This window comes from Nitrospirillum goiasense (genome assembly GCF_034427435.1).
Classification (GTDB): domain Bacteria; phylum Pseudomonadota; class Alphaproteobacteria; order Azospirillales; family Azospirillaceae; genus Nitrospirillum.
In genome coordinates, this window is record NZ_JAXQNP010000003.1 from 1,314,415 (window position 1) to 1,372,085 (window position 57,671).

Here is a 57,671-nt window from a genome sequence, read left to right on the forward strand (position 1 = left end):
ATCACGTTCGCCCGCGTCGTTCGGCGAAAGATCCCCAATCTGACCTTTCACGACCTCAGGCATGAGGCCACCAGCCGGTTGGCGAGGGTGTACACCAACCCGCTGGAACTCATGCGGGTGACCGGTCATAAAACGCTGTCCATGTTGAGTCGCTACTACCATGCCGATGCGGAAGAATTGGCCCGGCGGCTGGCATGAGGGGTAAGGCGCGCCAGTGCTTTGCTGCATGGGTTTGTCCTGAAGAATGGCGCTGCATCGACCCGATCAGACCCCCATACATATACTTACTATAGGAAGTGCTCCGCGTCGCCAGCTGCGGCCCCCTTCACCCCTCGCTAGGAAAGAGGTCATGGCCAAGGTAAATCGCTGCATCGCCCGCGTCGGAAATAAGCTCAAAACGGCGAGCGACATCAAGGGAGCGGTCGGCCATAACGCGCGGACGCGTTCGACGCCGAATGCCGACCCCAAGGGCTTGGTGATAAGCCCCAGGGACGCTGGCCGCCACCCGGACAAGACGGTCATGGACAGGATAGCCGCCGCCGGGGTTAAGCCCCGGGCCGACTCTGTCCTGGCGGTGGAGATCCTTCTGTCGGTTAGTCCCGCTTACTTCCGGCCTGACCAGCCGGAGGCGTATGGTCTCTATGACAAAGCGAAGACCAAAGCGTGGGCTGAAGCTTCCTGGGAATGGCTGTTGTCGGAGTACGGTGACCGCATCGTTGATGCCAAGCTTCACGGGGACGAAGCGACCCCGCATTTCCAAGCCATTGTTGTACCGTTAACAGATGACGGGCGGCTGTCCGCGTTCGAGCTATTCGGGGATTTGGAGAAATTCCAGGACAAGGCGGCGGCGGCGGTTGCACACCTTGGCATCGAGCGCGGGGTGCGGGGCTCGAAGGCCAGGCACCGGGCCATATCTGACTACTACAAGGAGGTCAACGCCCCGGCCCCTGGCGAGCCGGCGCCAATAAAACGGACGAAGGTCCCGGTCCCGCCGCTCATGATGCAGGAGTCGACGAGGCAGGCATGGGCCGACAGCCAGAACCAGAAGGGCCAGGACAATCTGGTCATGGATCGTGAGCGATATTCCCGCGAGGTTAAGCCCCATCTGGTCAGGTCGAAGGCGATTGACCGCCTGGAGCGGGAGAAGGTGGAGGCCATGGCCACGGCCGAGGCAGCGAACAAAAGAGCGGAAATGGCCGAAGAGGCCGCCAGGAAGGCCGTAGAGCGGGTTGAGGCCACCAAGGCGGATGTGGCCCTTGAGAACGTTCTAGCGTCCTACGGGCTGGAAATTGACGATTCCGGGCGTTGGATAGGGGAGGGGATGGTCATCAAGGTGGAGGGGGCAGCCTGGTGGGACGATGGCGACCGTCAGGCCCGTGGCCGCAGCGCCATCGACCTGGCCAAGCACCTGCGCCAGGTGGAATACAGCCAGGCTGTCGCCTGGCTGAGGGATAACTTTGGCCAGGCCCAGGCCGAGCAGGCGGTGGTGGTCCACGTTCAAGGCCGAGCCCCCGGCATCGTGGCGGAGGCCCGGCCGTTCAGGTTCGAGCCCCCACCACTGGTTGAGGCCAATTGGCCTCGGGTGCGGCGGTGGCTGACCACCGTCAGGCGGCTCGCCGCCGAGCTGGTCGATAGACTGCATGGCCTCGGCCGCGTATATGCGGATGATAGGGCCAATGCTGTGTTTCTGTTGATGGATGGGCGTGGCCGTCCGGTTGGTGCCGAACTCAAGGGCACAGGACCTCAGCCATTTACCGGAATGGCCGCTGGGACTAGCCGTAACGCAGGCGCGTTCATGGTCCCGAGTCAGGGCCCGGGCCGCGTGCCCCTGGTCGTGGTCAAAAGCGCTATCGACGCGATCAGCTATGCCCAGCTCCATCCGGGCGTTGATGTCGAAATTCGGTCCACCGGTGGCGTTCGGTCGCAAATTCCCTGGCTGGAACCCAATTGGGACCTGATAGTAGTCGCTTTTGACGCCGACAACGCTGGCGACAAGGCTGCTGCCGCCCTCCTGGCCGGCCTGCGGCCTGGCCAGGGCTATCGCGACCGCCCAGCCGGCGCGAAGGATTGGAACGACCTGGTCAGGAACGGAAGCCTGGATGTCGGCTACCTGGTGGACCGCGTGGCCGGGGCGCCGACACCGGCGTCGCAGCCTCACTCCCAGCCCTCCAGGGCGAAGAAGTCAGACGACCCGGCTCCTTCCTAGCCTGGGGGCCAGGGGGCGGATTCCTGTCTTCATACATAGGGTCTGTCCCTGCAGGTGCGGCGACCGGAAGACCAACAGGCCACCCTCTGGCGCATACGGGGGGAGGGAGGCACAGACTGGAGATCGACCACGGCGGCGCTAGGGGGATGATGGGGATGGCCCGGAGCTTCCGGAAAGCGGGGCGGGGCTGGGTGTGAGTGGGTGGGGACATCTTAGTCTCTGGTTCCGGTTTGGATGCTAGGTTGGAAATCGTGAATGGGATTAGCGGTGATAGGTCCGCGTGCATGACGGACCTCTTGGTGGCCGGCTGGAGATTAAGGCCATGAGGCTCAGTGCCTTGCCTGTCCGTCGGCTGCGAGTGACGGCATGGCCGCGGCAGCCACGACCTCTGCGGCCGAAATCGTCTCCCTCGTCAATAGAAGTTGGGCGACGGCGGAAACCGCGTGCTGCCGGTTACGGAGGAGCGTGCGCACCTCCGCGTACTGGGTCTCCAGCAGCATCTCGACCTTCGAGGCGAGTTTGGGGAAGGCGGCCAAAAATTGTGGCAGCGTGCGCGCCGTCACCTGACCGAGCCAGCTCAACTGTCCGCCGAGTCCGTCACTGCCGTGCATTTGCGCGGCCAGCAGAGTGGCGGCTGCCAGGTCACAGTCAGCGTTACCGCCGGCGCCGGCGGATGGCTCTCCAAGGAGAAGCTCTTCCGCGGCACGGCCAGCCAAATGTACCTGCATCAGAGCCAAAATATCGTTGGCACGCCAGGTCCAGTCAGTCAGGCGGTAGCTCACTTGCCCCAGCGTTGTGGGAGTATTCCGGATTGTAGCGGAAACCAGGGTTCCTGGCCGCAAAATCGTTGCGGCGACTGCGTGGCCGGCCTCGTGGATGGCTGTCCGTTGACGAAGCTCCAACGGCTGAGGGTTGGCTGGTCGAATCCCAACCTCCAAATCCTCCCGCTTCATCGGCCTGCCCGCCTGGCGCGCTCTGCGCTTGGCCCCGCGGACGATTTGCGCGCAGTCGGCGCCGCTGGCTCCCTCGATCTGCGCCGCGAATTGGGCCAGGTCCACGTTCTGCAAATTATCCGGACCCAGATGAAAGCGGAGGATGCCCGCCAACGCCGCCCTATCGGGTAAGGGAATATGGATCACGCGCTCGAAACGGCCGGCGCGGATCAGTGCAGGATCGAGCAATTCAGCAAAATTACAGGCGCCAACCACAACGACGCCCGTTCGCCCTTGGGTGCCGTCCAGGTGTTCGAGGAAAGCGTTCATGACTTGGTGGTGGTAGGTGCGATTGCTGGATTCCTCCAGGTGCCTGCTCGAAAAGCTGTCCAACTCGTCCACGGCCAAAATGCACGGAGCTGCCTGCCTGGCTTCCATGAAGGTGGCGGCCATCGCCCTCAGCATGTTCCCCTGATGCCCAGCCGCCTGCCAGGCGGCATGCGAGGCGGTGATCAGGGGGACCTCGCACGTTGCCGCCAAGGCGCGAAGAAATTGGGTTTTCCCGACACCTGGAGGCCCGGCGATGACACAGCCCGTGTCTACGTCGGCCCAAGGCAGCTTTCCGGCCCGGAAGGCGGCCAAGTCATGACGGAGGACTTCTCCCCACGTCACCGCCTCATTCATCCCGTGGAGATCCGCCAACCGCGGTCCAGGGCGCGAAATCCGGCCTCGCGCCTTGGCCATGCGTTCCAGGCGCCCTAACCATTCCTCCGGTGACAGCGCGGGGCGGGCCGCCAGCTTTAGATCCAAAGCTGTCAGAACCTTGCACACGTCGTCGGGTAGGAACCCGACAGAGGGTTCACGCGCATAGAGCAAAATGGAATTCGCCAACGTCATGCCCGTCAGCGGCGGTAAGGTGAGCCGGTAATCGGCCGCCGCGAAGAAACGCGGTGGCAAGTCGGTTTCGCTCGCCGCGCTTATGATGACACTGCGTCCTTGGGAGATGTGGTCAGCCGCGGACACTTCGATGGCATCGAGACTGAGGCCGGGCGCTGTCCCATCCCGCATAGTGACAATCCATGCGTCGATGGCGCGATCCTTCGCTTTGTCGAGGTCAGCCCAGTCCGGGCCGTCGTTGAGGTGGCCATCGATGTTTGGGGCCAGGTCATCCTCATCGTTCGCAAACGCCATGTCGATAAGGGGCGCATCACCCGGTAGGCTGGGAATTATGGACGGGGCGCCCCAGGCGAAAGCCGCCATCGCGGCGTTGATCACGTGCTGCACCGCTGCCAGCCAGCTGGGGTCCTGCACCAGGATGGTCAGCGTGACGCCCCCCCTTCGAATGGCAGCCGCAAGGCCGGGCGACGTTTCGAATGCCTCTTGCAGCAGAATGCGGGCGGCCACCTCGTCGAAGCTGAGATGTGGCTCAGGCACCTTGGGGGTAAACTTTTCATGCAGGCGTTTCATTCCTTTAGCGGGCATGACTTCTCCTTTGCGGCGCTGCGGGTGCGCGCCGGCGACTGAAAGTGGGGGAGGGGATGTGACTCTGGCTGACCAAGCTGCCACGATGGGCCGCTACATGGAGGCGTAAGGCGTGTGATCAGCAGGTATTAAGGAAAGGCGGGCCTTTCCAAGAGGGCTTCCGTCACGAGGACACTGAATGTGTCTTCGTCTTCAGCAGAGTTGCCAGGGTGATAGGTCGGCCAAGTCAACCCGCCAAGGCTGGTTCGAGGACTACGAGCCCTTCAAGCAGGCTGCTGAGGTCTTCATCCAGTGCCTGTTCGAAAAGCAGTTCCTGCAATCGGCGAGCGAACTCCTGATGCGCAGTTTCGACGGCCCTTCGGATCTCGGTGCAGTACCGTGCCTCCAACGTGGGGAGGTCGACACGGTGTTCCGAGGGCACGGTCGTAGCGCCGTGGATGGCACACACTCCAGCCGTTGCCTCGGAAATTTCGATGCCCAGTTTGGACTTCACGTAACTTTTGGCAATCAGGCGTAGACAGCGCAGGTCCCGGGTCGTTTGCCGCGTTTTTCCAGCGTCGGTTTTGGCCATCCCGCGCTTGATTTCGAGGAAGTCGGCAGCGCTTCGGTGGGCGTCGATAACCAATAGGTCGGGCGCGATCCTGCGTCCCGCCTCATGCTCGTAATGGAGGTCCGACAGCCTAAGCGCCTCGCTGCTTGCGCTACCGCTGACGAGCTGATCGACCATGGCCGGGATGAAAATCGCGGGCGTGCGGAACACCGTTAGATGCGGCGTCGCGCGTAGCGCCTCGAACAGAGTGGCCTCAAGGATTTGCCCGTCGCTACGGATGGCCGAGGTGAGGATGCCGTATGGGCGCAGGAGGTGAGGGGGTACGATCGGGTCGGGCTGGATAGGAAGGCGGCGGAGACGCTGGATGGTCCGGGCCATTAAGTCGGCGACGGACGGAGGGAGACATGAGGACGTCGAGGGTTCCACGGGGTTTCCTTTCAATAAGACATGTCTTTTAATAAGACAGGTCTTATTCTTGGTCAAGCCCTCTTCTTGCCTGCCGCTGGAATTTCGGTAAGGTGCGCATCGCGAGTTACGGGGGATTTGGATGGCGCGACCGAAACGGGATGGGATTGCCGAGGCTTCTCAGTTGCTCAAAGAGGCGTTGGCTGACGACCGCCTCCCAAAAGAGACACGAGAGCGAATTTCCCTGGCTCACGAGATATTGGCCGCCAAGGTTGCCGGCGCCATGTCCAGGGATGAGTTTGTCGCCCTGAGAAAAAGCCTCGGACGAACCCAGGAGGATCTCGCCCATGATCTGGGGAAGCGCGTGCGCCAGATCGCGCGATACGAGAGTGGAGAGGTCCCAATACCGGCGCCTGTCGCACAGGCACTAAAGGAACTCGTCCAAAAGCGATAACGGTTCGTTGTCGGCCTGATTCTATTGCAGAGCGGTTGCCTGGAGCTTGGTAGTGCCCCGTCTCAGTGTGGCGGCCTGGAGTAAAAGGACTGCGAAGGCCTGGTTGCAGCCCTTCGAGCCCTATTGCCGTATTTTGAAACAACGATCTGTTCGACCCGCGCGTTACCCCACCGTGACCGGCATCTTGCGCGGCCGCCCTTTACCTTTACGCCGCGGCGACGGTAGCGAAGTGGGGAGAGCGGTGAGCGGTGAGGGCAATACCGTATGTCGGGTAACCCACGCCTCCAGGTCCGTTCGGCGAAAAAAGACACGGCCTCGCCCGCTTCCGAACCGGACATAGGGCAGGTCCTGGTGGATGCCCAGCATCCAGCGAAACCCCGCTGGCGTCATACATAAATACGCGGCGGCGCGTCGCACATCCAGCAGGAGGGGAGAATTGATATCAGCGGTTGAGGCAGATTTCGGCATGGCACCCGCCGCCGGGACTGTCAGGAATTTCGTGCTCGGTGGGGTCATAATGAGGAAGAAGGAGACCCTCTATGGCCCGACGCAAAGAGCCAGTTATCCCCGACGCGATCCTGGACCAGTTGCTGGCCGGGGCGGACGCCAAGATGGCGTTTGAACAGAACGGCCTGCTTGAGCAGTTGAAGAAGGCTCTGACGGAACGCGCCTTGAAGGCGGAACTGGATCACCATCTTGCGGATGATGATGGCGGCAACCGGCGCAACGGCTATGGCCGCAAGACGGTGCTGACGGATGGTGGCCCGGTTGAGCTGGCCATACCCCGGGACCGGACGGCGACGTTCGATCCGCAACTGATTGGCAAGTACCAGCGGCGCTTTCCGGGCTTCGACGAGAAGATCATCTCGATGTACGCGCGGGGCATGTCGACGCGTGAGATCGCGGGGCACCTGCGGGAACTCTACGGCATCGAGGTATCGGCCGACCTGATCTCGACAGTCACGGACGCGGTGATCGAGGAAGTGACGGCCTGGCAGAACCGACCGCTGGAGGCGATCTACCCGCTGGTGTTCCTGGATGCCATCCGGGTGAAGATCCGGGATGAGAGCCTGGTGCGTAACAAGGCCATCCACGTTGCCATCGGCGTGCGGGCCGACGGCACCAAGGAAGTGCTGGGCCTCTGGATCGAGCAGAACGAAGGCGCCAAGTTCTGGCTGCGGGTCCTGAACGAACTGAAGAACCGGGGCGTTGAAGACATTCTGCTGGCCGTGGTCGATGGCCTGAAAGGCTTCCCCGAAGCGATCGCTGCCGCCTATCCCGAGACCATCGTACAGACCTGCATCGTCCATCTGCTGCGCCACAGCATGGAGTTCGCCTCCTGGAAAGATCGCAAGGCCATCGCCGGTGCCCTGAAGACCATTTACGACGCCGTGGACGACAAGGCGGCCGAGGCCGCGTTGACCGCCTTCGAGGTCGGCCCCTGGGGCGAAAAACACGCCGCAATCGGCAAGGCCTGGCGCCGAGCGTGGCAGGAGGTCATTCCCTTCTTCGCCTTCCCGCGCGAGGTCCGGCGGATCCTTTACACCACCAACGCCATCGAGGCGCTGAATTCCAAGCTGCGCCGGGCGGTCCGCGCCAGGGGGCACTTCCCTAATGACGAGGCGGCCCTGAAGCTGCTGTTCCTGGTCTTGAACCGGGCGGAGAAAGATTGGAAAATGCCACCGCGCGAATGGACAGCGGCCAAGGCCCAGATGGCCGTCATGTTCGGTGAGCGGTTCTCAAAGGCGATGAGCGCCTGATTGTGAAACCGACCCCACCGAGCACGAAATTCCTGACAGTCCCCCGCCGCCTCATGAGAGGCTCTGGCTATACAGTGCGGCATGCCGGCCGCGGAAGCCCGTGCGGGAGTGGGCTTTACGCCCTAGGCACCCTCCCCCACCTCCTCATCGATCCGTAGCATCTCAGAGGTGGACAATACATCAGCAGGGACCTCAAGGATCCTAGGGAAATTGGCTGCCATGAAGCTTGGTTCGCCGTCAAGGAGATTCTGTGTTGGGGCGTATCAATCTGATGAAGCTGCCGAACGAACGACCAGATCCGCTAACACCGCGCAAGGATCGGCGCCCAGCGCCTGAGTTACGTCCAGAAATTCAACGACATCAAGTCGACGTTCGCCGCCTTCGTATTTCGCTACGAACGATTGGGGCGGCCAAGGCGCGTCGCCGGTCATCATAGCCGCGCGGAGCACGGTTGGACATGAGGCGACTTCGATCAGCTCCATGATCCCCTGGTCCACGGGGGCTGTAACGGCGTGGCCTGGCGGCGGGCCCGTCTTCCCGCCCCGCCATGACGAGAACGAAAGGCGCCGACCTCCTGCGCCCTACTCGTCCTTCCGCCGTTTGCGGTCGGGCCGCCTCTCCCGCTCCGGCTTCTGGTCCACGACCATCCCCACCAGTAGCTCAAAGGGCTGCACGCCCAACCCGCAGGCCAGGTCGACGATCATGGCCAAGCTGGGGCTCGAACGCCCGTTTTCGAGGTTGGACAGGTAAGACACGTCCAACTCAGCCCGGAAGGCCAGTTCCTCCTGGGTCACCCCATTCGCCTTCCTGAGCTTCTTCAGCAATGAACCGAACTGGATCCGGATGTCTTCCATGTCCCGGAAAACACCCCCTTGCGCGGCTCGGCGCCATGGGATATATCCCAAGTGTCGTTCCCAAACGGTAGCCTTCGGCGGATTCCATCTTCACCGATGCCTTAGGGTATTGCTGCCGTACATCCAGTCCACCCTGTATTTCCAGGACCCGTCCCGATGCTCCGTATACCTTTCCCTCCCGGGCCCATGCCCGCGGTGCGCCCAGGCTCGTGCCCGCGCGGCGCCTCCCCCTCCCAATCCATCCCCGGTTCGCCCCTTTCCCCCGCCTACGCGGAGGCCTGAGCCATGAAAGTGCTTTCGGGGCACCTCACGCTGCTGGGCGACCACACCATGACGCGCCAGGTCTGCGAATACAGCGTGATCCGCGTAGACAAGACGGTCCTTTCCAAGGCCGTCGTCCCGCTCGGCCTGAACGGTTTCCTGGCAGAGGCGATGGGCGACCAGGTCACGTTGTATTACGTGAAACCCATGGGATACTTTGGGCGCCATATCCTGGTCGGCCTGGAGTCGTCCGGAGGCCAGTATTATGTAAAAGAGAACGCACTCAGGATCTTCATTCTACTGATAGGTGGCATCGCCCTGATTCCGCTTTTAGGTTTTGGTCTTTTATTTCTCCCGCAGGCCTTCGCCGGCCTCGCTTTCAATGGCGTCGCGAGCGAACTCCAATCGCGCGGGTTCCAACTCGTCCGGTAGCCACGAGTATATTTCAAAGGGAATGCCTGGCCTCCGATTCATGTAACCCTAACGTGCGGGCGCCCCGTTGACTCAATGCGGGGTGTCTGCGAGGATTCCACCGTGATCTGCCAATCTCCCCTCTTTCGCCCCATGACGGTTGAGCCCGGCTCCCGTGCGACGCGAATAGTAATAGCCCCTGCCGCCTGACGCGGGGCTTCGGAAACTCTCCTATTCCGACCTAGGGCGTGTCGTCAGTTAGGGGTTCCCAGGGATCGGACTGCGTGATTCATAGAGGGTCGGCTGACAGGAGGGCCGACCGATGCGACGCTATGCTTTGCGCGACGACCAGTGGGAGCGGATCCGGGATTTTCTGCCGGGACGTCCTGGGCATGTTGGTGGGACGGCGAAGGACAATCGCCTGTTCGTCGATGCGGTGCTGTACCGTTACCGCGCCGGCATTCCGTGGCGGGATCTCCCGTCCGTTTTGGGGACTGGAAGAACATCCACCGCCGCTACCGCCGCTGGTGTGAAAGCGGCGTTTTCGAACGCCTTTTCAAAGCCCTGGCTGAGGATAACGACAACGAATACATGATGCTCGACGCCACCGTCGTCCGCGCCCATCAGCACAGCGCCGGTGCGCCAAAAAAAGGGAGCCGATCAAGCCATAGGCCGTTCCCGTGGCGGGCTGACCACCAAGATCCATGCCGTCGTGGATGCCTTGGGCAACCCGGTGGCGATCTCCCTGACCGCCGGTCAGGTCTCCGACTTCAGCCAAGCCCTGCCATTGCTCGCCAAGATCGCTCCCCGTGCCTTCATCGCTGACAATGCCTACGACGGCGACGCATTGATCGCCGCCTTGTCCGAGCGGGGTATCCTCCCCGTCATCCCCTCGAAGGCGAATCGGCTAATCGTCCGCGACACCGACTTCGCCTTGTACCGCGAACGTAATCTCGTCGAGCGATTCTTCAACAAGCTCAAGAGCTTCCGGGCTATCGCCACCCGCTACGACAAGCTGGCGAGCACCTTTCTCGCCGCCGTTTACCTCGTATCGGCTGTCATCTGGCTCAGCTGACGACACGCCCTAAGGACCTGCGCCGCGGCTACCTCGGTTGGTGATGATCGGACGTGTCCGCACTGCCAGGCGACGGGGGCGGTCGCCAAGGGCAAAAACCGGGGCCTGCAGCGCTATCTGTGCCGGTCCTGCAAGCGGACCTTCAGCGCGGCCACCGGCACGCCGCTTTCCGGTCTGCACCACAAATATCGCTGGCTTGAGATGGCCTCCGCCCTGGCCGATGGCGATACCCTCAAGACGACGGCGGAGCGTTGCGGCGTCCACATCAGCACCGCGCATCGCTGGCGCCACCGGTTCCTGGCGGCGATCAAAACCGACGCCGGGAAGCTGCGGGGCATCGTCGAGGCCGATGAGAATGGACATGCCGTTGTCGGTAACGTCGTTGATCACCATACCCGGAAGGACAAACCTTGAGCGAAGAGCGTCTGTTCGCATCGCCTTGATCCCATTGGAAAAGCGATCTCAAAGAGACTTCCAGATTTCATCATTTTTGAGTCAGAGCCCTTATTCCATGCCGATTCACAGACAGATCTTGCTTGCCCAAAGCCGAGCTTGGCTAAGTCTGAGCCGGATGGCAGTTCAGCGCCCACCCAGGTCGTTCTTTCGCCCGGTGTCTATTCGCAACAGTGGAAGGCGCGCTCAACGACTACGCTGGCTTTTGACGGCCACCGCCCTCGAGGACAAGACGATTGACCTCTTCCTGGTCGACCTGGGTACCATTCGGCGCCGCCCTGTATGATCATCGCCTTGACCGCATTGTCAGGCCACCGAACTAGGCCTTCAGGCCAAAATGTCGGCGGTAGTGGTGAAAACAAACCATCATCCGGTGAAAATTCGCCGTATCTAGTGCTGCATCTGCCACGCGTTGTGTGTTAGTTCATGAGGTTATGCCTCCTATTCAACTGGCACTCCGCGTGCATCGGAGCAGGGGAGTGAACGGAGGTTGGAATGGCCTTTGAGTACTACTTGTCCCTGCCAGGGATCCGCGACGCCGGCAGAACCATGAGGAGCGTCCATGCTCAGTTGGAGCCCTACCGTCAGTACCTGGAGCGGGCGGAGAAGGCGGCGCATGAGGCGGCCCTGTCTCTAGGGTGGCGAAAGCCCACCGCCGAGGAACGACGGGAATTGGACGAGCGCATGAAACAGCAGTTTCAGCGCACTCCGTCCGCCGAGCCGGGGAAGCGGCGGCGAGACCGTCAAATTCAGTCAACGCCGCCGACCGGGCACTGGGTCATGCTGGAGAGCCTCTCCAGTGACCAGAAGGACGAGTCAATCTTTTCGGCTTTCCTTGAGGCCAAGGAGATTTACGATCGAGCCCCGGAGCGAACCTACTGGTTCGTAGAGGCCCGGATCTCCGTCGCTGCCCGTGACTACGAAGCCCAGGCATTGTTGCTGTCCGATCTGCCGCGCCCCATGAAGGTGAAGACCGGTGAGGACGAAGAGGACCAGGCTGACGAACTGGTCCTTTTCCTGCGACCCAACACCTACTCCTTACAGCGCCAAAAGAGGGCGGTCGCGGAGTTGAAAGACTGCCCGCATGTCCAACGGGGTCCGCTGGTCCGACTCGCCACTCCTAATTCCCGGTGGCTGGGTTTCCAGCCGGAGCCGGTGGGGGAATGGGTTCTTCTGACCGATACCACGCGCAGTGGAACCCACGAGCAAAGGCGGTTCGTCGAAGTGGCTCTCGGCACTCCCGACTTCGCGCTTCTGCAAGGGCCGCCGGGATCGGGGAAGACCACCGCCATCTGCGAACTGATTTGCCAGCTGGCGCGGCAAGGAAAACGCATCCTACTGGTTGCCTCTACTCATGTCGCGGTGGACAACGTCCTCGAGAAACTGGCTGAGTGGCAGGACGGTTCGAACGAGAAACTCGTCATGCCCATCCGGATCGGGGACGACGACCGCGTGTCGTCGGAAGCCGTCAGGCCGTGGATCCTCAAAAGGGTGGTTTCGAGCTGGCGAGGAGAAGTCCTTGATTTCCTTGACGCCCCCAGCGGCGTCACCGAGAGCGGGGTTGCCGCGCGTGGGACGCTTCAAGGTTCCCTAAAAGCGGGGCAAGAAGGGTTCCAGCGCTTGATCCTGGAGGTGTCCAATCTGGTGTGTGGAACCACCATCGGCATTCTTCAGCACCCGGCCATCAAGAATGGTGATGTCTTGGCACCATTCGACGTCATGATCCTCGATGAGGCATCGAAGACGACCTTCGCCGAGTTCCTGGTCCCCGCGCTGCACGCCAATCGTTGGATCATCGTCGGCGATCGCCGCCAATTGTCGCCTTATGTGGAGGAGCAGGATCTACGGACTAACCTGCGAGCCCTGCGCAGTACGGTGTCCGCCGATGCCTTGCTGTGCTCGTTTCTCGCATCGAGACGCAAGCCGGAATGTTCGCTTGTGGCGGTCGAAAACGCTGCCGAGGCAGCCATGATCGCCGCCGAAGTGGGCGCACGCGGTCTGGTGGCTGTGGATCTGGACAAGCCGGAAACCCACGCCTGGATTCCCGGAGCCTCTATTATCTACGGTCGCCCGGAAACCATGGAGGCAATGCAGCACCGTATGCCCGGTGACTTTAAGCATGTGTTCGGCTGTGGAGATCTGTCCCTTGGGGACTGGAAGGCTCACCGGGACGCGCAAAAGGGCCAAGACACACTGACCTGGGAAGGGGAGGTCGCATGGCGCCTGATCCGCGCTCACGAATTGCGCGACAATCCCGAGGAGGCTGCCCCTTATAAGACGGACCTGAAGGCCTTGCAGCCTGTTGCAGGGAATGAGCAGTCGATGTTCACGCGGCAACTCGACACCCTGCAACGGGTCGCCTTGCCGTCCATTCTGGAAATTCTTCAGCATGGGGCGGGCTCGATGGGATGGAATCAGGAGACGGTGCTGACGGACGGCCTTCCGCAGCCTGATCTGGAGCGGCGGCTGGTTTCGCTCTCCTTTCAACACCGCATGCACCCTGACATTTCTGCTTTCCCTCGCGAGCAGTTTTATGCCGACGATGACCTGCTTCACGATGCCACGGGCATGGCGGCTCAGCGGGAGTGGGATTACTCCCGCTACGCCCGGCGCGCGGTCTGGTTCGACGTCGCCCGGCGCTGGTCAAAGGGAAACGCCTGCGTCGAGGAAGCGGACGTGGCAATCCAGGAATTGAAGGCCTTTGCCGCCTGGGCGGAGCACGCTCCCAAGCCCGGCGCCGATCCCCTGCTTCCCTGGGAGGTGGCGGTTTTGACCTTCTACCGTCCCCAGGAGCGGGAGCTGCGGGCGCGACTGCGGAAGCTGTGCGGGCAGTACGGACGCACCAGTTCCTTTGAATTCGGGAAGCGGGTCCGCATCAAGCTGGCGACGGTTGACCGGTTTCAGGGGCAGGAAGCAGACTTTGTGCTGCTTTCCTTCGTGAAAAGCGGGAGCGCGGGATTTCTCAACAGCCCCAATCGCCTCAATGTCGCGCTCACCAGAGCGCGCTTCCAAATGGTCCTGATCGGCCACCGCAGCTGGATGGGGTCGGATCGCTGCCGCTCGGACCTCCTGAAGTCGTTGGCCACGTCAACGCACTATAAGCAAGCCATCGTGTGGGGAGCCAATCAATGATCAATCTGAGCCGAACCGTGGAGGTTCGATGCTTCGACGTGGCCGCTACCGTGGCCGTCGAGCAGGAGCGCCCGGAGTTCCTGGCAATCGTCCAACTCGCCAAGCATTGCGGGGGGAGCTGACCCCTCAACAAGTCCAGCAGGAGTTGTTCAAACCCCTTCCGGAGCAAGCTTGCCGTCTCGCCCTGGACCGCTGCGTGAAGTTGAAGATGCTTGAATGGGCCGACGGGGTTGCCCGGTTGAGCGAGCTGGGCGATCTGGCCATCGAAACCGGCAAGGTTCTGGTGGCGGAGCAGGGTGTCTGGCGGTTCCACCTCATTGATGATCCGCTTGTGCCGAATCCCGTGGTTCACGCGGAGCGCATCAAGACTGAGGCGGCACATAAACTTCTGTCCAAGCAAAAGAAGGGAGAGGAGGATTTTCGCGGACAGCTTTTTTCTCCGGCCCTGCTCATCAGGGACAGCATCAATACGGCTGCGCATCGGTCGCTTGCCGATTCCAAGCTCAGGCAGATCCAGGACGTTGGCGAGAAGGGGCAGGAACGTGAGAAGGGGAGCTTGAAGCTCGATCTTTCCTGGCGGAAGGATGGTCCTCCCATGGTCCGCCTGACGGGGCGATTGCCGGAGAGCGAACACCGTATCGATGCCGTAGCCGGCTCGGATATGGGGGGGTGGACGTATGCGGAGCTGTGGATGGAGCTTGCCTCTGCGGCAACCACTATCCCCGTTGAGGTTCTGTCAGGCATTCAAGCGCGCCTTGGCCTGCGGGCTGTGCCGGTTCCCTTTGAAGCCGTAGACATCAACGGCCGAAAGACCTTTCGAATGGACTTCCCCGTGCCGAAAACGAGGGTCCGGGGTATCGGGGACTTCCTGCCGTCATCTCTGAGCCAAGCGGACATTCTTCCCGCCACTGACCGGGATGCCCAGGATTGGTGCGAGTGGCTCCAGTGGAACGAAATCACCGACTACGTGACGCCGGAAATGCTGCGCACTCAGGCAGCCGGTGTGCTGGCCAAGTTCCCGCACCATCGACCGAGTCCGCTTGGGCCGGACGCCATGCGTGCCCTTGCCCTTAGTAACGATAATCTCAGCGCGGTGCGTCATGTCCTCGCCCCAGCTGATCTTGGACTGTGGAGATGAATCATGATCGCACCGATTTCTTGTGAACATGTCCTTGATCTGACTGCTGAGCCCCTTGGTCCGGGATGGCTGCGCCGGTCCGAAACCCGGCCCGAAATGACGGAGGCACCGAGTCCGGGTGTATGGCGGAGCGGTCCTGAGGGGCGTTTCCGGTCGGCCATGATCGAAGCGCTGGATGGTGCAAGGGAGGTCGCCCAGGTCTGCGCGTTTCTGCTTGCCGATAAGGAATTGGCCGAGGCCATGTTGCGGGCCGCCGAGCGGAACGTTCGGGTTTATGCCCTTACGGCGTCGGAGCAGCGGATCGGCAAGCTGTTGCGCGAGGATGACGGTTTCGACCAGCGCATGGCGGAGGAGCATAAACGGCTTCTCGACCAACTCGCGGGGAAGGTGCTGGTTCGTTCGGCCGAACACTTTCATGCCAAGTTTCTGGTGGTCGATGCCCATGATCCGGTGAGGTCCGTAGGCTTCCTTTCCACCGCCAATTTCAACCGCGCCCTGCATGAAAACATTGAGCTCGGAGTCCGTTTGCAGGGCAACGATGCCGCGGAACTGGCCGCGTACTTCAACTGGGCATTCTGGTGCGAGGCCGAGCGCGAATTGACTGAAAAGGGGCGTCTGCTTCCCGTGCCGCCGCCGCCGGGTCAGCCGAAGGTGCCCGCTGGACCGCATATTGTGGGCACGCTGCGCTCGCGTCTGGTTCTGCGGGAGACAGTTCTGTCCATGATCGGGCGGGCGCGGCGGCACATCCTGCTATCGACGTATGGCATCGAGTGGACCCACGAGGCGACACAAGCGTTGCTGGAGGCCCTGCGCCAAAACGTACAGGTGACGATCATGACGCGGCCGCGCCCGGCAGTCTCCGCCGCTGTATCGGCGCTGGCGGAAGCCGGTGCAACCATTGTCGGGCACGACAAGCTGCATGCCAAGGCCCTGGTCACTGAAGAATCGGCCCTGGTCATGTCCGCCAATCTGGAAACCGGCGGGCTTGACCATGGATTCGAGGTAGGGGTTGTGCTGTCCGGGCGGATGGCCGATGGCATTGAGGCCACCCTGCGGCAGTGGGAGCAGGACTTCCCCTGGGTTTTCCGAGGAGACGCCATGCGAGGTGAGCATCTTGGGGATTTTCTGCCGGTGGACCATGGGCTGCGCGATGGGATGATCAAAGTCACGCAACGGCATGATCAGAAATGCCCGGATCAGATCGCCCCCGATGCCCTGCGGCTGACGGAAGTGCCGCGGCCCAGGTTGAATCCCGCCCCGCGTCCGGGGGAGGTGCCGCAACACATCGCCTTTACGTGGGTGGTGGTGCCGCCGAGGCTGCCAAAGAATGCCAAGCCGCGCCAACCCTCGAGAGCCTCCGAAGGAAATGAATTGCCAATCTACGATCATGGCGGGAAGGCGTATGTCCTGGTTCAGGACGATGTGAAAACCCCCGAGGCACAGCGTCTTGCCAAAGAGCTTTCCGCCATCGTGGTGGTGCCATGACCGCCCCGTCCCCCTCGGAGGCTGTGCTGATCAGTTGGGTCAGCGTCAATCACTGGGCCGGGCCACTGATACCTGCGATTAAGGACCTCAAGGGGGCTCTCGGCGCCCGAGTGCGGACAGTCTATCTGTGTTACCGTGATGTTTCCGGCGAGGAAGGCCGCCGAGAGCGCGAAGCGTTTGAAGAGACGGTGAAGACGCTCAAAAGCGAATTGAAGCCTCATTGTCCCCAAATCATCTATCGACCGTGGAAAACGTCGGCGGTTCCGACCGACCACGACGAGATCCGCAAGTTCGCGGAAGAGGTGCTGCTCCGTATCCGCCAGGAGCACCCGGTCGACTTGCTGGTCATCCACCTGTCGCCGGGAACACCCGCCATGCATGCCGTCTGGCTTACCCTTGCTTCGACCGGCTTCCTGCCAGGGCCGGTAAAACTGATTCAGACGTCGGATCAGCGGGCTCTGGACAGCGGCAAGCCTCCCGTCCAGATCGTTGATTTCAGACTTGATACCGTTCTTCGGCGTTACTCGCAGGCACGGCCTTACTACACCCAAGATGCCGACGATGGTCAGGTCTGGAATCTGGGGGCGGTCAAGAGCCGTGCGCTGAAGGATACGTTGGAAACATTGCGCAAATGGGCTCCATTGCGGATACCTGTTCTTTTGCTTGGCGAGAGAGGCACGGGCAAGACGACGCTCGCCAATTGTCTGCGCGCCATGAGCCCATTTCAGAAGCAACGGGATGATGAGTGGCCGACGGTGGTCTGCGGCCAGTTCCGGACCAACCCTCAATTGGCCCGGTCCGAGCTGTTCGGCCACGCCAAGGGGGCCTTCACCGGCGCGAGTGAGAAACGGATAGGGCTTCTTGAGAAGGCCGATGGGGACACGATTTTCTTTGATGAGATTGCTGATATTGATCGGGATACGCAGCGGCTTCTGATCGCCGCAATGGAGGGGCGTGGGTTCCACCCGTTGGGTGACCCAAAACTCGTGCGGCCAACCTTCCGCGTGGTCTGTGCAACTAACCGCACGCTGGCCGAGCTTCGGAATGATTGTTTGGATCCTGATTTCTTTGACCGGCTCGCCATCCTTGTGCTGACCGTCCCGCCGTTGCGCGACTGTACTGAAGATATCCCTGTCGCCTGGGCCAAGGTCCTGGCGCGGGCGACAGTCACGGCCGCCCTCCGACCGGCTGGATGGGAGCACTTCGCCATCCATCAGGACTTGCTTGCCCAGATCACGCAGCACCCTCTGCCGGGGAACTTTCGGGATCTGCAGCGCGTCGCATTTCATCTCCTCGCGGAGATTAATGCCGGCAGTTCTGACGAAGTGGCTGTTGAAACAGCGATTTGCGCCCTCAGGGATGAGCATGGAGACGACTTGGGGGAGTTTTCTCCTCGTTTCCCGGCCGACTTCGACGCCCGCCTGGCCGAGTTTCGTCGGCGCTGGTTTGATGCGGCGATGCGAGAGGGCCGCGGGAACATTGCTGAAGCCGCGCGACTTCTGGGGATACCTCGCGAGACGCTGAAACACCATGTGTCGAAGGACACAGCCGGTCGAGGGGGAAAGCGGAGGGCCGCTATTTTACCCAGCAACTCTTGACAGGCCTCGAAGTGCGTAAGACTGGATGTTTGTCCGAGGTGAGGTGGCTCGGCCCCGCAATCACGCGGATCAAGGGTTGCTCGTGGTATTGAGCCTTTCCTCACCGTGAGGAGGACGAGCCATGGAGCAGTATAGCAACGAAGCCTATATCGGATTGGACGTTTCGTAAGCATGCGGCGTAGGCCGCAGGTTGGCGGCGATCAGGCCGCCACGGCGGGCGCCGCCGAGGGCGTGGGTGTCCAGCGCCAGGGCAGCAATTCGTCGAGCCGGTGTGCCGGATGGGCGGCGATCCGGGCGAGGACGTCGGCCAGCCAGGCCTGGGGATCGACGCCGTTCATCTTGGCGGTGACGATCAGGCTGTACAGGGCGGCGGCGCGCTGTCCGCCACGGTCGGAGCCGCAGAACATCCAGGACTTCCTCCCGAGCGCGATGCCGCGTAGCGCGCGTTCGGCGGCGTTGTTGGACAGGCAGACGCGGCCATCGTCCAGGAACAGGGTGAAGGCCGCCCACCGCTTCAGGATATAGTCGATGGCCCGGGCGAGGTCATGGCCACGGGACAGCTTTGCGCGCTGCTCGGTAAGCGTCAGCGGGTGGACGATCAATTCAGCGGTTGACGGCTTTCTTCATTCTTGAAGCACTGGCGATCCGTTTGAATGCGAGGTGGATCTGCTCTTCGCTGATGTTGTCCGGGTCGTAGGGGCCGCCGTACCAGTCGAGGGCCTCCTTCTTCTTTTTGCTGCCTCTGCCCTTGTCGGGCCCGGCGATGTCTTCGAGGAACTCGTAGTAGCCGGGCAAACCGCCGCAATCCTCGGGCGGGCAGCGCCGCTCTCCGCCGAGGAACTGAGGGTATGGCTGGTCCGGCTGGGCGGCCTCGACGCGCTCAATGATGAGCCGGTGTTCCCAGTTGTCGCCCATGTCGTAGACGTAGCCGACGGTCTCGACGTCGGCGTCGAGCAGCTTCTGCAGCTTGACCGTGCTGGCGCGCTTGATGGTGCGGCCCCAGTCCATGCCATCGGGGTCGGGCAGGCCGTAGGTTGTCCCTTCCACCTCGAACTCCCAGAGATGGTAGTCGAGCCAGCCCATGGCGGCTTGGATGATCTTGTGGAGCGCCGCGAGGCTGGTGGTGCCGCGCACGGCGACACGCCGCCAGACCAGGGGCTCGGTATGAAGCAGTTCGATGCGCAGGATGGCGAGGGTGTCGGCGGTCATGCCGCGAGTTTGTCAGCCTGGCGCGTCCAGTTCCAGGGGAGAAGCTCGGCCAGCCGGTTGATGGGGTGGCCCTTGGCCATGCGGTCCAGGACGTCGGCCAGATAGGCTTCGGGATCAAGCCCATTCAGCTTCGCCGTCTCCAGGACGGAGTAGAGGAGTGCGGCCCTGTCGCCGCCCGCCTCGGAGCCCAGGAACAGGAAGTTCTTCCGGGTGAGGGCGATGCCGCGCAGGGAGCGTTCGGCGGGGTTGTTGTCGATGGCGATGCGGCCGTCGGCGGCATAGAGGGTGAGCTGGTCCCAGCGGGTCAGTGCATACCCGATGGCCTTGCCGAGTGTGTTCTTCGCCGACAGGCGCTGCCGCTGCGCCTCGAGCCATGGCTTGAGGTCGTCCAGGATGGGAACGGCCAATTGCCGTCGGGCGTTCCGGCGCTGGTCGGCCGACAGGCCGGTGATCGCGGCCTCGACCTCATAGAGGCGCCCGATCCGGCGCAAGGCCTCCTCGGCGATCGGTGACTTGGTCTTCTCGTACTGGTCGTAGAGGTGCCGCCGCGCATGCGCCCAGCACGCCGCGTGGACGATGGTTGGTGGTGCGATGCTGGACGGTCGCGTCAGGGCCTTATAGCCGGTGTAGGCGTCGGCCTGGATCACCCCGCTGAACCCGGCGAGATGGTCGCGGGGCCGCTCGCCCTTGCGGTCCGGGCTGAAGCGATAGAACGCCGCTGGCGCACGCTCGCCGCACCAGGGCCGTTCATCGACCAGATAGGTCCAAAGGCGACCAAGCCTGGTCTGGCCGTTGCCGGGGGCCAGCACCTTGATCGGCGTGTCGTCGGTGTGGATGATCGGCGCCGCCATCACATGGGCGCCGATCAGACCGGCCAGGGGCGCCACCCACCAGGCGGCATGGCCGACCCAATCAGCCAAGGTCGCGCGCTCGATCGCGACGCCCTCGCGCGCCAGGATCGCCGATTGCCGGTAGAGCGGCAGCCCGTCCAGATACTTCGACACCACGACATTGGCCAACAGGCCGGGCCCGGGGCGCCCCTTCTCCACCGGCAGGTCCGGTGCCGCTGCCTGGATGATCGCCTCGCACGCCCGGCAGGAGAGCTTCGGCCGGATGTGGCGGATCACCTTGAGCCGGGCCGGGACCTTCTCCAGCACCTCGGTCACGTCCTCGCCCAGCTTGGAGAAATGCGTGCCGCCACAACCGGGGCAGACATCACCGGGCGAGTGGATGACCTCCTCGCGCACCAGATGCTCTGGCAAAGGCCGACGCACCGGATGGCGCTGGTCCCGTGGGCGCCGTTCCGGGGCCGCGCTCCCCGCATCCAGCGACGGCGCCGTCCGGGCCGCTTCGCCTTCCTCCAGGTCTTCCAGCATTAGTTCCAGTTGCGCGATCTGCCGGTCCAGCTTCTCCGACGAGCGGCCGAACTGCATCCGGCGCAACTTGGCGAGTTGGGCCTTGTACTGTTCGATCAGGATGCGCGCGCCGGTCAGTTCCGCCCGCGCCGCGGCCAGTTCAGCCTCGCGTTCGGCAAGCCGGGCACGAAGCTCGGCGATCTCTCCGGCGGCATCGATCATGGGACCGGATTATACCCGAAACCGCCACCATCGGCAGGGTGGTGGACAGCATCCGAGTCACTTTGCCGCGTGGGGGCCGCGCGGGCTTCAGCACGCCGCCTCCGGCCGCCAGGTCCGCACCGGCGTCCGCCAATCGATCCCCTCCAGCAGCATGGAAACCTGGGCGGCGGTGAGCGCGACAGAGCCCTCCTTGGCCTGCGGCCAGACAAACCGGCCGCGCTCCAGCCGCTTGGCGAACAGGCAGAGGCCCTGGCCGTCCCACCATAAAATCTTGATCAGGTCACCGCGACGGCCCCGGAAGGCGTAAAGCGCGCCGTCATGGGGATCGAGCTTCAGCATCGTCTGCACCTGGGCGGCCAGGCTGTCGAACCCACGGCGCATGTCCGTGGCGCCGCACGCCAGATAAAGGCGAACATTGCCGGGAATGCCGATCACGACAGCGCCGCCAAAACCCGGCGCAAGGCGCCCTCGCTGACATCACCGGTGATCCGCAACCTCACACCGGTCGGCAGTTCGACCTCAATCACGCCTACGGCCATGGGCGCGCCCTCCGGCACCTCGGGCACGAGGGCCGGTTCGGGCAAAGCCCCGCCGTCAATGACCGAGACCGGCACGAACCCCGTCAACTCGCCTGACCGGAATTGCTTGCGCCAAGTCGATAGTTGGCCAGTGCTGATACCGTGCATCCGGCACGTCAGGCTTGGCGACGACCCCGGCGCCACACTCTGCGCCAGAACCCGCAGCTTCTCCTCGATGCTCCAACGCCGCCGCCGCTCCGGCCCGCTCAGAACCTCGCCCTGCAACTCCGCAGCGCTCGTATGAGCACTTCGAAGCGCCTCCTTGCTAATCACCGATACCGCGTCCATGCCCCCACCGCTCAAGCTGAGCAGCCAGCATGCCCATCAATAACGCCATGAGAAGGCGACCCTGCGCTGACGCTTACGGTGGACGGGGCGATCGGCAGGACCTGGCAGATCGGCTCGACCCCGTGCGTACCCCGATGCTCGTCGATGAAGGCGATCATGGCTTGAACCGGCGGTCGAGCTCCGCCATCGCAAAATACGCGCTGGCCTTGCGCAGGATCTTGCTGCTCCGCGCTGCCCTATGGGTCATTCGCCTGCCGCAGTTCCCGGTTCTCCCGTTCCAACGCCTTCAGCCGTTCCGCCGTCTCGCTTGGAACACCGGCCCGCGTGCCAGCTTCAACTTCGGCCTTCTTCACCCATTCGTTCAGCGTCTGGCCGGAACAGCCGATCTTCGCCGCGATCGACATCACCGTCGCCCATCGCGACGGATGGTCCTTCTCATGATCCAGCACCAATCGAACCGCGCGGGCTCGGACCTCGGGGGAGAACTTGTTCGTCGTCTTGCTCATCGTGGCTTCAATCTCTCAGGAGTGGAAGCCTCCGACAATCCCGGAGCGGTTCAGCCATCTCAAGCGATGTTGCTAACGCGCCCTCCCGCGTTAACCAACGAAGAATTTGCTGTACACTTAGGGTGAGACGATAGCCGTCTCCTTGAGCCACTTCATGTCAGATGCTCGTGCAACTACAGCAAGATAAAACCGCGGCCGGGATAAACCAACATACGCCAACTCACCATTTGCAAGATCGCTTTCAGCTACAACTAGTATTATCGCCGATCTTTCGAGGCCCTTGAAGCGCCTCAGTGTATCAACCACGATACGATCAGTGCTGAGATCGGAACAATTCGCAAACTCCAAGTGGGACCGTGATACTGTTATCAGAAAGCGTTCAACCCAAGCCGCGTTGGGTAAGAGCACAGCAATCTCGCTGGCTGACACATCGTTCTGATATACTAGTCTACGGACTTCTTCATAAGCTGCCATGAGCAGAGCATCCAAAGTCCGGACCTCGATCCAGTTCACCGCCAATCCATCTGGACCCTCGGGAATGACTTCCGGTCCTTCGTAGTGCACTACTGCGGCAGCGTGTATAGATTTCGTGTTGCGAAGGTTGCGACACAAACGGATGGGCACCAATTGCAGATCAGTGGCCGGCACGTTCTGTCGAGTGTAGACCCTCTGGTTAGCATCAGAAAAGATACGCAAACGGCCGCCCGGCAGCAAAGCGGACTCTATCGCGACCCACCAGCTATCCTGAAAATCCTGCCCTTCATCGACGACTATAGTTTTCCACATCAGGTCCGGCTTCGCTGCTACTGCATCCATAAGGAGTTCCGGCAGGGTATTGTCGAAGAACTTCTGATCCCGGCGACCGACAGACGGCAACTCTAACCCGGCCGTTTCGGCAGCATTCAAACAAACCGAGTGAAAGCTACCAACCGTCAGGTTCCCAATAGCGCCGGTTGCGCGCGCAAGTTCATTGGCCAGCGGCCTGCCGAAACATGTCAGAAGTGTCCGCTGTCCCGCGACAGCCATGCGTCTTGCTTCCTCTATGGCGACAATCGTCTTTCCTGTTCCAGCTGCCCCCCTGATCTCAGCCCGACCGATGTCCGCGATCATTTCCAAGACATGAAACTGAGTCGGCTCTAGTACACAGAAGTGCTGGCGGTCGTCCTCCATAGCACCGGCGATCTGGAAACTGAGCGTGAACGGTTGTGCGAGAATGCTCTCAAATGCCGCGATACCGTCTCTGCCAAGCCCCCGGGTTTCGATCCGCGGCGGGACTTCCAGCAATCGTGATTCAATCCATTCGCGGAAGCCATGGCCAAGCTCACGGGAACAGCAGAAGATGTGGGCCGGCCTGTCAGCGCCTAAGTCGCGAGGAGGAGCTGCTGCGTCGGGGAATACGACGCCGTGGCTGTTGTGTATCCAGCGACCCTGCCAGTGCCGTGTTGCCCTCAATTTCGCTAGAAGCTCGTGCTTGGCACTGCGAGCCTGCTCAACAGGGTCCTTGATGCGGAAGCGGAAGCCGTCGCGATCAGTACTCCACCACTGCCGCTCCTCTGGATCGAACGAGATACCCCCGCCTTTGACCTCCAGTGTCAGATAGCCCATGCGGGGGTGCGCGATCATAAAATCACATTCGCCATCCCTTTCATTGCCAAGATGATCGGTCCCAAGCCATGGGCTCGAATAAAACACCGTGAAGCTGTCATCCAACACCGCTGCCAGTCGGTCGTAGACACGAACCTCCGCACTGCGCCGGCGGTCCTGTCTGATAGATACGGGTAACTCACGAGGCCAGAGTATCGCCATCAGCTCCTCGCGATCAGATCGTGAAAGAACCCTACCTCTGACGAATTCGGCTCCCCCACCAGCAGCGCGCGATCCAGAAAATAGTTGAAGGCCTCACACGATGTTTCCGGGGCCAGGACGCACGAATGGCACGCCGAATGAGAGAACGCGTTCTGCGCTCCCATCATGTCCGTAATGCAGAGCGGATCAGACGAGCACCATTCCATGCCGGTAATGGCCCGGACAAGGATGCCTTCTATACGCTTCGCAAGCCCCTGCCTCTGGAGCCCCCCCAGCGTGCCGTCGGCGTCCGTGGTCGCAGTGTAGATCAGCACGCCAGCCATCGGTTCATCGCCGGTCTCGGCATAGATGCGCTCCTGAAGAGACGAACTTGAATACCCGCATTCAAGGGTCAGTTGACGCATCAGCGCATGAGAAAGCGTATGGCAGAGCATGTATCGAGGGCTAATGACCTTTGCCGGTTCCGTGTCGTGCCCGTGCCGGGCCTTCCAGTCCTCACGATAGCGCTGATGGCAGGAAGCCGCACGGGCCGCCACGTCCGGCCGGTTCTCCCATAGCGTCAGCCGTTTCTCATTGAGGGACAAAAAGATGCCTTCGCCCCGGACCTCAATGGCTGGTAGCCAGGACAGTTTTGTCTTTGAAAGCGGCGCTACTTCCGGTGAATCCGGATCGCCGGGTGGATTGATTCTTGTGAACCCAGTGATCGCTCGCACCTCGCGCAGCCGAACAGCACGGACTACCGTAGCTATCCACGGCGCTATTGAATCCGGCACTGTCTCCCGCCGGATTTCAAAGTCGAGATCCTGATCGATACGATCGCCCGGGTCTTCAACAAACTGTCGGAATTCCGCCGGGCGAAGGTCCGTCGTATCGATCTCGCTGTAGCTCTCCACGCGCCTGTCGATCGCAGCCGCCAGTTGGGCTGGCGACATCTTGAGCTCCTTCAGGATTGGACCGAGCTCGCCCCTGCTCATCATCTCTATGAAGGATTCACGCTGCGTGCTGTCGATGCTCACCAGAGTATTCCAATAGTCACCGACGCTGTCCTGAAGCCTATCCGACCATGGCGGGATGCTGAGCGCAGACTGCGTAACAGGAAAATAGAGATTCGAGGCACCGCGCTGTACGGCAACGACCTGTTCAGTGCAGGTCTCGTCCCCGTTGGCAAGCCATGGACGATGGCCGGCACAACGCGAGAAGTGCTCCCAGGTGTGGCTGGAGAAGATGCCGTCCATTGATTTGGATTCATGGCACTTCGGGCAGCTCAGGGTAAGACCCGCAAGACCGGCACCGGTCGACTTCAGATACAACTCGCCACGATGCTTGCACTCTGGTTTGTGCCCAACCCACCAGTGCCACGGAAATTCGTCCACGTGCCCCTTCGGGCATGCCAGCACGAAGCGGACTGGAATTACGAAAACCTTCTGATTGCCGGGCTTCTTCGCCGTGCATGTGGAGCAATATCGATAGGCTTTCCCGGGGTCATCACCCCAATGCCGCACTGGCGCCACGCGATCGCACTCAGGGCATTGCAGCCATTGTGGAAAACGTACCGCCACAAGTCTGCGCGGATCAGGATCCTCCCCTTTTCGCCGTTCCTTGATCACCGGAGGGAGCCGGAAGCCGTGCACACCAAGCTTTTTCTGCAGCCGGGTTTCGCGTACGGACTGTGTGTTCGCAAGGCCGGCGGGTGGAAAGGAGCGATCCCATTCCTCCAGGCCCGCAGCCATGCCGGAAACCGGCGCGTTGTCGGCACGATAGTCGACAACGGCTCCGGGACCGAAAAGCGAGACGACGGCGCTGCGCCTCAGGTCCTGCAGATCATTCGCCATGGCTATCCCCCTTCTCTTTCAGCACGGGGGCAAGCCGGAAGGGCGTACCGGTTTCCACTGTGCGCATCGAGTTCAGCGTGGGCCACGCTGATCCCGGTCTTTGTCCCAGCGCCTTCTTCCACGCCGCGCGCTCGGCGCTGAGAAGGAGCGACGCATTTTCCTTGCGATCCTGCCAGTAATGTTCAGGTGCCCGCGCGATCCACTGGTCGAGCTTTCGTTCCAGCTCGTAGCGAACCGCCTTCTCCTCAGGATCGATGCGCTCCGCCCGCTCCACTATCAGGTCGATCAGCTCTTCAGCCTTGCTAATAGCGGGATCGTTCAGGACAGGACTATTGAGCATTCCGGGCGCCAGATGCCGTATCGCGGCCACTAGAGCGGCGTGCAGTGCGCGGTCACGGGCGCGGGACGCGAAGGGTGTCACGCTGGTGGCTTCGACATCCCTGTAGAGCGTTTGGTGCCAGCCGCTGAATGTTTCAAACCGTGACCGGTCGCGAGCCTTCGCGTTGTTGAGCACCGAGACCACCAGCCCGCTGACCGAGCCGCGGCCGACCCGGCTTGTGGCCTGAATGTATTCAGCGATCGCCTTGGGCTGACCGTTGACAATCATCAGGCCGAGCCGCGGAATGTCCACGCCGACACTGACCATGTTGGTCGCAAGAACGGTATCCAGCGCTCCGGCCTGTCCGGCCCGGATCGCCAGCCTGCTCAGCATTTCAAGGATCTCTTCCTGGGTGCGGCGGGAGGTCAGCTCCTCCACGTTATGCATCGCACGGATGTTCGCTTTCTCACCCCTTGCACTACTGTACAGCCGGATACTGTCGCTAACGTCGTCCTGCATGAGCACAAGCGCTCCACCCAGTTCACGAAGCGAGTTGAAGTATCCGATCAGCGTCCAGTACGGGTCTCTGGTGCGGTCATCGGAGAAGGCTCCCGCCGCCGATTGAAGCAGCGATGCCGCAACCGCCTGAAGGGTGAATTTAGCGGACCGGCCGGCAGTCGATACGCCGACATAGCGTCTGCCTGTGGATTTCGGATCAAGAACCGCGAAGCCGGAATTGTCGTGATTGATGGCGGGCGGCGGAAACTGACAGGCGGAGCGATCGAACAGGTCAAGGACCTGCTCGGAAGCCCGTCTGATAGTTGCCGTTGAGCCAATGACCTTCGGATAACAACCATCTTTTGAGAACAGAATATCGAATGCAGACTCGTAGGTCCCGGCGACAGTGCCGAGCGGACCGGAGATAAGATGCAGTTCGTCCTGTATGATCAGATCGGGCGGATTGCCGGCCGCTATGCCGAACAGCGCGTTTGTTTCCGGGCGGCGCACGATCTGCGCGAATTTATCAACCGTCCCCACAAGCAGCGTGGGATGTTGATCGTACACATCTTCGTCGACAGTCCAGACGGGGAGCGGCCCCTCCAGAACGCATCCTTTGCTTTCGCAGCGGGGAATGACTGGCGAGGCGACCGACGCCTGCGTCCAGCGAATTTTTGCCTGGCACGCGGGGCATAGCGCTAGCTGTTCCGGAGAGGCCAGTTCCCGCGCACCCTGAAGAGCAGCGTAGGCATTGGCACGGCTGTTCGGGCTCGCATCGCCGCCGACCCACAGCCCGATGGAAAAAGGCGCAAGACCTTTAAGCGATTGCCCCTGTGGCGTCGCTATCCGCTCGGACCGGATCGCTTCACAGGCCAGAATCATCGCGGCGGAGCGGGCGAACTGCTGGGTTGTCAGGAGGCGCAGCGTGTAGCGCATCAGCGCCGCTACACCCGCTCCGCCCGCATTCTTCGCCGCAAGTCGCCGATAGAAGGCAACCATCGCTATCAGGGCGAGATAAGCTTCGGTCTTGCCGCCGCCTGTGGGGAACCACAGAAGGTCCATGACCTCGCGATCATCATGATCGCTACGTGCTGCTGAAACCCCGCTGAGCAACAAAAAACCCAGCTGGAACGGTCGCCACCGCAGCGCGCCGTGCTTCGATTTTTCCGGGTCCCACTGATGCTGGGTATGCATCGCCAAGTTTGAAAGCCGAAAGGCACTCGTAAGCAGCGGGTCGTTGCATATCTCATCGATAGCGCGCCGCATCCGCACCAGTACGTTTGCGCACTGATCCAGGTTCGCGCGGCCAGTCAAAGCGTGGGTACCCGTGATCTTCTCCGCCAGCAACTCCTCTTGGCCTTTGAGCCATCGCTCGTAGCAGTCGCAGACCGAATTGAGGCCCGCCCGCAAAGCCAGTTGATCGGCCATTGTCAAAGCAAGAGCAGAAAGAGGATCAAACCCGTTCTTTCCCAGAGCCGAGAAGAGTTCGTGCCCGTTGGGATTGACGCCGGGTACGGTAGACGACGGTATCCATGATGTGGCAATCCACTCGGTCACAGGCAACTGATCAGGCTCGTCAATAACCGGTCCCCACGACGCCGCGCAGACATGGCCGGACGCAAATTCGTAGACATTACGGAACAGAAGACTGTTGGACTTCTCGTCGGCATCGCCCTGATCGGGGCGGCCGGACGCACTGCGGGAGGTCGGCTTCGGGACGAGCTTAGTCCCTTCTCCCGGCGTGATATGCAATGACGTCTGAAACATTGACGCCATTTCAAGCTCATCTCGACCTGCACCGGGGGGCGTTCCATTGATCAAGGAGACGGTAACCAGCAGGCTGCCATTGGAGGAAATGCTACGGATGTGCATTTGAGCTCCCGAGGCAGCAGGATTGAAATCAGACAGGCGGACCGTCCTGCTTCCCTCAGAAAGTTCTAAGCTGGTAACGACGACCTCAATCTGGTTTCTTACCCACTGCTTGCGCTCTTCCTGCTCCTGAACCGCATAGCGTCCGAAACGAACCCGGATATCCGCACGCGCCGGCTCGCCGGTTACACAGAAGGAAACGCCGGCTACACAGGGCTTCTGTACAGAATTTATCGGAACGCTGTCAGTTTCATTGCTTTCGCCATCGCCGCCGCCGGCGACCCCTCCGGCCGCGAGGGTGTCATCATCCTCACCCGCCATCTCAGTGCGCTGCGGCCAGAGAATGCCCGTGAGATAAACATCGCTCGGACGATCAGAGAGCGTTTCGTCGGCGCGGCGCGGCCCAAGAAGGTCTTCGTTGAGTCGCCTGACGAGAGCGTCGCGATCGGGAGATTTGTCGGGCATGGATGTCATGTTGATTGCGCCTTCTTGAATTCCGCGCGGGTGAATGACGCGCACCGCGGTGCCAACAGAAAACCGGACTGGGCCCAGGGCTCGTGAAGTTTTTCCAGCTGCGGGTCTCCGGCCGGTATCGCGATCGTACGGCTCCCGCGGGCTTTGATGTACCAGACAGAGGTCGGCGGCCTCAGTTTCGCGCCTTTTCTTGCAGTAAGAATGTTCGCAATGCTCCACAGGTCATCCCTGAGACGGGACGTGAACCATCCGAGAGTAACATCCGCACCGGGATCAAAAAGACGATAGTTCCACTGCTGGTCGGCACTGCTGGCAATCCGCAGTCCATTCACCATGGTGCCGCAATGAACACCCAACCAAGCCTGTGCTTTGGCAGCCTCTTCCGCGGACATGTATGACCGGCCAACGAGAGAGGCCGCACCAACATCTTCAGGCCGGCCGATTTCGACCATCGCCAGAGATTTTTCCTTGCGGCCCACTCCGCGGTAGGCACGGCCGGATTCGATCTGTGATCCAGTCCACTTCCGTGCTTTACCGACCTTAAGCGTGGATCGGGCGCGCGTTGAACCGACAAAGAGCACCCGAGTTTCCTCTTCCTCCTCGGCAACGTCCACAAACTCGTCAGGATCAGGCATCAGCAGGAAGACGTTGTCAGCCTCACGTCCCTTGCTGGCATGGATAGTCCCGATCACCGGCCCCTGCAGACCGTACTCCTGAACAGCCAGCTCAACGGGCGGCGCATATCGACCCAGGCGGGTCCGCAGGCGCTTCATGTCAAGGGACCCATCCGCTGCACCGCCAGCTCTTAAGAGCCTGTCCCAAGCCTCCTGCACGCCATAGTCCGGTAGGCAAGTATTTTCAACGCGCGCAAGCCAAAGCGCCATGAATTCTTGCTTGCCCATGTGAGATTGAATATAGTCATGGAAGCAAAGGGCTATCCATGGGGGGAGTCCGGCACCATATCCTGATAAACGAACAGAATGCGGGGCCGTACAATACTGAGACGCCTCGAGGGCTTCTGGCCGAGTCCGGAACAAAATAAGAGAACTAGCAGGCATATTATCAATATTTAGCTCGGTCGGACTCAGATCGTCTTCGTCAGCATTCGCAATAATCCCGTTCCTTACCTTGGAAAAAACACCGCCGTCTTGACCTCCGCCGGCCAAGACCATGTCCCGTACATCAGTGAAGATTCCCAGCAGGCTAGGTGCTGAAGTCCGATGAACTGTATCGAGAGCGGTCCCGACGAATCCGAGCGAGCTGTTGCCGCGTATGCGTTCGAGCAGAGGCATCTCGATTTCATCGACGAAGGTATCTTCGGAGAAGCCATAAATGGCCTGCGCTTCATCCGCGAAGATTGTGACACCGGCGTCAGGGTTCAGAGTTGCAATTATGGCTTCGACCAGATCAGCGCGGTTACCGACAAGGTCCTGCGCTTCATCAACGATCAGGTGTTCAACGCTGTCCAAATATTCCTGCACCTCCAGATCAGTCCGGATGAGCGAAATAACATGATCAATATTCTCTTCGTAGGTCCCTGTCAGGGTTGCGGTACTGTCATAGCCTGAGTGGATCGACCAGGCGTGTGAATCGACCGTCGCCACTTTTACTGCAAACGCCGCTTCGCCGAGATAATTGTAAAGTCTTGATCTGATCTCGGCGACGGCCGTCCGTGTGAAGCTGATCATCCACGATTTCGAAGGTTGAACCCCACACTCGCTCACCAAGTGAGCAAGGCGCGCGCACGAAACGGCGGTCTTGCCGGTTCCGGGACCGGCTTCAACGATAAGTCGTGCAGAACTATCGCTCTTGATTACCCGTTCCTGAGAATTATCCCAGGCGCCGGCAGGAACCTGATTAACTGGACTCATGCATTCCCCCCCCAGAGCCTCCTTGCCGGCAGCTAGGCCGGAGCGCCACTTACGCGCGTCCGACTCCCCCATGAGTCGGAACGCTATTCAGCGTCCGGTAACCGCTCTGTTTTTTCGCAAAACGCTATCTTTACAATATGTTATAGGCTTCTTGTTGCCGATCGCTTCGTGTGGACGTACGTTGTTGAAGTGGGGGCAACAAGGCTCACCTTTTCGCGGGTGTCGGCAAGGGCTAAGAACCGATACATGTACAGATATTGGTCCGAATACCGCTGAAAGTGTCATTACATGCGTCGGCTGTATGCTCCAGTCGAGAGACACCGAAATGAGGCAGCATTTCACGCGTACCTTCCTATCGTGCTGAAGAGTTTTTACAACCTAGGCGTGAGTTGAAGAACTTACTAATATTCTTCGGTCAGGCTCATTTGGGAGAGGTAATATCTCTCGAATGTTCCTTGAGGAACCTATCTCCTGTCGCGAGTTTCTGCCCCAGCGTTTGCAGGAAGCTCTCGAAGCGCTCTGCGCCTTTCGCCCTCGCTGAGGCCTGCGCGCTATCGGGCAATGGCGGCGTGATGGTCAGCCAGAAGCGGATTGAACCGCTCCGGGATTGTCGGAGGCTTCCACTCCTGAGAGATTGAAGCCACGATGAGCAAGACGACGAACAAGTTCTCCCCCGAGGTCCGAGCCCGCGCGGTTCGATTGGTGCTGGATCATGAGAAGGACCATCCGTCGCGATGGGCGACGGTGATGTCGATCGCGGCGAAGATCGGCTGTTCCGGCCAGACGCTGAACGAATGGGTGAAGAAGGCCGAAGTTGAAGCTGGCACGCGGGCCGGTGTTCCAAGCGAGACGGCGGAACGGCTGAAGGCGTTGGAACGGGAGAACCGGGAACTGCGGCAGGCGAATGACCCATAGGGCAGCGCGGAGCAGCAAGATCCTGCGCAAGGCCAGCGCGTATTTTGCGATGGCGGAGCTCGACCGCCGGTTCAAGCCATGATCGCCTTCATCGACGAGCATCGGGGTACGCACGGGGTCGAGCCGATCTGCCAGGTCCTGCCGATCGCCCCGTCCACCTATCATCGGCATGCATCCCGGCGAACCGATCCAGACCGTCTGCCGGAACGGGCCAGGCGGGACACGGCGCTGAAGATCGCGATCCGGCGGGTATTCGACGAAAACTTCGCTGTCTATGGCGTGCGCAAGGTCTGGCACCAGCTCAGGCGAGAGGGCCGAACTGTTGCTCGCTGCACGGTCGCCCGGCTGATGCGGGACATGGGCCTGCGGGGCGTGATCCGGGGCAAGCCGGTGAAGACCACGGTGAGCGACAAGGCGGCGCCTTGTCCTCTGGACCACGTCAACCGCCAGTTCCATGCACCCCGGCCGAACATGCTGTGGCTGTCGGACTTCACCTACGTCGCCACCTGGCAGGGGTTCGTCTATGTGGCCTTCGTCATCGACGCCTTCGCTCGGCGCATCGTCGGTTGGCGGGTGTCACGGACGGCCCATGCCGCCTTCGTGCTTGATGCCTTGGAGCAGGCCTTGCATGAGCGGCGACCGGTCAAGCACGGCGGGTTGATCCACCATTCGGACAGGGGCGTCCAATACGTCTCGATCAAGTACACCGAACGCTTGGCCGACGCGGGGATCGAACCCTCGGTCGGCAGCGTTGGTGACAGCTATGACAATGCCCTGGCGGAAACCATCAACGGCCTTTACAAGGCCGAGGTGATCCACCGGCGTGGGCCATGGCGTTCCTTCGAGGCCGTCGAGTATGCCACCCTGGAATGGGTCGACTGGTTCAACCACCGGCGGATCCTGGGGCCTATCGGCAACATCCCGCCAGCCGAAGCCGAGGCACGCTTCCACGCCATGCTGGACCAATCGGCAATGGCCGCGTGACTCAAACCAAACTGCCTCCGACAATCCCGGCGCGGTTCAGTCCCCCGGCAACAAATCCCTCAGAGACCCCGCCACAAAAAGCTCAGGCTGACGGCGATCCTTTTGGCCCAACATAGCGATACCTCCCCCGTTATAACCAGGGAATCAGGCATTCTCAGCTTTTTCAACACTCCCATGCCGTTGGTATCACTCAGCGGCCAGCGCTACTCTTTGCTCCGATATCAGGGACCGGACGATAGCCTCCATCACGGGCGGGCATACTCCATTGCCTAGCAGCCTGACTTGGTCCCTACGCGATCCGACGGGTAGCTGATACCCACTCCCGAAGCCCATGGCGCGGCGGAGTTCGGGCACCTGGAGCATGCGAAGCATCGGCTCGCCATCCTTCCATGTGACCAACCCGAAGCGGTCAAGCGTCGTCAGCGTGCGGATCGGACGGTCGAGCGGCTGCCAGCCACCACCGCCATCCGAACCGTAGTACACAATCAGGAAGGGCACACCCATTCCGAGGGTCTTCATGGCGCGCTCGGCGCGGGCAATGGTGCCTTCAGCCCGACCAGGCCGATAGAGTGGTTTCGACTGCCAACCGCCATCCATGAGGACATCGTCAGCTACCGTACCCGATGGCAAGCTGCAGGAGGTGGATAGGGGAACAGGTACCGCTTTCCGATCACAAAGCAGGAACAGCCGCCGCCGGGACTGGGGAGCTCCGAAGTCGGCAGCGTCGAGCACCTGCGGAAGGACGTTGTAGCCTAGCCCCTTGAGGTCCGAGACAAGCGGATCGTATCCATCCCAGCTCCGCATATGGATCACGTTCTCAATCACGATCCAGCGGGGTCGCAACTCCCTTGCGAAATTTGTGACGTAATGGGCAGTCTTCTTGCTTCCCTCGTCGCGTGGGCGGGAACCCTTGGCGCAGGTGTGGTTGGTGCACTCCGGCGAGGCAAGGAGAAGGTCAATTTTGCCGATTTCGCCAAGAATGGAAGGGCTGGAATCCTCCTCCATCCTGACGTTCACGGCCCTCGCGCTGACGAAGTTTGCCTGATAGGTTTGGGTCGCGATGTCCCATGCGTCCACACCGCAGACGATTTCCGCCCCCGCATTCTTCGCGCCCCAGCTGCTCCCGCCGCCGCCGCAGAAAAGATCGATCGTTCTCAGTCGCATCGTCAACAATTACCGGCTTGTGAAGCTCTTTTCCACTTCATTGACCATTTCCATCCTCACATCCCTTCAGGTGTGGCAGTTCGGAGCTTCCTTGGTCGGTTCCTTCCAGCCAGCGCACGAGAAGGTCTTTCAGATTGGTCTCCGAACTGCCCCTGGTCGTGCATTCCCACACGGTGAGGACGCGCCAGCCTGCGGCGAGCAACTCCGTGACAACGGCCTTGTCCCTCTCCACGTTGCGTTCCAGCTTCGCTTTCCAGAACTCGGTGTTGGACGAAGGGACTTTTGCGTGACGGCATCCTTTGTGGCAATGCCAGAAGCAGCCGTGAACAAACACGGCCGCCCGGCGACCAGCCATGACCAGGTCGGGGACGCCTGGAAGGTCTTTGCGGTGCAGGCGATAGCGCACTCCTGCTGCAGTCAGTGCCTTCCGGACCGCCAACTCGGGTTTGGTATTTTTGCCGCGGATCCCCGCCATCATCCTGCTGCGGACGGCTTTGGATACACGATCGGCCATCAGGCTCTCCCATCAGCGCATCTCGGGGATGTTGTCCATGGGAGCCGAATAGATGCTTTCCCGGACAGCATCCCAACATTCGGGCTTTTTCGCCCATTCCGAGACCATCTTGCCCTCAGCTGAATAGTGAAGGACGTCGTTTACGCCTTTCGCCCAGGTCGTGATCTGTTCCTGTAATTGCATTGAGAGGTCCTGATGCATCCAGATTCCATCCAGGTCAATCTTTGGGCCAAGCCGGTCTGCCAGGATGGAGACCGTGTATGCGGCCACGTTCGCCTGGAATGCGGGGAACATTGGACGGACGAGCTTCTGAACTTTCTTGAAAATGATGGCCTTGGCGATCATCCGCTTGTAATCCGCCACGGCAGGCAAGGCTGCTGCAGGCTGTCCATCGACTTCCTTGAACTGAACCGCGCCGGGATTGTCGGAGGCAGTTTGGTTTGAGTCACGCGGCCATTGCCGATTGGTCCAGCATGGCGTGGAAGCGTGCCTCGGCTTCGGCTGGCGGGATGTTGCCGATAGGCCCCAGGATCCGCCGGTGGTTGAACCAGTCGACCCATTCCAGGGTGGCATACTCGACGGCCTCGAAGGAACGCCATGGCCCACGCCGGTGGATCACCTCGGCCTTGTAAAGGCCGTTGATGGTTTCCGCCAGGGCATTGTCATAGCTGTCACCGACGCTGCCGACCGAGGGTTCGATCCCCGCGTCGGCCAAGCGTTCGGTGTACTTGATCGAGACGTATTGGACGCCCCTGTCCGAATGGTGGATCAACCCGCCGTGCTTGACCGGTCGCCGCTCATGCAAGGCCTGCTCCAAGGCATCAAGCACGAAGGCGGCATGGGCCGTCCGTGACACCCGCCAACCGACGATGCGCCGAGCGAAGGCGTCGATGACGAAGGCCACATAGACGAACCCCTGCCAGGTGGCGACGTAGGTGAAGTCCGACAGCCACAGCATGTTCGGCCGGGGTGCATGGAACTGGCGGTTGACGTGGTCCAGAGGACAAGGCGCCGCCTTGTCGCTCACCGTGGTCTTCACCGGCTTGCCCCGGATCACGCCCCGCAGGCCCATGTCCCGCATCAGCCGGGCGACCGTGCAGCGAGCAACAGTTCGGCCCTCTCGCCTGAGCTGGTGCCAGACCTTGCGCACGCCATAGACAGCGAAGTTTTCGTCGAATACCCGCCGGATCGCGATCTTCAGCGCCGTGTCCCGCCTGGCCCGTTCCGGCAGACGGTCTGGATCGGTTCGCCGGGATGCATGCCGATGATAGGTGGACGGGGCGATCGGCAGGACCTGGCAGATCGGCTCGACCCCGTGCGTACCCCGATGCTCGTCGATGAAGGCGATCATGGCTTGAACCGGCGGTCGAGCTCCGCCATCGCAAAATACGCGCTGGCCTTGCGCAGGATCTTGCTGCTCCGCGCTGCCCTATGGGTCATTCGCCTGCCGCAGTTCCCGGTTCTCCCGTTCCAACGCCTTCAGCCGTTCCGCCGTCTCGCTTGGAACACCGGCCCGCGTGCCAGCTTCAACTTCGGCCTTCTTCACCCATTCGTTCAGCGTCTGGCCGGAACAGCCGATCTTCGCCGCGATCGACATCACCGTCGCCCATCGCGACGGATGGTCCTTCTCATGATCCAGCACCAATCGAACCGCGCGGGCTCGGACCTCGGGGGAGAACTTGTTCGTCGTCTTGCTCATCGTGGCTTCAATCTCTCAGGAGTGGAAGCCTCCGACAATCCCGGAGCGGTTCACGGCATCCTCCAAATAGGAAGACGCCGCCGTTCGATGCAACGAACGGCGGCGTTTCCCTGTGCTCCGCGATAGGGCCGCCGGCCCCTTAGAGTTTCTCTGACCTTCGGTGAAGCGTCAGAGAAACTCTAAGCTTTTGTTCCGTCGTGCGATTCACGCTTCAGATGAGTCCATCTGAAGCGATCGCACTCTAGTGCGAGACGCGACGCTCCAGCGTCCAATCCCAGCGCCGGGTCGGCTTGTCGTCGTCCAGCGACGGCTGGCTTCCATCCCGCCACTCACCATAGCTGGCGCCGATTTCCGCGGCGGCGCCCTGCAGCGCGGGCAGGTACTTGGCCCGGAACATGGCTTCCGGCACGGCCTTTTCCATGAAGCGCATGCCGACGCAGCCCAGCAGTTCGCCATCGCTGAAGACCGGCACCGCGGCTGTCGATTCGCCGCGGTACTGGCGGATGTTGATGGCGTAGCCGGCCTTGCGGATATGCGACAGCACCTTGTCGATCAGGTCGCGCTGCCGGCCCGCCCCCTCCATCTCGCCATCGGAGCCGAGGGCGATGTCGAGCAGGGCGGCACGTTGCGCCGAAGGGCTGAACGCTAGGTAGGTGCGCCCCGTTGCGCTGTTCAGCAGGGGCAGGCGCACGCCGGCGTTGTACCGTTCCAGCGCCAGCGGGCTGTTCTTGTCGGTGGTGTGGCGGACCAGCATCGAATTGCCCTGGTTCGTGCTGAACGACACCGGCCAGATCAAGGTCTGGCCCAGTTGGGTGATGATGGGTTGCGCCACCTCCGCCACCCACGACTCGTCATCGAAGCCGTCGGACAGGCAGCGGACCAGCACCGTCAGGCGGTAGCGATCGTCCGTGGTGTCACGGACCGCGTATCCCGCGGAACACAAGGTTTCCAGAACACGGTACGCCGTGGTTCTGGGCAGGTCGATCGCATTGGCGACGTCGGTGACACTCACCCCGTTGCGGCTGTTCAACACCTGCAAGACATCAAGCACGCGCAGCATGGCCCGTACGGGCTTAACCTTTTCCATTCCCAAACTCCCCATTCTGCCAATTATGCGCCGGCAAATTATATATCCGTACATATAGCACGGGTGGGGCCGACAAGTTAGCCTATAAATAGACCATTAAGCCAATTCCGTTGCGACAGCCCCTGGCCCGTTCTACGTTGCGTCGTGGGACGGAATTCCCGTTGGCCGCCGGCCGGAGGTATGCTGGGCGGCGGCGGGAACAAGAACAATGTGGGGGAGGGGAAGCGCGCGATGACTGAGCATGCCGACACCTATGCGGCGAAGCGCCTGACGGCGGAGGCGGCCGTTCGCATGATCCCATCGGGGTCCCGCGTCGTGATGGGTTTGGGTGTCGCCGGCCCACCGGCATTGCTGCGGGCGTTGGCGGCGCGGGCGGAGCGGGGGGAGGTGGACGGCCTCTCGGTATACTACCTGCTGGCTTTCGCCAATGCGGCGCCGGTGCTGCGGACCGACCTCAGGCCGCGCGTCCGGCCGGTCAGTCTTTTCCACGGCGCGCTGGAACGCAAACTGGATCAGGAGGCCGCCCAGCAGGGCCTGCCCCCGGTGGATTTTCTGCCCACCGCCTTCAGCCAGGCGCCGGCGGTCCTCAGCCGCCAGGTCGATGCCGATGTGCTGCTGACGACGGTGTCACCCATGGATGAGGATGGCTGTTTCAGCCTGGGCACCAACACGGACTACGCCCTGGCGGTGTCGCGGACGGCGCGCCAGGTCATCCTGGAGGTGAACCCCGCGATGCCGCGCACCCGGGGCGATTGCCGCATCCCCTTGGATCGGGTGACGGCCATCGTGGAAAATCCGGTACCTTTGCTGGAGGTGCCGCCGGCGGCGATCCGGGAGAACGACCGGGTGATCGGCCGGCTGATCGCGGATTTGGTGGACGATGGCGCCTGCCTGCAGATGGGTATCGGCGCCCTGCCGGACGCGGTGTGCGCGGCACTGGAGGATCGGCGCCACCTGGGCATCCATACGGAACTGATGACGCCCCGGCTGGCGCACCTCATGCGCCTGGGGGTCGTGGACAACAGCCGCAAGACCATTCACACCGGACGCGCGGTGTTCACTTTCGCCGTCGGCGACCGGGCGCTGTACGACTTCCTGGACGATAATCCGGCCTGCGAGGCCCATCCCGTCGATTACGTCAACAACCCCACGGTCATCGCCCGCAACGACGGCATGGTGTCGGTGAACGCCACGCTGGAGATCGACCTGCAGGGCGCCTGCAATTCGGAATGTGTGGGCGGGCGCCAATACAGCGGGGCCGGCGGGCAGCTGGATTTCGTCCGGGGCGCCTCCGCCTCCCGCGGCGGGAAGTCCATCATCGCCTGTCACGCCACGGCGGCCGGCGGGACCGCGTCGCGCATTGTGCCCCGGCTCAGCGGGCCCGTGACGACGCCGCGCAACGACGTGCAGTACGTCGCGACCGAATTCGGCATCGTGAACCTGCGCGGCCTGTCGCTGGCGGAGCGGGCGAAGGCCCTGATCGGCATCGCGCATCCCGATTTCCGGGAAGCCCTGGAACGGGAGGCTTACGTCACCGTCCGCTCCTGACCACCCATGTCGTGGCGGGGAGGGGCCGGCATCTCCCGGCCTTACCCTGTCCACCGTGCGGACACCCTCTCCATGTCCGCCGTGCGGACAGGCCACCCCGCCGTGATGGCCGCTTGCCTCCGGTCACCGCCTAATCCCTTCCGAACCGGCGGGGGATGCCGGCGACCAGACTGAAGGCAGGCCCATGAGCAAGGCGCGTGTGACGATCGTTGGCGGTGGCATCGGTGGTTTGACGGCGGCGATCGCCTTGTTGGATCGCGGTTTTCCCGTAACCGTGCTGGAATCGGCACCCGCCTTCGCCGAGGTCGGTGCCGGTGTCACCTTGGCGCCGAACGCCATGCGGGGCTACATCCACCTGGGCATCGCGGAGGCCATCGCCCAGGCCGGCGTCGAGCCGACGCGCCAGCGTATTCAACACTGGGCCGATGGCCGGGTGTTGCGGACGGTTGAGCGCGGCGACATGCGCGCGCGGCAGGGTGCCCCCTACGTCTATATCCATCGCGCCGACCTGCACGCCATCCTGGTGGCGACGGCGCAGCAGCGCGGCGGCCGGCTGCTGACCAGCGCCGGCGTGACCGCCGTCGAGGGCACGACGGCCATCCTGCAGGACGGCCGGACCGTCGAGGGCGACATCCTGATCGGTGCGGATGGCGTCAAGTCGGTGGTGCGCCGCGCGTTCGAGGAAAAGGCCCCGCACTTCACCGGCCACGTCGCGTGGCGCGCCCTGGTGCCCGTGGACGAGGCGCTGGCCGACCTGACATCCTGGCCCGGCATCCACATCGGTCCGCAACGCATGGTGCTGCGCTACCCCATGCGCCAATCCAAGATCCTGAACCTGGTCTTCTTCGCCCGGCAGACGGGATGGACGCAGGATGGCTGGACCATCCCGGCCAGCCGGGCCGACCTGCAGGAAACCTTCGCCGGCTGGGCGCCGGAGGTGCAGACCATGATCGCGTCCATCCGCGAGGGCGAGTTCTACAAGTGGGCCATCAACGCCCGCCAGCCGCTGCCCACCTGGGTTCAGGGCCGTGTCGCCCTGCTGGGCGATGCCGCCCACGGCATGACGCCCTTCTTGGGTCAGGGTGCCGCCTGCGCCATCGAGGATGCGGTGGTCCTGGCCCGCGCCTTGGCCGACAGCGCCACGCCGGAGGAAGGATTGCGGCGCTATGAGGCCGCCCGGCACGAGCGCGCGACCTTCATCCAGTTGGAATTGAACGCCAACGCCGACCGCATGCAGGCCGAGGATACCGACCTGTTCGGGCTGCGGGCGATGCGCAACGAGGATACGCTGGGCCTGTTCGATTACGACTGTGCCACCGTGCCGGTCTGACCCCATCCCTGTCGCCGCGTACCGCCGGAGGTTCCATGTCCGCCCCCATCCTGCCCTTTGACGGCCATCCCGTGCTGGAAAGCACGCGTGCCTTCCTGACCGAGCGGCACGGCCTGTTCATTGACGGGGCCTGGCGTCCCGGCCGGGAGACGATCACCACCCGCGACCCCGCCACCGGCCTGGTGTTGGCCGAGGTCGACGTCGGCGGGGTCGCGGATGTGGAGGATGCCGTGGCCGCCGCCGGCCGGGCTTTCCAGGGCGGTCAGGGCCAAGCCCCGTGGGGCCGCACCCTGGGACCGGAGCGGGCCCGCCTGCTGACACGCCTGGCCCGGCTGGTGGAGGAGCATGCCCGGCAGTTCACCGAACTGGAGATCCTGGACAACGGCATGCCGGCCTTCATCGCCGGCCTGACGGTCAGCAACAGTGTGGAGATGTTCGACTACTACGCCGGCTGGGCGCTGAGGATCGAGGGGGTGACCACCACGCCGCCGGCCCATGTGGCCGCGGTGGCGGAGGCGCTGACCTACACCGTGCGCGAACCGGTGGGCGTCGTCGCCCTCATCGTGCCCTGGAACGTCCCCCTGTCCACCCTGGTCCTGAAGCTGGCGCCGGCCCTGGCGGCGGGCTGCACGGTTCTCGTCAAGCCGGCGGAGGAGACGCCGCTGTCGGCCCTGCTGCTGGCCCGCCTGGTGGCCCAGGCCGGCTTCCCCCCGGCGTGGTCAACGTCATCAACGGCCTGGGTGAGGTGGTGGGCGCGGCATTGGCCGCCCACCCCAAGGTGGACAAGGTCAGCTTCACCGGCTCGACCGAGGTGGGGCGCAAGATCGTCCACGCCGCCGCCGGCAACCTGAAGAAGGTGTCGCTGGAGCTGGGCGGCAAGTCGCCGGTGGTCATCATGCCGGATGCCGACCTGGAGCTGGCGGTGCCGGGGGTGGCCATGGCCACCTTCTTCCTGCAAGGCCAGAACTGCATGGCCGGGACCCGCATCTTCGCCCATGCGGCCATCCATGACCGTTTGGTGGAGGGCATGGCGGCCCTCAGCCGGACCCTGACCCTGGGGCATGGCCTGGACACGGCGGTGCAGTTCGGCCCTCTGATCAGTGCCGGGCACGCCGCCCGGGTCATGGGCTATGTGGATCGGGGCATCGCCCAGGGGGCGCGGCTGGTGAGCGGTGGCGTGCGGCCCGATCGCCCCGGCCATTTCGTGCCGCCCACCATTTTCACCGACGTCCAGCCGGACATGGACATCTTCCGGGATGAGATTTTCGGCCCCGTCATGGCCGTGCACCGGCTGGAAACCACCGATCTCGATGAGATCGCGGCCCTGGCCAACGACAGCGACTATGGCCTGTCGGGCAGTGTCTGGACCCGCGACCTGTCCACGGCCCACCGCCTGGCATCGCGCATCCGCTCGGGCCAGGTTTCCGTCAACTGCCACGGCGCCATCGGCACCAACATCCCGTTCGGCGGCTTCCGCCAATCCGGCTGGGGCCGGGAGTTCGGGCGGGAAGGGCTGGATGCGTACCTGGAAACCAAGGCGGTCACCGCCCGGCTGTGAGGGCCGGGCACGCCGCCCAGCTTTCGGGCCCGCTCTAAATCTGGCGACGGCGGAACGGGTCCCATCCGCCACACGGACAGGGTGATGGCGAAGGCTTTGGTTTTACCACCGGGTGGCGGACCCTGCATGCTGGCCGTTGCGGTTGGCGCGTTTCCGCCGCCCATCCGTTCGGCTGTCCTCTCCCTTCAAGGCTGGAAAGACCGCTTCCATGTCCCAGGATGTCCGCTCCTTTCTCCCCACCCGCCGCGCCGTCGTTGGCGGCTTGCTCGCATCCGCCCCCTTGCTGGGGGCCGCTCCCGCCTGGGCCAAGGGGCCGCAGAGCGTCGATGTCGTCATCATCGGCGCCGGCTTGGCGGGCCTGAACGCCGCGTCCATCCTGGAGGGCCAGGGCCTGTCGGTGCAGGTGGTGGAGGCGTCGGACCGTGTCGGCGGCCGCCTGCGCACCGGGCGCAAGGACGGATACCAGGCTGAACTGGGTGCCAGCGAGGTGGGCGCGTTGTATGGTCGTGTGCGCGATGCCTGTTCGCGGCTGAACGTCGGCCTGACCAATAAGGGCGGCATCCCGACCGACTTCCTGCTGCACGTCAACGGCGTCTCCCTCCGGCCGCAGGATTGGGCCAACGCGCCGGTGAACATGACCCGGGGGGCGGAGCGGAGCATCCTGCCCTATATCCTGCAGACGGGCTTGTTCCAGCGCTGGCTGCCCTTCAAGGACACCGCCGCCTGGCTGGACCCCGCCAACCTGGTCCACGATATCTCGGCGGCCGAGTTCATGCGGGCCAAGGGCGTTTCCGAGGCGGCCATCCGCCTGGCCGACATCGACGTCAACGGACCCAGCCTGGAAAGCATCTCCGCCCTCAGCATCTTCCGCGACCTCGCCCGCGCCCGGGCGGAAGGGTTCACCGACCCCAACAAGCCGCAGTACGGCGTCAACAACATGGAGCGCAGCTACATCGTCGGCGGGTCCGACGTGCTGCCCAAGGCCATGGCGGCGGCGTTGAAAACCCCGGTCCGCCTGCTCAGCCCGGCTGTCGCCGTGGACCAGGACGGTGGCAAGGTCCGGGTGCAACTGGCGAACGGCGACGTGCTGACCGGCAAGTACCTGGTGGTGGCCGCCCCCTATTCGGCGGTGCGCAACATCCGCTTCACGCCGGGCCTGCCCGACGCCCAGGCCGACGCCATCGCCGGCGCCCTCTACTCCGCGACCACCCAATTCCATTTCCGCATCACCAAGCCGTATTGGGAACAGGATGGCCTGCCGCCGTCACTGTGGACCGACCTGCCCTTTGAACGGGCCTTCGCGTTGAAAAGCCCGGAGACGGGCGCGACCGACACGCTGATCGTCTGGGTCAACGGCGATGGCGCCACGCGCTGGGACGACCGGGAGGTGGAGCAGCAGTCCGACCTCGTCATCGCGGAACTGGCCCGGGTGCGGCCGTCCATGGTGGGGGCGCTGGACTACATCCTCGGTTACAGCTGGGGCCGCAATCCCTATGTCCGGGGCAACAAGCACGTCTTCGGGCCGGGCCAGGTCAAGCGCTTCGCCGCCGATATGGGCAAGCCGGTGGGGCGCATCCACTTCGCGGGCGAACATTTGCGGCGACTGGAACATGGCATGGAATCCGCCATGGAGACGGGTGAGGCCGCCGCCATGGAAATCCTGGAGAAGGCATGATGGCGGCGCGGGATGGAAAGTCGTCGTTCAGACTGGGCCGGCGTGCCTTCCTGGCCGCCGGAGCCGGTGTCGCGGTGGCGGGGCGCTTGCGTCCCGCCCGGGCCGAAGGCGGGCGGCTGACGCTGCATACCGCCAGTGGTCGCGCCGTGGATGTCCGCACCTGGATCGTCGGGGCCGAACGCGGCCGTATCCTGTTTTCCCACGGGGCCCTGTCGGCGCCGTGGAAATATCAGTCGGTCATCGAGGCGTGGGGGCGGGCGGGCTACAGCGTCTATGCCCCCCTGCACGTGGATTCCACGGACCATCCGGACCAGGCCTCCTTCCCCGGCCTGGCCAGCTGGCCGGCGCGCATCGAGGATGTCCGCGCCGTGGCGGATCACCTGGGCGGGGCCTACATCGCTGCCGGCCACTCCTATGGGGCCCTGATCGCCCTGGTCCTGGGCGGTGCCACCCCGGCCGTGCCGGAAGGCGTTCCCCTGCCCCTGCGTGATCCGCGCGCCCGGGTCACCGTGGCGTTTTCACCGCCGGGGGTGGGGGGAGGCTTGGTGCGGGCCGGCGATTACGCCACCCTGGCGGTGCCGGCGATCATCCAGACGGGTGACCGCGACTTCCCGCCCGGCTCGACGGATTGGCGCAGCCACTTGGCCGCTTATGACGAGGCCACACCCGGGGGGACCGTTACGCCGCCGTGCTGGATGGCGTGGACCACTATTTCGGCGGCGCCATCTGTCGCCAGGATTTGCCGGGGCCCCGGCAGGAGACGGCGCTGGCCGCGGCCGTTTCCCTGTCCATCCTGTTCATGCGGGCTTACGCCGGGGGCGATGCCGGCGCGATGCAGGTGCTGCGGGGGCGCCTGTCCGACAGCGGACCGGTGCGTCTTTCTTATAAGTGACGGGCTTATAAGTGACGGCGGGGCGGCTCATGCCGCCCGCCATTACCATGCCCATCAATCTTTGGATGAAGACAAGGTCGCTCCGGCGGCGCAATTTTGTAAAAATACAACGTAAGTTCTGCGCTGATGAATAATGTTGATGGGCCCATTCAAAATAATTATGACTAACCTGTACGTTTGAGTACACAATTTTAATTGTTGAAATTGCCCTTCTGCCGTATGGTCCCCCGCTTGGGGACACCGCTGTCACGGCTCTGGCCGCCTTCAAGCCTGTCCTCTTCCCTCAGACGCATGCTGGCTGGAACGCACTGTTCCCGTATTGCTGCGTCCAAATAATCCAATAAAAGCCGGGGATTAGAGATGGTGCTTGATAACATTCGGGTAATTAACAAAATAAATATCATAGTATCTGTTTTTGCAATAGCTCTTGTTGCCTTGCTGGTTGCCAGCAGTGTGCGAATGACATCGGTCGACGATTCTTACAGTGACCTGATTACGCGCATCGACCGATCGGCCACCATGTCGGTCCGGGCCAACCGTTTCGTTAATGTCTTTATCGCCGCAGCCTTCCAACTGGCGACCGAAACGACCGATGAGGGTAATGCCAGGCTGCTGGCCCAGGTTGCGGATGCCCGGAAGCAGTACGATACCCTGATTGCCGACGTGCGCCGGAATTTGCCGGAGTGGGAACAGCGGCTGGATCCGGTTGACAAGGCCGTTGAGCGCGGCTTCGCCGGATGTGAGCCCGCGATTGCCGCCGCGAAAAAGGCGGTGACGGCGGAGGAAAACATGAAGGCCGCGGCTGAGCTCAAGGCCGAATGTGGTCCGCCCTTGGAGAAGGCGCTTGCCGACTTCGCGGCTTTCAACAACAACCTGCTGAAATTCGCCGCCGAGACCGCCGACGCCCTGAAGGCCGACACCCAGCGCGCGATCCGTATCCAGGTGACCATCGCCGCCGCCTCCATTCTTTTCGCGCTGGGCCTGGCCTTCTGGATCAGCCGCGCCGGGTTGACGGCCCCCATCGCCGCCCTGCGCCGTGCTATGGACCGGCTGGTGGCCAACGACCTGGCGGCCGAGGTGCCCGGCCAGGCGCGCAAGGATGAGATCGGGGCCATGGCGCGCAGCGTCCAGGTCTTCAAGAGCAAGGCGCTTGAGGTCGAGCATCTGCGCGCCGAGCAGGAGGCGCAGAAGGCCCGGGCGGCGGAGGAACAGCGCCAGGCCTTGCATCGTATGGCCGATGCCTTCGAGGCCAAGGTGATGGACGTGGTGCGCGCCGTTTCCGAAACCTCGGTGGAATTGCAGCGCACCGCGCAGAGCATGTCGGCGACAGCGGGGGAATCGACGCTCCAGGCCACCACCGTGGCCGCGGCGGCGGAGCAGGCCTCCGCCAATGTGCAGACCGTGGCGGCCGCGTCGGAGGAGCTGTCCTCCTCCATCAACGAGATCGCGCGGCAAGTGGCCGAATCCAGTCGTATTTCCAATGTCGCCACCGATGGCGCCGCCCGCAGCGGCGACCTGGTGCAGGGCCTGGCCTCCGCGGCGGAGCGTATCGGCGAAGCCGCGCAGCTCATCAATGACATCGCCGCCCAGACCAACCTGCTGGCGCTGAACGCCACCATCGAGGCGGCGCGGGCGGGTGAGGCCGGCAAGGGCTTCGCCGTTGTCGCCGGTGAGGTGAAAAGCCTGGCGGGCCAGACCGCCCGCGCCACGGACGCCATCAGCCAGCAGATCGCCGCCGTGCAGGAGGAAACCCGCCGCACCATCACGGCCATCGGCGAAATCGCCGCCATCATCAACCAGATGCAGGGCATCGCCACCACCATCTCCTCCGCGGTCGAGGAACAGGGGGCGGCTACCCAGGAAATCGCCCGCAACGTCCAGGAGGCGGCCCGGGGCACGCAGGAGGTCAGCGCCACCATCACCGGCGTGTCGGAGGCGGCGGGCATGACCGGCGCCGCGGCGGAGCAGGTGCTGGCGTCGGCCAGCCAGCTTGCCACCGATTCCCAGCGCTTGCGGACCCAGGTGCAGGATTTCCTGGCCACCGTGCGCGCCGGTTAGGGCGTATCCACCTGAATGAAGGACAAGGGGCCCCACCCCCTGCGGGCGGGGCCCCTTGCCGTCAGGGTGTGGCGATTTCCTCTATGGTGCGGTTAAAGCGTTCGGTGGTGTCGGCCTGCGCCGCCTCCGCCGCTTCCTTCCGCTGCAGATAGAACAGCCGGTCCAGGAAATCCTGCCGCCAGGCCTCGCGCGCTTCCAGCGCGGGCTGGTCCAGCACCAGCGCCTCGATGCCGGCGGCCAGGTCCAGGCCCTGGGCCTTGGCGACCCGCTCGGCGCTGTCCAGCCGGTCATGCAGCACGGAGATCTCGTTGGCCATCACGAGGATCATGGACATGGCCTGGTCCAGGCCGGGCGCGTCATAGAAGGTCGGGCGCTTGCCCTTGGCGTCCTTCACGACATGGGGGCGGGGCGTGGTCATCAGGCGGCATCCTTGTTGAGGGCGGCGGTCTCGGACTTGTGGGCGATCAGTACCTCCCAGCCGCCGCCGGGGGCGTATTCACCGGCGGCGAATTCGCGGTCGGCCACGGCCGTGGCGGCTTCCTCGCTATAGCCGGCGGCGGCCTGGGCGGCGAATTCCATGACGGCCATGGGGGCGGTGTCGAACCGGACCTCGGCGCGATCGAAGCCCGCGCGTTCCGCCAGGTCGTACTGGTTCATCTCGCGCATCGCACCCCAGAACGGCTCATTGTTGTACCAGGTCTCGTTGTCCAGGATGAACTGGGTGAACGGGTCCATCAGGTCGAAGGGCGGCAGGTCGGCATGGATCATGTAACCGCCCGGCGCCAGCAGGCGATGGCACTCCTGGAAGATGCGCGGCATGGCCTTGGCGCTGGTCTCATGCAACAGGATGTGGCTGACAACCAGGTCGAAATGCCCGTCGGGGAAGCGCGTCTCCTCGGCGTTCATCTGGGCGAAGTTGACCTCCAACCCCAGGCCGGCGGCGCGGGCGTGGGCATAGCGCACGACCGGCGCGCCGACGTCGATGCCCCACACCTCCGCGTCCGGGAACAGCTCCTTGTAGGGCAGGGTGGCATGGCCCACGGTGCAGCCCATGTCCAGGATGCGCTTGGGCTTGAAGTCCGGAATGCGGCGCTTCAGGTAGTTGCAGACCGAGCGGCCCATGTCGTCGTTCAGCGGGCCCATGTAGCCCATGGCGTAAAGATAGACGCCCCGGTCGTACAGGGCGCCCACGGAGATGTCCTCCTTGGCCACTTCCGTGGTGTAGCCGCCCGGCATGCAGTGGATGTCCACCGCCGTGACGTAGCGCGGCGGCACGAAGCCCGCGGGAATGTCCAGCTTGGCCGCCGTCTTGGCCGACAGCTCGGCGGCCTTGGCGTTCAGCTCGGGCAACTGCCGGTCCACCGTCACGTTGGTGGATTCCCACAGCAGTTCCTGGGCGATGCGGTTGGCGGCGGCGTAGTGCTGGAAATACAGCTCACGCACCATGGCGGTGCGGATGTCGCGCCGGTCGGCCGGTGGCCGGCCGTGGGCGCGCTCGAACGCCGGGACCACGCGGTTGCGGTAGACCGGCGTCAACCCGGGCAACAGCTTCTGCTGGATGAAGTTCTTGAAGCTCTTGGTGAATTCCTGCCGCGCCGCTTCGTCGTGCGTGGGCGTCGGCAGGGCCGGATGCGTGAGTTGCTGGAAGGTGTTGAGCATAGCCGCTTCCCCATCGCTGATGTGCGTCGGGGGAATTGAACGGGCGATCGCCGGCCCAGGCCAAGCGGCCCCCCAGCCTTGTCCACCTGATGGTTGAAGCCGGGGCTGAACCTTCCAACACCGAACCGTTCCGGGCCACGCTGCATTGCAAGGCCGGGGCGGGCGTCCCGGCCGGCGAAAACAGGCAGGAACAGGGGAGACACCGGAGTCATGAGTGGTCCGGAACTGACCAGGCGCGAAAGCCTGGGTTTGGCGACGATGGCGGCGGCGGCCGGCGCGCTTGGGCTGGCGGCACCCGCGCGGGCGACGGCCCCGACCTTTCTCACCCGCATCGATTTCAAGGATCCCAAGTGGAACCGCGATGCCTATGCCCGTCTGGACATGGATGTCGACCCGACGAAGCAGAAAATCGGCTGGTTCCGCGGCACCGTCTATGGCGTGCGCGACAATGAGCCGGTGCGGTCGCTGTTCCTGGTCGATGGCTTCAGCGTCGTCCGCTCGCAGCAGCTTCCCGACGGCAGTTGGCGCCGCATGCTGCGCGAGATCGGTTTTTACCGCGATCTCCAAACCGGCCAGCTCATGGATACCTGGCACAACCCCTACACCAACGAGGATGTGCGGGTCGTCCCCATCGCCAATGATCCCTTCAACTTCACCATCAGCGAATTCCTGCCGGAACCGCCGTCCTATGGCGGCCTGAACAAGGACAAGCCGCCCAAGCGGCCCTTCCTCATGAATTGGACCGATGGGCCGGACGGCACGGTGCACCTGTCGACCGACATCCACCTATTCTACCCGTCCGCCTTGCAGCCCGACAAATGGCCGCGCGAATCCTCGGGCGCGTTCAACCGGGTGTCGGAGATGTTCCATTACGTGATCAAGCGCCAGGATCTGGAAAACCCGGCCATGACCCATGTCCCGGCCATCGGCTCGTGGTCGCGCATCACGCCCTGGCTGCCCTGGATGCTGATGGGCCAGGCCGCCGGCTGCATCAGCTACTTCTGCACCTTCAACACGGTGCCCAGCATCGATCAGCTACCGCCTGACTTGGTCGCCAAGGCCCGCGCCATGGACGCGAAATGGCTGAGCGCCCCCGATAGCGATTACGGCCCATCGCTGTCCAGCATCGAGAACTATGCCCATCAGCAGACGCCGGCGTCCGTGCCGGCGGGATGGGCCCCGCCCACCCCGCCGCCGCCGCGCACCCTGCCGGGCCGCTGACCCCCGCCTGACCCCGCCAGCCGCCCGCTGGCAGGGTCACTGGGGCCCCTGGGGGGACGGCCTTGCCATGCCGGGGCCGTCCCTTCGCCTTTCCGGCGTCTTGATGATCGCCCGAACACTGACCGTAAGGACCATCGCCGTCATGAGCATCGCGCTTTCCGAACAGGGGCCCGCAGCACCCGGGCGTCTGGGCCTCCTGGCCCAGGCAGGCTACGGCGTGGGGCAGATCGCCGGCCAGGTTTTCCGGGACGTGCCGTCGCTGTTGCTGATGTTCTTCATGACCAACGTCCTGGGCATCGAGCCGGCGCTGGCGGGTGCGGCCATCTTCGTGCCCAAGCTGGTCTGGGGTGTGGGGTGCGACCTGCTGGTCGGCATCCTGTCGGACCGCTGGAAGCACCGTTTCGCGCGCCGTCGCTGGCTGCTGGTCGGGGCGCTGGGCGCGCCGGTGGCCTTGATCCTGTTGTTCCATGTGCCGGACCTGCCGGTCGCCGGCCGTGTCGCCTATGTGGCGGGGGCCTTCAGTCTCTACATGGCCGTGTTCGCCTGCTTCTCGGTCCCCTACCTGGCCATCGCCGGTGAACTGTCCAGCGACCCGCACCAGCGCACGGTGCTGATGGCCTGGCGCCTGGTCTTCACCGCCATCGGCGTGCTGGTCGGCGGCGCCCTGGCCCCTTATCTGGTGCAGAGCCTGGGCGGTGGCCAGCCGGCGTATGAGGGCATGTCCCGGTTCCTGGCGGTGATCTGCCCGCTGTCGCTGGTCCTGGCCTATTTCGGGTCCGGCCGTGCCCGGCGACAGGCGCCGCCGGCCAGCACACCGCAGACCGCCCATCGCCGCTTGGCCGCGCGGGAGGTGGTGGCGACGCTGGCGGCGCCCCGCTTCTCCGTCCTGCTGCTGGCCAACCTGCTGCAATTGGCCGGGTCCGGCATGGCCTACGCCTCGATGCTGTATTTCCTGACCTACAACATGGCGCGGACGGATGCCTTCCAGCTGATCGGCGGCCTGGTGATCATCGCCTGCGCCGGCATCGTCGCGGCGCAGCCGGCCTGGGTGGCGCTCGCCCGCCGCATCGGCAAGAAGCCGGTCTACATCCTGGCCGCCGCCGGCTACGGCGCGGCCTACCTGGGCTGGTCCATGAGCGCCGGCGCCGGGACGGTGGTGGCCTATGCCTTCTCCTTCGTCGCCGCCATCTTCAATTCCGGCTGGACCCTGCTGGGCTTTTCCATGATGACCGACATCGCGGGCGACGATCAGGCCCATGCCGGCCTTTATTCCGCCGCCTGGATCGCGGTGGACAAGGTGGGCTTCGCGCTGGGCGGCACGTTGCTGGTCGGCCTGGTGCTGTCGGGCTTCGGCTTCGACGCCGCGCGGGCCGTGGCCGGCCAGCCGCAGACCGACCTGGCCCTGACCGGCGTCATGCTTGCCTTCGGCGTGATTCCCGCCCTGTTGAACGTGTCCTCGGCTTTGCTGTACTGGCGCTTCGGTCGGCCCTGAAGCGCCGGCCCAGGGGAATTTGCCGGGGAATTTAGATGACATCAGTCAGGGGGACGGGGGCGATGGAGGAATTTCGCAAGGGGTGGCGGCTGGTTTTGGCGGCGTCCACCGGCGTGGGGCTGGGCATCACCGGCCTGACCTTCTACACCTTGGGCATTTTCATCGGGCCCTTATCCCAGGAGTTCGGCTGGTCCCGCACCGCCATCTCCGGCGCCACCCTGCTGACCACCGCCACCACCATCCTGCTGGGCCCCGTCGTCGGCCGCCTGGTCGACCGCCTGGGCGGGCGGCGCGTGGGCATGGTGTCCCTGTTCCTGCTGGCCCTGGGCCTTGTCGGCCTCAGCCATATCGGCCCGTCGCTCACCAGTTTCTACCTGGCGTTCGGGTGCGCCATGGTGCTGGGGGCGGGCACGCTGCCCATCGTGTGGACGCGGGCGGTCAACGCCAGCTTCGACCGCTCGCGGGGCTTGGCGCTGGGCCTGACGCTGACGGGCACCGGCGTCTGCGGCATCCTGGCGCCGCCCTTCACCCAATGGCTGGTCACCTCCCACGGCTGGCGCGCCGCCTATCTGGGGCAGGCGGCGCTGGTGGCGGGGCTGGGGCTGGCCGTCGTCGGCCTGTTCTTCCGCGACGCCGGTGCCGCCGGCGCTGTCGCCGCCTCCGCCCCCGTGATTCCGGAACGTCCCAGCCTGACCTTGGCGGAGGCGCGCCGCACCCGGCAGTTCTGGGGCCTGGGCGTTGGCCTGCTGTTCGCCTCCTTCGCCGTCGCCAGCCTGATCGTGCATCTGGTGCCCATGCTGTCCGGCACCGGTGTCGAGCGCGCCACGGCCGTCTGGTACGCCAGCCTGCTGGGCATGGCCATCATCGTCGGCCGCCTGGGCGTGGGCGGCCTGGTCGACCGCCTGCACCCGCCGGCGGTCGCCGCCGCCGTCATGGCCGCCGCCGCCGTGGGCTGCGCGTTGCTGGCCCTGTCGGGCGCCACCATGTCGGGGACCAATGCGGCGCTGGTGCTGCCGGCGGTCCTGCTGATCGGCTTCGCTGCCGGGGCCGAGGTCGATCTGGTCGCCTTCCTGGTCAGCCGCTATTTCGGCCTGCGCAGTTATGGCGAGATCTATGGCTGGCAATTGGGCTTCTTCGCCTTGGGTGCCGGCCTGGGCCCCATGGGCGTGGGCCGCCTCTATGACCTGACCGGCGGATATGGCGCCGGCCTGGGCGCCTGCGCGGTCGGCTTCCTGGTCGGTGCCGCGGCCCTGGGCACGTTGGGGCCTGTGCCCAAGGTCGTGCCGCCGACGGTTTGTCCACAGGCCGGATAGTCGGGGCGTCGGGGCGAGGCGGGGCGGGCCGGCGCTGGCATGGTTGGGGCTTCAGATTTCCGCCCCGCGTTGAAGGACGGCACCCGCCCCATGACCCAGCCCCTGCAGACCCCGATTGATGTTTCCGCTGACGACCCCCTGATTCGCGACCTGCGCCGACTGCTGGGGGACGCCGCCGTCCTGACCGACGCCGATGCCTTGGCCTTCCATGGCCAGGACGTTTACGGCATCGGCGCGCCCCTGCGGGCGGTGGTGCGCCCCGCCAGCCGTCCTGCGCTGGCCCAGGCCTTGGGCATGCTGACCGCGGCCGGCGTGGCCATCGTGCCGCGCGGCGGCGGCATGTCCTATTCCGGCGGCTATCTGGCACCCACGGCGGGCGCGGTGCTGGTGGATACCGGCGGCCTGGACCAAATCGTCGAGATCAACCCGCACGACATGTATGTCGTGGCCGAGGCGGGCGTGACCTGGGCGGCGCTGGACGCGGCCCTGGCGCCGCATGGGCTGCGCACCCCGTTCTGGGGGCCGTTCTCCGGCATCCGCGCCACGGTCGGCGGTTCGATCTCCCAGAACGCCGTGACCTACGGCACCGGGCTGCACGGCACCGCCGTCGACAGCCTGGTGGGGCTGGAGGTGGCGCTGGCTGATGGCCGCCTGGTGCGCACCGGCAGCTGGGGCCATGGCGCGGCGGCCCCCTTCTTCCGTCACTTCGGCCCCGACCTGACGGGTCTGTTCGGCGGCGACGCCGGGGCCCTGGGCATCAAGACGGCGGCGGCCTTCCGCCTGGTCAAGCGGCGGCCTATCACCACCGGTGTTTCCTTCGGCTTCCAGGATTTCCAGGGCCTGCTGGGCGGCATGGCGGCGGTGGCGCGCGAGGGTGTCGTGTCCGAGGGCTTCGGGCTGGATCCTTTCCTGCAGAATCAGCGCCTGGGCATGGGCGACTTGAAGTCCGACCTCAAGATGCTGCTGGCCGTGGGCAAGGCGGGTCGGGGGCCGGTGGAGGCGCTGTGGCAGATGGCCAAGATCGCCGTCGCCGGCCGGGGCTTCCTCAAGGATGTGAACTATTCCGCCCATTACACCGTGGACGCCGCCGACCGGGATGAGGAACGGTCCCTGCTGCGCCGGGTGCGCGCCGCCGCCGCCCCCTTCGGGCGGGAGATCGAGAACTCCATGCCCACGGTGGTGCGGGCCTATCCCTTCCCGCCGCTGAACCACATCCTGGGCCCCAAGGGGGAGCGGTGGGTGCCCGTCCACGGCATCCTGCCGTTCAGCAGGGTCGGCGATTTCCGTGCCGCGCTGGAGGACCTGTACGCCGCGCGGGCCGAGGCGATGACGCGGCACAAGGTGCTGGTGGCGGCCATGTTCAGCACCGTGTCGACCAACGCCTTCCTCTATGAGATCGCCATCTATTGGGAGGAGGCGCGCGCCGCCTTCCACGACCGCATGCTGGAGCCGGCCGCCGCCGCCAGCCTGGCGCGCTATCCCGCCAATCCGGAAGGCACGGCCCTGGTGGAGGCGCTGAAGGCCGACATCGTCGACCTGTTCCACCGCCACGGCGCGGCGCACCTTCAGGTTGGCCGCCTCTATCCCCTGGCGGCGGATCGCGACCCGGCCGCTGCCGACCTGTTGCGTTCCGTCAAGCGCTGGGCCGATCCGGCGGGCCTGGTCAACCCCGGCGCCCTGGGCCTCTGACATGGCGGAGGGGCGGTCGGCGGAAGGGCGGCTGGAGGAGGGGCGGGCCGAGGGAGGCACGGACAGGGGCGTGCCCATCCGTGCCATCAGCCGTGCCATCGCGGTGTTGAAGGCCATCAACCGCCATGGCTCCCTGACCATGATGGACATCGCCCGCGCCGCCGGCTTGCCCTATCCCACCACCTGTCGCCTGGTGCAGACCCTGATCTTCGAAGGGCTGGTGGAGCAGGAACCCGACCGCAAGCAATACCGGCCCACGGCCCTGGTCCAGAGCCTGGCCTATGGCTTCCAGCAGGACGACCGGTTGGTGGAGGTGGCGCGGCCCCATATCCTGGCCCTGACGCGGCGCATCGGCTGGCCCGTCTCCATCGCCATGCGCGTCGGCGCGGCCATGGTGCTGCGCGACAGCACCCATGCGAAGACGCCCCTGACCTTCGATCACTATTACCCCGGCTTCACCGTCCCGCTGCTGGAAAGCGCCTCGGGCAAGCTGTCGCTGGCCCATGCGCCGGCTGAGGAACGGCGGGCGCTGCTGGCGTGGATGGAAGCGGCGGGCGCGGTGGCGCCGGCCTATCTGCGCGCCGCCGCCACCCTGGTGGACGTGACGCGCATCCGGCGTCAGGGATACGCGGTCCAGGACCTCAACCACCACAACCTGACGCCGGGCAAGACCTCCTCCATCGCGGTGCCGATCTTCCTGGGGGACCAGTTCAAGGCGGCCATGACCCTGATCTTTTTCGCGTCGTCGATGGACATGGGGGCCGCCCTGGACCGCTACCTGGGTGACCTGCGGGCCACCGCCCAGGCCATCGGCGCGGCGTTGCGGCCAGCGGCCGGTCGCAAGCGCGCCGCCGGCGCCTGATCCTCCGTCAAGGTGCCCCCGATTTTATCCGCAGGGTGGTCAAGTCCGGCTTGGCGTGTCGACCAGTGACGTCCTTAAAAGCCAGACTTTCGACATCGACATTCGGGCCAACAAGACTGGGCCAACAACACCGGGCCAACGGCACTGGGGCTGATGATCGCGCCCACACCCGCCGCTCGTTTCCCGGCCCGACAAGAGAATAGCTGACTGTGGAGGCATCCTTGAATTCCGCTGGGAATCCCGCTGGTGGTCGTACCGTCCGTCCTGTCGCCGCCCGTCTGGCGATCCCCGCCGCCCTGGCCTTGGGTCTGCTTCTGCCCGCCAGCGGCGCGCTGGCGCAGGGCGCGACCGACAAGGGCGAGAAGCTCTCCATCCGCTGCCGCACCTGCCATGAGTTCGCGGCCGGCAAGCCCCACAAGGTGGGCCCCAACCTGCATGGCCTGTTTGGCCGCAAGGCGGGGCAGGAGCCGGGCTTCAACTATTCCAAGGCGCTGCGCGACAGCGGCATCGTCTGGGACGAAAAGGCCCTGGACGCCTGGCTGACGCGGCCCAGCGGCCTGGTCAGCGGCACGACGATGGCCTTCATGGGCCTGCCCGACAAGGCCGACCGCGACGCGCTGATCGCCTGGCTGCGGGAAGCGACCCGCTGACCATCCCCTTCCCCGGTTTCCCTATGGCGGCCGCCCTCGACGGCCCCGGTTTCAAAGGTTGATCCTGATGATCAGAACGCAGGTGGTGATCGCCGGCGCCGGCCCGGTGGGCACGGTGGCGGCCTATTTCCTGGCGCAGCAGGGCATCGACGTCCTGGTGCTGGAGGCGGGTGCCGATTGCGCCCTGGATTTGCGCGCCTCCACCTTCCATCCCCCGACGCTGGAGATGCTGGACACCCTGGGCATCACGCCCTTCCTGCTGGAGCGGGGGCTGAAGGCGCCCATCTACCATTACCGGGACCGGGGCACCGGCGACGTCATCGACTTCGACCTGGGCGAACTGCACGACGTCACCCGCTATCCTTTCCGCCTGCAATGCGAACAGTACCACCTGGCGCGCGCGCTGGCCGAACGCCTGGACCAGCACCCCAAGGCCAGCGTGCGCTTCGGCCACCGGCTGGTGAATGTGGCGCAGGATGACACCGGCGTCGACCTGGTGGTGGAAACCCCGTTCGCCATCGAACGGGTGCGGGCGGATTGGCTGATCGGCGCGGACGGCGCCGGGTCGACCGTGCGCAAGTGGCTGGGCGTGGGCTTCGAGGGCTTCACCTATCCGGAGAAATTCCTCTGCCTGTCGACGACGGAGCCGCTGGAGGATTACCTGCCCAACCTGGCGTACGTGAACTACGTCGCCGATCCGGCGGAGTGGCTGGTGCTGCTGCGCGTCCCGTCCGTCTGGCGCATCCTGCTGCCGGCCGACCCCGACTCCTCGGACAGCGAGCTGGTGTCCGACGCCAACCGCGACCGGGTGTTCAAGCACCTCATCGGCAAGACCGGCGTGCCCACCCAGCACCGCACCATCTACCGCATGCACCAGCGCGTGGCCGAGCGCTTCCGCCAGGGCCGCGCCATGCTGGTGGGTGACAGCGCGCACCTGAACAACCCGCTGGGCGGCTTCGGCATGAACAGCGGCATCCATGACGCCTTCAACCTGTGCCAGCGCCTGGTGCGCATCATCAATGGCACGGAGGACGAGGCCTCGCTGGACCAGTTCGACCGGCAGCGCCGGGGGGCGGCGCGCAGCTTCATCCAGGCCCAGACCATCCAGACCATGGAAATGATGAAGCAGGGGCTGGCCGCGGGCCAGGACCGCCGCCGCGAAGAGTTGCTGCGCACCCGGGCCGATCCGGAGCTGCGCCGCCAGTTCCTGTTGCGCCAGGCCATGTTCCAGAGCCTGCGCGACGCCGAAGCCATCGCCTGACCGTCGCGCCCACGCGCGACGCCCTGAACTTGACCGTCGCCCCCGCGCGACGTGCTTAAAAGGATTGCCGATCATGCAGACTGACGCCAAGGACAGCCGCGGCTGGCGCCGCCTTTTCGGTGTGCTGGGCCCCAGCACCAACACCAGCGTGCAGCCCGACTATGACGACATGCGGCCGGCGGGCGTCACCAACCATTACAGCCGCATCGTCGTGCCGGACGCCCAGGCCATCAGCGATGAGACCTTCCTGGCCGGCACGCAGCAGATCGCCGACAACACGGTGGAGGCGGTGCGCTCGGTCATGACGTGCAGCCCGCATTACCTGGTCATGGGCATGTCGGCCATCACCTTCTACGGCGGGGCGGAAGGGGCGGCCAAGTTCCGCCGCCAAATCCACGAGGTTGCCGGTGTGGACCTGTCCACTGGCTCGGAATCCCTGGCCGCGGCCATCGCCGCTTATGGCGGGGTGAAGCGCGTCGCCTTCGTGTCGCCCTACTACCCCGTGGCCAACGCCCAGGTGCGCAACTTCCTGTCCGACTACGGCTATGAGACCGTGCGCGACATTCCCCTGCGCTGCCCGTCCTGGACGTCCATCGCCAAGGTGGACACCCCCACCCTGCGCCAGGCGCTGCACCAGCTGGACGGCGACGACGTCGACGCCATCCTGCAGGTCGGAACCAACCTGTCCATGGTCCGCCTCGCGGCGGCGGCGGAGATGTGGCTGGGCAAGCCCGTCATCGCCATCAACACCGCCACTTATTGGCACGCCCTGCGCGCCAACGGCATCCAGGACAAGGTCTATGGCTTCGGCCGCCTGCTGGAGGAGTTCTGATCCATGCTGCGCTACGATTATGTGCCCATGCCGGCCCGCGGCCCCTTGCGCCTGCCTGAGGGCAAGCGGGTCGCCTTGATCCTGACGTTCAACCTGGAAACCTGGGACCTGACCAAGGACACGGACCGCCCCTATTACGCCGGCGGCCCCGCCATCCTGCCGGACGTGCTGCCGGGCGACACGCCCGACTTTCCCAACTTCACCTGGCGCGAATACGGGCAGCGGGTGGGCATCTGGCGCCTCTA

The 57,671-nt window shown here is 63.9% G+C and carries 43 protein-coding genes, 6 pseudogenes and 3 other annotated features (2 of these 52 only partly in view); of the genes and pseudogenes, 28 read left to right on the top strand and 21 right to left on the bottom strand.

The features are described from left to right. On the top strand, nt 1-198 hold the 3' end of the coding sequence (locus tag ULB03_RS20105; RefSeq protein ID WP_322484866.1) for a tyrosine-type recombinase/integrase. The gene continues 798 nt to the left of window position 1, outside the view; 198 of the gene's 996 nt are visible here — the last part of the coding sequence; its start codon lies beyond the left edge, outside the window; it ends in the stop codon at nt 196-198. Nucleotides 199-349: 151 nt separating this feature from the next. Further along, the gene (gene mobV / locus ULB03_RS20110) at nt 350-2,206 is read left to right on the top strand and encodes a MobV family relaxase (protein ID WP_322484867.1); all 1,857 of its coding nucleotides are present in this window, start codon (nt 350-352) and stop codon (nt 2,204-2,206) included. 329 nt (nt 2,207-2,535) lie between these two features. Here mobV and ULB03_RS20115 read toward each other — a convergent pair whose 3' ends face one another. After that, on the bottom strand, nt 2,536-4,620 hold the full coding sequence (locus ULB03_RS20115; protein WP_322484868.1) for an AAA family ATPase: 2,085 nt from the start codon (nt 4,618-4,620) through the stop codon (nt 2,536-2,538). A 226-nt stretch (nt 4,621-4,846) separates the two neighbouring features. Continuing rightward, the gene (locus ULB03_RS20120) at nt 4,847-5,548 is read right to left on the bottom strand and encodes a hypothetical protein (RefSeq protein ID WP_322484869.1); all 702 of its coding nucleotides are present in this window, start codon (nt 5,546-5,548) and stop codon (nt 4,847-4,849) included. 310 nt (nt 5,549-5,858) lie between these two features. Here ULB03_RS20120 and ULB03_RS27515 point away from each other — a divergent pair, with 310 nt between their 5' ends. Together ULB03_RS27515 and ULB03_RS20125 are read left to right on the top strand one after the other, a co-directional pair. Continuing rightward, on the top strand, nt 5,859-6,029 hold the full coding sequence (locus tag ULB03_RS27515; protein ID WP_416211175.1) for a helix-turn-helix domain-containing protein: 171 nt from the start codon (nt 5,859-5,861) through the stop codon (nt 6,027-6,029). Nucleotides 6,030-6,568: 539 nt separating this feature from the next. After that, the gene (locus ULB03_RS20125) at nt 6,569-7,789 is read left to right on the top strand and encodes an IS256 family transposase (RefSeq protein ID WP_322484870.1); all 1,221 of its coding nucleotides are present in this window, start codon (nt 6,569-6,571) and stop codon (nt 7,787-7,789) included. Between the two features lie 263 nt (nt 7,790-8,052). Here ULB03_RS20125 and ULB03_RS20130 read toward each other — a convergent pair whose 3' ends face one another. Together ULB03_RS20130 and ULB03_RS20135 are read right to left on the bottom strand one after the other, a co-directional pair. Then, entirely contained in the window at nt 8,053-8,271 is a 219-nt protein-coding gene (locus tag ULB03_RS20130) for a hypothetical protein (RefSeq protein ID WP_322484871.1), read from the bottom strand. 99 nt (nt 8,272-8,370) lie between these two features. Beyond that, complete coding sequence (locus ULB03_RS20135; RefSeq protein WP_322484872.1) at nt 8,371-8,643, bottom strand: helix-turn-helix domain-containing protein; 273 nt, start codon at nt 8,641-8,643, stop codon at nt 8,371-8,373. A 285-nt stretch (nt 8,644-8,928) separates the two neighbouring features. Between ULB03_RS20135 and ULB03_RS20140 the strand changes: the two genes are divergently transcribed. The 8 genes and pseudogenes from ULB03_RS20140 (at nt 8,929) to ULB03_RS20175 (ending at nt 18,196) form a co-directional block, all read left to right on the top strand. Beyond that, nucleotides 8,929-9,336, top strand: coding sequence for a hypothetical protein (locus ULB03_RS20140; RefSeq protein WP_322484873.1), 408 nt, complete (start codon nt 8,929-8,931; stop codon nt 9,334-9,336). Nucleotides 9,337-9,637: 301 nt separating this feature from the next. After that, entirely contained in the window at nt 9,638-9,910 is a 273-nt protein-coding gene (locus tag ULB03_RS20145; RefSeq protein ID WP_322484874.1) for a transposase, read from the top strand. A gap of 42 nt (nt 9,911-9,952) precedes the next feature. Continuing rightward, nucleotides 9,953-10,390, top strand: coding sequence for an IS5 family transposase (locus ULB03_RS20150; RefSeq protein ID WP_322484875.1), 438 nt, complete (start codon nt 9,953-9,955; stop codon nt 10,388-10,390). Between the two features lie 36 nt (nt 10,391-10,426). After that, a pseudogene (locus ULB03_RS20155) lies at nt 10,427-10,744 on the top strand (transposase); the annotation flags it as partial. 594 nt (nt 10,745-11,338) lie between these two features. Beyond that, nucleotides 11,339-13,975: a DEAD/DEAH box helicase gene (locus ULB03_RS20160; protein ID WP_322484876.1), complete on the top strand. Its 2,637-nt coding sequence runs from the start codon at nt 11,339-11,341 to the stop codon at nt 13,973-13,975. 196 nt (nt 13,976-14,171) lie between these two features. After that, complete coding sequence (locus tag ULB03_RS20165; protein WP_322484877.1) at nt 14,172-15,113, top strand: hypothetical protein; 942 nt, start codon at nt 14,172-14,174, stop codon at nt 15,111-15,113. 159 nt (nt 15,114-15,272) lie between these two features. Beyond that, complete coding sequence (locus ULB03_RS20170) at nt 15,273-16,598, top strand: phospholipase D-like domain-containing protein (RefSeq protein WP_322484878.1); 1,326 nt, start codon at nt 15,273-15,275, stop codon at nt 16,596-16,598. Next, nucleotides 16,595-18,196: a sigma-54-dependent transcriptional regulator gene (locus ULB03_RS20175; RefSeq protein WP_322484879.1), complete on the top strand. Its 1,602-nt coding sequence runs from the start codon at nt 16,595-16,597 to the stop codon at nt 18,194-18,196. The genes ULB03_RS20170 and ULB03_RS20175 overlap by 4 nt, the downstream gene beginning before the upstream one ends. A gap of 200 nt (nt 18,197-18,396) precedes the next feature. On the opposite strand, the pseudogene ULB03_RS20180 reads toward ULB03_RS20175, so the two are convergent. The 10 genes and pseudogenes from ULB03_RS20180 to ULB03_RS20225 all read right to left on the bottom strand — a co-directional run. After that, nucleotides 18,397-18,768 (bottom strand): annotated as a pseudogene (locus ULB03_RS20180) (IS66 family transposase); the annotation flags it as partial. 31 nt (nt 18,769-18,799) lie between these two features. Further along, nucleotides 18,800-19,405: a plasmid pRiA4b ORF-3 family protein gene (locus tag ULB03_RS20185; protein ID WP_322481358.1), complete on the bottom strand. Its 606-nt coding sequence runs from the start codon at nt 19,403-19,405 to the stop codon at nt 18,800-18,802. Further along, nucleotides 19,402-20,982 carry an IS66 family transposase gene (gene tnpC / locus ULB03_RS20190; RefSeq protein ID WP_322481359.1) on the bottom strand — a complete coding sequence of 527 codons (1,581 nt, stop codon included), beginning with the start codon at nt 20,980-20,982 and terminating at the stop codon, nt 19,402-19,404. The genes ULB03_RS20185 and tnpC overlap by 4 nt, the downstream gene beginning before the upstream one ends. 87 nt (nt 20,983-21,069) lie before the next feature. After that, entirely contained in the window at nt 21,070-21,417 is a 348-nt protein-coding gene (tnpB, locus tag ULB03_RS20195) for an IS66 family insertion sequence element accessory protein TnpB (protein ID WP_322481360.1), read from the bottom strand. Beyond that, the gene (tnpA, locus tag ULB03_RS20200; protein WP_322481361.1) at nt 21,414-21,848 is read right to left on the bottom strand and encodes an IS66-like element accessory protein TnpA; all 435 of its coding nucleotides are present in this window, start codon (nt 21,846-21,848) and stop codon (nt 21,414-21,416) included. The genes tnpB and tnpA overlap by 4 nt, the downstream gene beginning before the upstream one ends. A gap of 77 nt (nt 21,849-21,925) precedes the next feature. Further along, nucleotides 21,926-22,354, bottom strand: a pseudogene (locus ULB03_RS20205) (transposase); the annotation flags it as partial. After that, nucleotides 21,932-22,048, bottom strand: a sequence feature (AL1L pseudoknot). It overlaps the preceding pseudogene by 117 nt. 117 nt (nt 22,355-22,471) lie before the next feature. After that, nucleotides 22,472-24,160 (bottom strand): nuclease-related domain-containing DEAD/DEAH box helicase, encoded by a 1,689-nt coding sequence (locus ULB03_RS20210; protein ID WP_322484880.1) that lies wholly within the window; start codon nt 24,158-24,160, stop codon nt 22,472-22,474. Continuing rightward, nucleotides 24,160-25,992 (bottom strand): DUF1998 domain-containing protein, encoded by a 1,833-nt coding sequence (locus tag ULB03_RS20215; RefSeq protein WP_322484881.1) that lies wholly within the window; start codon nt 25,990-25,992, stop codon nt 24,160-24,162. Before ULB03_RS20215 ends, ULB03_RS20210 begins: the two co-directional genes overlap by 1 nt. After that, nucleotides 25,982-29,152, bottom strand: coding sequence for a helicase-related protein (locus ULB03_RS20220; protein WP_322484882.1), 3,171 nt, complete (start codon nt 29,150-29,152; stop codon nt 25,982-25,984). Before ULB03_RS20220 ends, ULB03_RS20215 begins: the two co-directional genes overlap by 11 nt. Continuing rightward, entirely contained in the window at nt 29,149-31,095 is a 1,947-nt protein-coding gene (locus tag ULB03_RS20225; protein ID WP_322484883.1) for a UvrD-helicase domain-containing protein, read from the bottom strand. The genes ULB03_RS20220 and ULB03_RS20225 overlap by 4 nt, the downstream gene beginning before the upstream one ends. Nucleotides 31,096-31,668: 573 nt before the next feature. Here ULB03_RS20225 and ULB03_RS20230 point away from each other — a divergent pair. Then, a pseudogene (locus ULB03_RS20230) lies at nt 31,669-32,922 on the top strand (IS3 family transposase). After that, nucleotides 31,975-32,091, top strand: a sequence feature (AL1L pseudoknot). Its footprint overlaps the pseudogene before it by 117 nt. A gap of 186 nt (nt 32,923-33,108) precedes the next feature. Here the strand turns inward: ULB03_RS20230 and ULB03_RS20235 are convergent. From ULB03_RS20235 to ULB03_RS20255, 5 genes and pseudogenes are all read right to left on the bottom strand, one after another. Continuing rightward, a complete protein-coding gene (locus ULB03_RS20235) occupies nt 33,109-34,086 on the bottom strand; it encodes a DNA cytosine methyltransferase (protein WP_322485239.1) in 978 nt (325 codons plus the stop codon). A 37-nt stretch (nt 34,087-34,123) separates the two neighbouring features. Continuing rightward, nucleotides 34,124-34,600 carry a very short patch repair endonuclease gene (locus ULB03_RS20240; RefSeq protein ID WP_322484884.1) on the bottom strand — a complete coding sequence of 159 codons (477 nt, stop codon included), beginning with the start codon at nt 34,598-34,600 and terminating at the stop codon, nt 34,124-34,126. A 12-nt stretch (nt 34,601-34,612) separates the two neighbouring features. Further along, nucleotides 34,613-34,972 carry an AIPR family protein gene (locus tag ULB03_RS20245; RefSeq protein ID WP_416211164.1) on the bottom strand — a complete coding sequence of 120 codons (360 nt, stop codon included), beginning with the start codon at nt 34,970-34,972 and terminating at the stop codon, nt 34,613-34,615. A 73-nt stretch (nt 34,973-35,045) separates the two neighbouring features. Then, nucleotides 35,046-36,299: pseudogene (locus ULB03_RS20250) on the bottom strand (IS3 family transposase). Beyond that, nucleotides 35,877-35,993, bottom strand: a sequence feature (AL1L pseudoknot). Its footprint overlaps the pseudogene before it by 117 nt. A 241-nt stretch (nt 36,300-36,540) precedes the next feature. Beyond that, the gene (locus ULB03_RS20255) at nt 36,541-37,386 is read right to left on the bottom strand and encodes a helix-turn-helix domain-containing protein (protein ID WP_322484885.1); all 846 of its coding nucleotides are present in this window, start codon (nt 37,384-37,386) and stop codon (nt 36,541-36,543) included. 231 nt (nt 37,387-37,617) lie between these two features. Here ULB03_RS20255 and ULB03_RS20260 point away from each other — a divergent pair, with 231 nt between their 5' ends. The 6 genes and pseudogenes from ULB03_RS20260 (at nt 37,618) to ULB03_RS20285 (ending at nt 46,447) form a co-directional block, all read left to right on the top strand. Next, a complete protein-coding gene (locus ULB03_RS20260) occupies nt 37,618-38,934 on the top strand; it encodes an acetyl-CoA hydrolase/transferase family protein (RefSeq protein ID WP_322484886.1) in 1,317 nt (438 codons plus the stop codon). A 184-nt stretch (nt 38,935-39,118) separates the two neighbouring features. Beyond that, nucleotides 39,119-40,264 (top strand): FAD-dependent monooxygenase, encoded by a 1,146-nt coding sequence (locus tag ULB03_RS20265; protein WP_322484887.1) that lies wholly within the window; start codon nt 39,119-39,121, stop codon nt 40,262-40,264. Between the two features lie 35 nt (nt 40,265-40,299). Beyond that, a pseudogene (locus tag ULB03_RS20270) lies at nt 40,300-41,822 on the top strand (aldehyde dehydrogenase family protein). Nucleotides 41,823-42,030: 208 nt separating this feature from the next. Beyond that, nucleotides 42,031-43,497, top strand: a complete 1,467-nt coding sequence (locus tag ULB03_RS20275; protein WP_322484888.1) for a flavin monoamine oxidase family protein — start codon at nt 42,031-42,033, stop codon at nt 43,495-43,497. After that, nucleotides 43,494-44,504 carry an alpha/beta hydrolase gene (locus tag ULB03_RS20280; RefSeq protein ID WP_322484889.1) on the top strand — a complete coding sequence of 337 codons (1,011 nt, stop codon included), beginning with the start codon at nt 43,494-43,496 and terminating at the stop codon, nt 44,502-44,504. The genes ULB03_RS20275 and ULB03_RS20280 overlap by 4 nt, the downstream gene beginning before the upstream one ends. Before the next feature lie 404 nt (nt 44,505-44,908). Beyond that, entirely contained in the window at nt 44,909-46,447 is a 1,539-nt protein-coding gene (locus ULB03_RS20285) for a methyl-accepting chemotaxis protein (protein ID WP_322484890.1), read from the top strand. Nucleotides 46,448-46,508: 61 nt separating this feature from the next. On the opposite strand, the gene ULB03_RS20290 is transcribed toward ULB03_RS20285, so the two are convergent. Together ULB03_RS20290 and ULB03_RS20295 are read right to left on the bottom strand one after the other, a co-directional pair. Beyond that, nucleotides 46,509-46,865, bottom strand: coding sequence for a hypothetical protein (locus tag ULB03_RS20290; protein WP_322484891.1), 357 nt, complete (start codon nt 46,863-46,865; stop codon nt 46,509-46,511). Next, nucleotides 46,865-48,106: a class I SAM-dependent methyltransferase gene (locus ULB03_RS20295; protein ID WP_322484892.1), complete on the bottom strand. Its 1,242-nt coding sequence runs from the start codon at nt 48,104-48,106 to the stop codon at nt 46,865-46,867. Before ULB03_RS20295 ends, ULB03_RS20290 begins: the two co-directional genes overlap by 1 nt. Before the next feature lie 210 nt (nt 48,107-48,316). Here ULB03_RS20295 and ULB03_RS20300 point away from each other — a divergent pair, with 210 nt between their 5' ends. The 9 genes from ULB03_RS20300 to ULB03_RS20340 form a co-directional block, all read left to right on the top strand. Continuing rightward, nucleotides 48,317-49,327, top strand: a complete 1,011-nt coding sequence (locus ULB03_RS20300) for a DUF1838 family protein (RefSeq protein WP_322484893.1) — start codon at nt 48,317-48,319, stop codon at nt 49,325-49,327. A 142-nt stretch (nt 49,328-49,469) separates the two neighbouring features. Next, nucleotides 49,470-50,819 carry an MFS transporter gene (locus ULB03_RS20305; protein WP_322484894.1) on the top strand — a complete coding sequence of 450 codons (1,350 nt, stop codon included), beginning with the start codon at nt 49,470-49,472 and terminating at the stop codon, nt 50,817-50,819. 35 nt (nt 50,820-50,854) lie between these two features. Beyond that, nucleotides 50,855-52,132, top strand: coding sequence for an MFS transporter (locus ULB03_RS20310; RefSeq protein WP_322484895.1), 1,278 nt, complete (start codon nt 50,855-50,857; stop codon nt 52,130-52,132). Nucleotides 52,133-52,222: 90 nt separating this feature from the next. Beyond that, complete coding sequence (locus ULB03_RS20315; RefSeq protein ID WP_322484896.1) at nt 52,223-53,821, top strand: FAD-binding oxidoreductase; 1,599 nt, start codon at nt 52,223-52,225, stop codon at nt 53,819-53,821. Between the two features lies 1 nt (nt 53,822). Continuing rightward, nucleotides 53,823-54,683: a helix-turn-helix domain-containing protein gene (locus ULB03_RS20320; protein WP_322484897.1), complete on the top strand. Its 861-nt coding sequence runs from the start codon at nt 53,823-53,825 to the stop codon at nt 54,681-54,683. Nucleotides 54,684-54,904: 221 nt separating this feature from the next. Beyond that, a complete protein-coding gene (locus tag ULB03_RS20325; protein ID WP_322484898.1) occupies nt 54,905-55,333 on the top strand; it encodes a c-type cytochrome in 429 nt (142 codons plus the stop codon). Between the two features lie 67 nt (nt 55,334-55,400). Continuing rightward, on the top strand, nt 55,401-56,594 hold the full coding sequence (locus tag ULB03_RS20330; protein WP_322484899.1) for an FAD-dependent oxidoreductase: 1,194 nt from the start codon (nt 55,401-55,403) through the stop codon (nt 56,592-56,594). Between the two features lie 73 nt (nt 56,595-56,667). Beyond that, nucleotides 56,668-57,426, top strand: coding sequence for a maleate cis-trans isomerase family protein (locus ULB03_RS20335; protein WP_322484900.1), 759 nt, complete (start codon nt 56,668-56,670; stop codon nt 57,424-57,426). A gap of 3 nt (nt 57,427-57,429) precedes the next feature. Then, nucleotides 57,430-57,671, top strand: the 5' portion of a protein-coding gene (locus ULB03_RS20340; protein ID WP_322484901.1) for a polysaccharide deacetylase family protein. 667 nt of this gene lie beyond the right edge of the window; 242 of the gene's 909 nt are visible here — the first part of the coding sequence; it begins with the start codon at nt 57,430-57,432; its stop codon lies beyond the right edge, outside the window.

Bases quoted from the DNA above. Each gene is read 5' to 3' on its own strand.
- mobV (WP_322484867.1), top strand. From the start codon at position 350: ATGGCCAAGGTAAATCGCTGCATCGCCCGCGTCGGAAATAAGCTCAAA.
- ULB03_RS20280 (WP_322484889.1), top strand. From the start codon at position 43,494: ATGATGGCGGCGCGGGATGGAAAGTCGTCGTTCAGACTGGGCCGGCGT.
- ULB03_RS20120 (WP_322484869.1), bottom strand. From the start codon at position 5,548: ATGGCCCGGACCATCCAGCGTCTCCGCCGCCTTCCTATCCAGCCCGAC.
- ULB03_RS20320 (WP_322484897.1), top strand. From the start codon at position 53,823: ATGGCGGAGGGGCGGTCGGCGGAAGGGCGGCTGGAGGAGGGGCGGGCC.
- ULB03_RS20255 (WP_322484885.1), bottom strand. From the start codon at position 37,386: ATGGAAAAGGTTAAGCCCGTACGGGCCATGCTGCGCGTGCTTGATGTC.
- ULB03_RS20275 (WP_322484888.1), top strand. From the start codon at position 42,031: ATGTCCCAGGATGTCCGCTCCTTTCTCCCCACCCGCCGCGCCGTCGTT.
- tnpA (WP_322481361.1), bottom strand. From the start codon at position 21,848: ATGGACGCGGTATCGGTGATTAGCAAGGAGGCGCTTCGAAGTGCTCAT.
- ULB03_RS20130 (WP_322484871.1), bottom strand. From the start codon at position 8,271: ATGGAGCTGATCGAAGTCGCCTCATGTCCAACCGTGCTCCGCGCGGCT.
- ULB03_RS20135 (WP_322484872.1), bottom strand. From the start codon at position 8,643: ATGGAAGACATCCGGATCCAGTTCGGTTCATTGCTGAAGAAGCTCAGG.
- ULB03_RS20260 (WP_322484886.1), top strand. From the start codon at position 37,618: ATGACTGAGCATGCCGACACCTATGCGGCGAAGCGCCTGACGGCGGAG.
- ULB03_RS20170 (WP_322484878.1), top strand. From the start codon at position 15,273: ATGATCGAAGCGCTGGATGGTGCAAGGGAGGTCGCCCAGGTCTGCGCG.
- tnpC (WP_322481359.1), bottom strand. From the start codon at position 20,982: ATGATCGATGCCGCCGGAGAGATCGCCGAGCTTCGTGCCCGGCTTGCC.
- ULB03_RS20215 (WP_322484881.1), bottom strand. From the start codon at position 25,992: ATGGCGAATGATCTGCAGGACCTGAGGCGCAGCGCCGTCGTCTCGCTT.
- ULB03_RS20220 (WP_322484882.1), bottom strand. From the start codon at position 29,152: ATGACATCCATGCCCGACAAATCTCCCGATCGCGACGCTCTCGTCAGG.
- ULB03_RS20160 (WP_322484876.1), top strand. From the start codon at position 11,339: ATGGCCTTTGAGTACTACTTGTCCCTGCCAGGGATCCGCGACGCCGGC.
- ULB03_RS20305 (WP_322484894.1), top strand. From the start codon at position 49,470: ATGAGCATCGCGCTTTCCGAACAGGGGCCCGCAGCACCCGGGCGTCTG.
- ULB03_RS20145 (WP_322484874.1), top strand. From the start codon at position 9,638: ATGCGACGCTATGCTTTGCGCGACGACCAGTGGGAGCGGATCCGGGAT.
- ULB03_RS20140 (WP_322484873.1), top strand. From the start codon at position 8,929: ATGAAAGTGCTTTCGGGGCACCTCACGCTGCTGGGCGACCACACCATG.
- ULB03_RS20295 (WP_322484892.1), bottom strand. From the start codon at position 48,106: ATGCTCAACACCTTCCAGCAACTCACGCATCCGGCCCTGCCGACGCCC.
- ULB03_RS20240 (WP_322484884.1), bottom strand. From the start codon at position 34,600: ATGGCCGATCGTGTATCCAAAGCCGTCCGCAGCAGGATGATGGCGGGG.
- ULB03_RS20115 (WP_322484868.1), bottom strand. From the start codon at position 4,620: ATGCCCGCTAAAGGAATGAAACGCCTGCATGAAAAGTTTACCCCCAAG.
- ULB03_RS20310 (WP_322484895.1), top strand. From the start codon at position 50,855: ATGACATCAGTCAGGGGGACGGGGGCGATGGAGGAATTTCGCAAGGGG.
- ULB03_RS20125 (WP_322484870.1), top strand. From the start codon at position 6,569: ATGGCCCGACGCAAAGAGCCAGTTATCCCCGACGCGATCCTGGACCAG.
- ULB03_RS20235 (WP_322485239.1), bottom strand. From the start codon at position 34,086: ATGCGACTGAGAACGATCGATCTTTTCTGCGGCGGCGGCGGGAGCAGC.
- ULB03_RS20185 (WP_322481358.1), bottom strand. From the start codon at position 19,405: ATGACCGCCGACACCCTCGCCATCCTGCGCATCGAACTGCTTCATACC.
- ULB03_RS20210 (WP_322484880.1), bottom strand. From the start codon at position 24,160: ATGGCGATACTCTGGCCTCGTGAGTTACCCGTATCTATCAGACAGGAC.
- ULB03_RS20315 (WP_322484896.1), top strand. From the start codon at position 52,223: ATGACCCAGCCCCTGCAGACCCCGATTGATGTTTCCGCTGACGACCCC.
- ULB03_RS20175 (WP_322484879.1), top strand. From the start codon at position 16,595: ATGACCGCCCCGTCCCCCTCGGAGGCTGTGCTGATCAGTTGGGTCAGC.
- ULB03_RS27515 (WP_416211175.1), top strand. From the start codon at position 5,859: ATGTCCAGGGATGAGTTTGTCGCCCTGAGAAAAAGCCTCGGACGAACC.
- ULB03_RS20225 (WP_322484883.1), bottom strand. From the start codon at position 31,095: ATGGGGGAGTCGGACGCGCGTAAGTGGCGCTCCGGCCTAGCTGCCGGC.
- ULB03_RS20330 (WP_322484899.1), top strand. From the start codon at position 55,401: ATGATCAGAACGCAGGTGGTGATCGCCGGCGCCGGCCCGGTGGGCACG.
- ULB03_RS20265 (WP_322484887.1), top strand. From the start codon at position 39,119: ATGAGCAAGGCGCGTGTGACGATCGTTGGCGGTGGCATCGGTGGTTTG.
- ULB03_RS20290 (WP_322484891.1), bottom strand. From the start codon at position 46,865: ATGACCACGCCCCGCCCCCATGTCGTGAAGGACGCCAAGGGCAAGCGC.
- ULB03_RS20335 (WP_322484900.1), top strand. From the start codon at position 56,668: ATGCAGACTGACGCCAAGGACAGCCGCGGCTGGCGCCGCCTTTTCGGT.
- ULB03_RS20285 (WP_322484890.1), top strand. From the start codon at position 44,909: ATGTCGGTCCGGGCCAACCGTTTCGTTAATGTCTTTATCGCCGCAGCC.
- ULB03_RS20300 (WP_322484893.1), top strand. From the start codon at position 48,317: ATGAGTGGTCCGGAACTGACCAGGCGCGAAAGCCTGGGTTTGGCGACG.